Source organism: Pseudomonas sp. SR18, from assembly GCF_023701505.1.
GTDB lineage: Bacteria > Pseudomonadota > Gammaproteobacteria > Pseudomonadales > Pseudomonadaceae > Aquipseudomonas > Aquipseudomonas cyclaminis.
On record NZ_JAMQAU010000009.1, the window covers coordinates 170,454 to 225,233 of the forward strand.

Annotated in this window: 56 protein-coding genes (2 of these 56 running past the window's edge); 25 read left to right on the forward strand and 31 right to left on the reverse strand. The window is 61.6% G+C overall.

What is annotated here, in order from left to right; genetic code table 11:
* The 6 genes in view from NDJ82_RS15510 to NDJ82_RS15535 are tightly spaced (at most 42 nt apart) and all read right to left on the reverse strand, a layout consistent with a single transcriptional unit that may run on beyond the window.
* Window positions 1–423, reverse strand: partial view of an LbetaH domain-containing protein gene (locus NDJ82_RS15510; RefSeq protein ID WP_099586859.1) — the 5' portion only. Its footprint begins 129 nt before the window's first position; only the first 423 of its 552 coding nucleotides appear in the window; the start codon lies at window positions 421–423; the stop codon falls past the left edge of the window.
* Complete coding sequence (locus tag NDJ82_RS15515; RefSeq protein ID WP_250925807.1) at window positions 420–1,583, reverse strand: polysaccharide pyruvyl transferase family protein; 1,164 nt, start codon at window positions 1,581–1,583, stop codon at window positions 420–422. Before NDJ82_RS15515 ends, NDJ82_RS15510 begins: the two co-directional genes overlap by 4 nt.
* The gene (locus tag NDJ82_RS15520) at window positions 1,580–2,770 is read right to left on the reverse strand and encodes an O-antigen ligase family protein (RefSeq protein ID WP_191946272.1); all 1,191 of its coding nucleotides are present in this window, start codon (window positions 2,768–2,770) and stop codon (window positions 1,580–1,582) included. Before NDJ82_RS15520 ends, NDJ82_RS15515 begins: the two co-directional genes overlap by 4 nt.
* Window positions 2,767–4,062, reverse strand: coding sequence for a lipopolysaccharide biosynthesis protein (locus tag NDJ82_RS15525; RefSeq protein WP_250925808.1), 1,296 nt, complete (start codon window positions 4,060–4,062; stop codon window positions 2,767–2,769). Before NDJ82_RS15525 ends, NDJ82_RS15520 begins: the two co-directional genes overlap by 4 nt.
* Before the next feature lie 23 nt (window positions 4,063–4,085).
* On the reverse strand, window positions 4,086–6,305 hold the full coding sequence (locus tag NDJ82_RS15530; protein ID WP_099586863.1) for a polysaccharide biosynthesis tyrosine autokinase: 2,220 nt from the start codon (window positions 6,303–6,305) through the stop codon (window positions 4,086–4,088).
* 42 nt (window positions 6,306–6,347) lie between these two features.
* Window positions 6,348–6,788 (reverse strand): low molecular weight protein-tyrosine-phosphatase, encoded by a 441-nt coding sequence (locus NDJ82_RS15535; protein ID WP_178075424.1) that lies wholly within the window; start codon window positions 6,786–6,788, stop codon window positions 6,348–6,350.
* A 230-nt stretch (window positions 6,789–7,018) separates the two neighbouring features.
* Here NDJ82_RS15535 and NDJ82_RS15540 point away from each other — a divergent pair, with 230 nt between their 5' ends.
* The gene (locus NDJ82_RS15540; RefSeq protein WP_244643475.1) at window positions 7,019–7,327 is read left to right on the forward strand and encodes a phosphomannomutase; all 309 of its coding nucleotides are present in this window, start codon (window positions 7,019–7,021) and stop codon (window positions 7,325–7,327) included.
* Window positions 7,324–7,656: a hypothetical protein gene (locus NDJ82_RS15545; RefSeq protein WP_099586866.1), complete on the forward strand. Its 333-nt coding sequence runs from the start codon at window positions 7,324–7,326 to the stop codon at window positions 7,654–7,656. Before NDJ82_RS15540 ends, NDJ82_RS15545 begins: the two co-directional genes overlap by 4 nt.
* On the opposite strand, the gene NDJ82_RS15550 is transcribed toward NDJ82_RS15545, so the two are convergent.
* Window positions 7,608–8,231, reverse strand: coding sequence for a hypothetical protein (locus tag NDJ82_RS15550; protein ID WP_099586867.1), 624 nt, complete (start codon window positions 8,229–8,231; stop codon window positions 7,608–7,610). The two genes, NDJ82_RS15545 and NDJ82_RS15550, sit on opposite strands and share 49 nt — an antisense overlap.
* A 255-nt stretch (window positions 8,232–8,486) precedes the next feature.
* On the opposite strand from NDJ82_RS15550, the gene NDJ82_RS15555 reads away from it, so the two are divergent.
* Window positions 8,487–9,569 carry an LLM class flavin-dependent oxidoreductase gene (locus NDJ82_RS15555; protein WP_250925809.1) on the forward strand — a complete coding sequence of 361 codons (1,083 nt, stop codon included), beginning with the start codon at window positions 8,487–8,489 and terminating at the stop codon, window positions 9,567–9,569.
* Window positions 9,570–9,637: 68 nt separating this feature from the next.
* Here the strand turns inward: NDJ82_RS15555 and NDJ82_RS15560 are convergent, their stop codons facing one another.
* Together NDJ82_RS15560 and NDJ82_RS15565 are read right to left on the reverse strand one after the other, a co-directional pair.
* Window positions 9,638–10,432: a class II aldolase/adducin family protein gene (locus NDJ82_RS15560; RefSeq protein ID WP_250925810.1), complete on the reverse strand. Its 795-nt coding sequence runs from the start codon at window positions 10,430–10,432 to the stop codon at window positions 9,638–9,640.
* Between the two features lie 107 nt (window positions 10,433–10,539).
* Window positions 10,540–11,445, reverse strand: coding sequence for a LysR family transcriptional regulator (locus tag NDJ82_RS15565; RefSeq protein ID WP_099586870.1), 906 nt, complete (start codon window positions 11,443–11,445; stop codon window positions 10,540–10,542).
* A gap of 213 nt (window positions 11,446–11,658) precedes the next feature.
* Between NDJ82_RS15565 and NDJ82_RS15570 the strand changes: the two genes are divergently transcribed.
* Both NDJ82_RS15570 and NDJ82_RS15575 read left to right on the forward strand, forming a co-directional pair.
* A complete protein-coding gene (locus tag NDJ82_RS15570) occupies window positions 11,659–12,270 on the forward strand; it encodes a cysteine dioxygenase family protein (protein ID WP_158877994.1) in 612 nt (203 codons plus the stop codon).
* The gene (locus tag NDJ82_RS15575) at window positions 12,267–13,850 is read left to right on the forward strand and encodes a rhodanese-related sulfurtransferase (protein ID WP_250925811.1); all 1,584 of its coding nucleotides are present in this window, start codon (window positions 12,267–12,269) and stop codon (window positions 13,848–13,850) included. Before NDJ82_RS15570 ends, NDJ82_RS15575 begins: the two co-directional genes overlap by 4 nt.
* 142 nt (window positions 13,851–13,992) lie before the next feature.
* Here the strand turns inward: NDJ82_RS15575 and NDJ82_RS15580 are convergent, their stop codons facing one another.
* Together NDJ82_RS15580 and NDJ82_RS15585 are read right to left on the reverse strand one after the other, a co-directional pair.
* Window positions 13,993–14,280, reverse strand: coding sequence for a hypothetical protein (locus tag NDJ82_RS15580; protein WP_250925812.1), 288 nt, complete (start codon window positions 14,278–14,280; stop codon window positions 13,993–13,995).
* Window positions 14,281–14,283: 3 nt separating this feature from the next.
* Window positions 14,284–18,588 (reverse strand): RHS repeat-associated core domain-containing protein, encoded by a 4,305-nt coding sequence (locus tag NDJ82_RS15585; protein ID WP_250925813.1) that lies wholly within the window; start codon window positions 18,586–18,588, stop codon window positions 14,284–14,286.
* Window positions 18,589–18,873: 285 nt separating this feature from the next.
* Here NDJ82_RS15585 and NDJ82_RS15590 point away from each other — a divergent pair, with 285 nt between their 5' ends.
* From NDJ82_RS15590 to NDJ82_RS15605, 4 genes are read left to right on the forward strand one after another with little or no spacing between them, the layout of a single operon-like run.
* Complete coding sequence (locus NDJ82_RS15590; RefSeq protein WP_191958931.1) at window positions 18,874–19,848, forward strand: ABC transporter substrate-binding protein; 975 nt, start codon at window positions 18,874–18,876, stop codon at window positions 19,846–19,848.
* Between the two features lie 11 nt (window positions 19,849–19,859).
* The gene (locus tag NDJ82_RS15595) at window positions 19,860–21,203 is read left to right on the forward strand and encodes an LLM class flavin-dependent oxidoreductase (RefSeq protein WP_250925814.1); all 1,344 of its coding nucleotides are present in this window, start codon (window positions 19,860–19,862) and stop codon (window positions 21,201–21,203) included.
* Window positions 21,200–22,378, forward strand: a complete 1,179-nt coding sequence (locus NDJ82_RS15600; protein ID WP_112195746.1) for an acyl-CoA dehydrogenase family protein — start codon at window positions 21,200–21,202, stop codon at window positions 22,376–22,378. The genes NDJ82_RS15595 and NDJ82_RS15600 overlap by 4 nt, the downstream gene beginning before the upstream one ends.
* Window positions 22,375–23,322: a D-isomer specific 2-hydroxyacid dehydrogenase family protein gene (locus NDJ82_RS15605; RefSeq protein ID WP_250925815.1), complete on the forward strand. Its 948-nt coding sequence runs from the start codon at window positions 22,375–22,377 to the stop codon at window positions 23,320–23,322. Before NDJ82_RS15600 ends, NDJ82_RS15605 begins: the two co-directional genes overlap by 4 nt.
* A 21-nt stretch (window positions 23,323–23,343) precedes the next feature.
* On the opposite strand, the gene NDJ82_RS15610 is transcribed toward NDJ82_RS15605, so the two are convergent.
* The 5 genes from NDJ82_RS15610 to NDJ82_RS15630 form a co-directional block, all read right to left on the reverse strand.
* The gene (locus NDJ82_RS15610; RefSeq protein ID WP_250925816.1) at window positions 23,344–24,111 is read right to left on the reverse strand and encodes an energy transducer TonB; all 768 of its coding nucleotides are present in this window, start codon (window positions 24,109–24,111) and stop codon (window positions 23,344–23,346) included.
* Window positions 24,108–24,554, reverse strand: coding sequence for a protein TolR (tolR, locus tag NDJ82_RS15615; protein ID WP_112195752.1), 447 nt, complete (start codon window positions 24,552–24,554; stop codon window positions 24,108–24,110). Before tolR ends, NDJ82_RS15610 begins: the two co-directional genes overlap by 4 nt.
* A 14-nt stretch (window positions 24,555–24,568) precedes the next feature.
* Window positions 24,569–25,261 (reverse strand): protein TolQ, encoded by a 693-nt coding sequence (gene tolQ / locus NDJ82_RS15620; protein ID WP_099586881.1) that lies wholly within the window; start codon window positions 25,259–25,261, stop codon window positions 24,569–24,571.
* A 46-nt stretch (window positions 25,262–25,307) separates the two neighbouring features.
* Entirely contained in the window at window positions 25,308–27,173 is a 1,866-nt protein-coding gene (locus NDJ82_RS15625; protein ID WP_250925817.1) for a phytase, read from the reverse strand.
* 159 nt (window positions 27,174–27,332) lie between these two features.
* Window positions 27,333–29,846 (reverse strand): TonB-dependent receptor, encoded by a 2,514-nt coding sequence (locus NDJ82_RS15630; RefSeq protein WP_250925818.1) that lies wholly within the window; start codon window positions 29,844–29,846, stop codon window positions 27,333–27,335.
* Between the two features lie 416 nt (window positions 29,847–30,262).
* Between NDJ82_RS15630 and NDJ82_RS15635 the strand changes: the two genes are divergently transcribed.
* Window positions 30,263–31,177 carry a GGDEF domain-containing protein gene (locus NDJ82_RS15635; protein WP_112195758.1) on the forward strand — a complete coding sequence of 305 codons (915 nt, stop codon included), beginning with the start codon at window positions 30,263–30,265 and terminating at the stop codon, window positions 31,175–31,177.
* A 1-nt stretch (window position 31,178) separates the two neighbouring features.
* Window positions 31,179–32,216: an AraC family transcriptional regulator gene (locus tag NDJ82_RS15640; protein ID WP_099586885.1), complete on the forward strand. Its 1,038-nt coding sequence runs from the start codon at window positions 31,179–31,181 to the stop codon at window positions 32,214–32,216.
* Here NDJ82_RS15640 and NDJ82_RS15645 read toward each other — a convergent pair.
* The 5 genes from NDJ82_RS15645 to NDJ82_RS15665 form a co-directional block, all read right to left on the reverse strand.
* On the reverse strand, window positions 32,203–33,084 hold the full coding sequence (locus NDJ82_RS15645) for a LysR family transcriptional regulator (RefSeq protein WP_099586886.1): 882 nt from the start codon (window positions 33,082–33,084) through the stop codon (window positions 32,203–32,205). The genes NDJ82_RS15640 and NDJ82_RS15645 overlap by 14 nt on opposite strands.
* 180 nt (window positions 33,085–33,264) lie before the next feature.
* Window positions 33,265–33,882: an isochorismate family cysteine hydrolase YcaC gene (gene ycaC / locus NDJ82_RS15650; protein ID WP_095015792.1), complete on the reverse strand. Its 618-nt coding sequence runs from the start codon at window positions 33,880–33,882 to the stop codon at window positions 33,265–33,267.
* Window positions 33,883–33,903: 21 nt separating this feature from the next.
* Window positions 33,904–35,742 (reverse strand): amidohydrolase, encoded by a 1,839-nt coding sequence (locus tag NDJ82_RS15655; protein WP_250925819.1) that lies wholly within the window; start codon window positions 35,740–35,742, stop codon window positions 33,904–33,906.
* A complete protein-coding gene (locus NDJ82_RS15660; protein WP_158878004.1) occupies window positions 35,739–36,329 on the reverse strand; it encodes an antibiotic biosynthesis monooxygenase in 591 nt (196 codons plus the stop codon). The genes NDJ82_RS15655 and NDJ82_RS15660 overlap by 4 nt, the downstream gene beginning before the upstream one ends.
* Before the next feature lie 87 nt (window positions 36,330–36,416).
* Entirely contained in the window at window positions 36,417–37,004 is a 588-nt protein-coding gene (locus NDJ82_RS15665) for an NUDIX hydrolase (RefSeq protein ID WP_250925820.1), read from the reverse strand.
* A gap of 143 nt (window positions 37,005–37,147) precedes the next feature.
* Between NDJ82_RS15665 and NDJ82_RS15670 the strand changes: the two genes are divergently transcribed.
* Window positions 37,148–38,074: an alpha/beta hydrolase gene (locus tag NDJ82_RS15670; protein ID WP_250925821.1), complete on the forward strand. Its 927-nt coding sequence runs from the start codon at window positions 37,148–37,150 to the stop codon at window positions 38,072–38,074.
* 376 nt (window positions 38,075–38,450) lie between these two features.
* On the forward strand, window positions 38,451–39,236 hold the full coding sequence (locus tag NDJ82_RS15680; protein ID WP_250925822.1) for a DeoR/GlpR family DNA-binding transcription regulator: 786 nt from the start codon (window positions 38,451–38,453) through the stop codon (window positions 39,234–39,236).
* On the opposite strand, the gene NDJ82_RS15685 is transcribed toward NDJ82_RS15680, so the two are convergent.
* Window positions 39,201–39,938 (reverse strand): DUF72 domain-containing protein, encoded by a 738-nt coding sequence (locus tag NDJ82_RS15685; RefSeq protein WP_250925823.1) that lies wholly within the window; start codon window positions 39,936–39,938, stop codon window positions 39,201–39,203. The two genes, NDJ82_RS15680 and NDJ82_RS15685, sit on opposite strands and share 36 nt — an antisense overlap.
* The gene (locus NDJ82_RS15690; RefSeq protein ID WP_099586892.1) at window positions 39,935–40,366 is read right to left on the reverse strand and encodes a DNA methylase; all 432 of its coding nucleotides are present in this window, start codon (window positions 40,364–40,366) and stop codon (window positions 39,935–39,937) included. Before NDJ82_RS15690 ends, NDJ82_RS15685 begins: the two co-directional genes overlap by 4 nt.
* A 316-nt stretch (window positions 40,367–40,682) precedes the next feature.
* On the opposite strand from NDJ82_RS15690, the gene NDJ82_RS15695 reads away from it, so the two are divergent.
* Window positions 40,683–41,243 (forward strand): type 1 glutamine amidotransferase domain-containing protein, encoded by a 561-nt coding sequence (locus NDJ82_RS15695; protein ID WP_099586893.1) that lies wholly within the window; start codon window positions 40,683–40,685, stop codon window positions 41,241–41,243.
* Between the two features lie 63 nt (window positions 41,244–41,306).
* Here NDJ82_RS15695 and NDJ82_RS15700 read toward each other — a convergent pair whose 3' ends face one another.
* A complete protein-coding gene (locus tag NDJ82_RS15700; protein WP_099586894.1) occupies window positions 41,307–41,513 on the reverse strand; it encodes a PLD nuclease N-terminal domain-containing protein in 207 nt (68 codons plus the stop codon).
* 325 nt (window positions 41,514–41,838) lie between these two features.
* Here NDJ82_RS15700 and NDJ82_RS15705 point away from each other — a divergent pair, with 325 nt between their 5' ends.
* Window positions 41,839–42,315: a PA2171 family ribosome-binding persister protein gene (locus NDJ82_RS15705; RefSeq protein WP_112195767.1), complete on the forward strand. Its 477-nt coding sequence runs from the start codon at window positions 41,839–41,841 to the stop codon at window positions 42,313–42,315.
* A 61-nt stretch (window positions 42,316–42,376) separates the two neighbouring features.
* Entirely contained in the window at window positions 42,377–42,655 is a 279-nt protein-coding gene (locus tag NDJ82_RS15710; protein ID WP_250925824.1) for a hypothetical protein, read from the forward strand.
* A 57-nt stretch (window positions 42,656–42,712) separates the two neighbouring features.
* On the opposite strand, the gene NDJ82_RS15715 is transcribed toward NDJ82_RS15710, so the two are convergent.
* The gene (locus NDJ82_RS15715; protein WP_250925825.1) at window positions 42,713–43,258 is read right to left on the reverse strand and encodes a putative natural product biosynthesis protein; all 546 of its coding nucleotides are present in this window, start codon (window positions 43,256–43,258) and stop codon (window positions 42,713–42,715) included.
* A gap of 62 nt (window positions 43,259–43,320) precedes the next feature.
* Window positions 43,321–43,704, reverse strand: coding sequence for a DUF2946 domain-containing protein (locus NDJ82_RS15720; RefSeq protein ID WP_099586899.1), 384 nt, complete (start codon window positions 43,702–43,704; stop codon window positions 43,321–43,323).
* A gap of 180 nt (window positions 43,705–43,884) precedes the next feature.
* Here NDJ82_RS15720 and NDJ82_RS15725 point away from each other — a divergent pair, with 180 nt between their 5' ends.
* Both NDJ82_RS15725 and NDJ82_RS15730 read left to right on the forward strand, forming a co-directional pair.
* Complete coding sequence (locus NDJ82_RS15725; protein ID WP_250925826.1) at window positions 43,885–44,490, forward strand: SCO family protein; 606 nt, start codon at window positions 43,885–43,887, stop codon at window positions 44,488–44,490.
* Window positions 44,490–44,957 carry a copper chaperone PCu(A)C gene (locus tag NDJ82_RS15730; protein ID WP_112195773.1) on the forward strand — a complete coding sequence of 156 codons (468 nt, stop codon included), beginning with the start codon at window positions 44,490–44,492 and terminating at the stop codon, window positions 44,955–44,957. The genes NDJ82_RS15725 and NDJ82_RS15730 overlap by 1 nt, the downstream gene beginning before the upstream one ends.
* Before the next feature lie 65 nt (window positions 44,958–45,022).
* Here the strand turns inward: NDJ82_RS15730 and NDJ82_RS15735 are convergent, their stop codons facing one another.
* The gene (locus tag NDJ82_RS15735; protein ID WP_099586901.1) at window positions 45,023–45,352 is read right to left on the reverse strand and encodes a DHCW motif cupin fold protein; all 330 of its coding nucleotides are present in this window, start codon (window positions 45,350–45,352) and stop codon (window positions 45,023–45,025) included.
* Between the two features lie 140 nt (window positions 45,353–45,492).
* Between NDJ82_RS15735 and NDJ82_RS15740 the strand changes: the two genes are divergently transcribed.
* Window positions 45,493–45,981: an HIT family protein gene (locus tag NDJ82_RS15740; protein ID WP_250925827.1), complete on the forward strand. Its 489-nt coding sequence runs from the start codon at window positions 45,493–45,495 to the stop codon at window positions 45,979–45,981.
* 81 nt (window positions 45,982–46,062) lie between these two features.
* Here the strand turns inward: NDJ82_RS15740 and NDJ82_RS15745 are convergent, their stop codons facing one another.
* Entirely contained in the window at window positions 46,063–46,530 is a 468-nt protein-coding gene (locus NDJ82_RS15745) for a GNAT family N-acetyltransferase (protein ID WP_250925828.1), read from the reverse strand.
* 188 nt (window positions 46,531–46,718) lie between these two features.
* On the opposite strand from NDJ82_RS15745, the gene NDJ82_RS15750 reads away from it, so the two are divergent.
* Both NDJ82_RS15750 and NDJ82_RS15755 read left to right on the forward strand, forming a co-directional pair.
* The gene (locus NDJ82_RS15750; RefSeq protein ID WP_250925829.1) at window positions 46,719–47,210 is read left to right on the forward strand and encodes a GNAT family N-acetyltransferase; all 492 of its coding nucleotides are present in this window, start codon (window positions 46,719–46,721) and stop codon (window positions 47,208–47,210) included.
* 17 nt (window positions 47,211–47,227) lie between these two features.
* On the forward strand, window positions 47,228–47,653 hold the full coding sequence (locus tag NDJ82_RS15755) for a GNAT family N-acetyltransferase (protein WP_191946295.1): 426 nt from the start codon (window positions 47,228–47,230) through the stop codon (window positions 47,651–47,653).
* A 46-nt stretch (window positions 47,654–47,699) separates the two neighbouring features.
* On the opposite strand, the gene NDJ82_RS15760 is transcribed toward NDJ82_RS15755, so the two are convergent.
* On the reverse strand, window positions 47,700–48,899 hold the full coding sequence (locus NDJ82_RS15760) for a TPM domain-containing protein (RefSeq protein WP_250925830.1): 1,200 nt from the start codon (window positions 48,897–48,899) through the stop codon (window positions 47,700–47,702).
* A gap of 128 nt (window positions 48,900–49,027) precedes the next feature.
* Between NDJ82_RS15760 and NDJ82_RS15765 the strand changes: the two genes are divergently transcribed.
* Window positions 49,028–49,843 (forward strand): alpha/beta fold hydrolase, encoded by an 816-nt coding sequence (locus NDJ82_RS15765; protein ID WP_112195784.1) that lies wholly within the window; start codon window positions 49,028–49,030, stop codon window positions 49,841–49,843.
* Window positions 49,833–50,975 carry an ATP-binding protein gene (locus NDJ82_RS15770; protein WP_191946298.1) on the forward strand — a complete coding sequence of 381 codons (1,143 nt, stop codon included), beginning with the start codon at window positions 49,833–49,835 and terminating at the stop codon, window positions 50,973–50,975. The genes NDJ82_RS15765 and NDJ82_RS15770 overlap by 11 nt, the downstream gene beginning before the upstream one ends.
* Window positions 50,976–50,979: 4 nt before the next feature.
* Here the strand turns inward: NDJ82_RS15770 and dapF are convergent, their stop codons facing one another.
* Window positions 50,980–51,783: a diaminopimelate epimerase gene (dapF, locus tag NDJ82_RS15775; RefSeq protein ID WP_191946299.1), complete on the reverse strand. Its 804-nt coding sequence runs from the start codon at window positions 51,781–51,783 to the stop codon at window positions 50,980–50,982.
* A gap of 79 nt (window positions 51,784–51,862) precedes the next feature.
* On the opposite strand from dapF, the gene NDJ82_RS15780 reads away from it, so the two are divergent.
* Together NDJ82_RS15780 and NDJ82_RS27525 are read left to right on the forward strand one after the other, a co-directional pair.
* Window positions 51,863–52,402: a P-loop nucleotide/nucleoside kinase family protein gene (locus NDJ82_RS15780; RefSeq protein WP_158878021.1), complete on the forward strand. Its 540-nt coding sequence runs from the start codon at window positions 51,863–51,865 to the stop codon at window positions 52,400–52,402.
* A gap of 97 nt (window positions 52,403–52,499) precedes the next feature.
* Window positions 52,500–53,261, forward strand: a complete 762-nt coding sequence (locus tag NDJ82_RS27525; protein WP_198426408.1) for an HNH endonuclease — start codon at window positions 52,500–52,502, stop codon at window positions 53,259–53,261.
* Between the two features lie 128 nt (window positions 53,262–53,389).
* Here NDJ82_RS27525 and NDJ82_RS15790 read toward each other — a convergent pair whose 3' ends face one another.
* On the reverse strand, window positions 53,390–54,780 hold the 3' portion of the coding sequence (locus NDJ82_RS15790) for a L,D-transpeptidase family protein (protein ID WP_191958911.1). The gene runs 211 nt beyond the window's last position; the window shows 1,391 of its 1,602 coding nt (coding positions 212–1,602); its start codon lies off the right edge, out of view; the stop codon is at window positions 53,390–53,392.

The window sequence follows — 54,780 nt, forward strand, 5'->3', positions numbered from 1 at the left end:
ATGGATAAACGCTTCGGCAGCGACCCACACGTGGTCCTTGATCACGATCTCCCGGGTCACCAACGGCCGCAGCAGGCTGCGGGTGTCATGGGTGCCGGTGCAGAGGAAACTGCGCTGGCTGATGGTGACCTTGGAACCCAGGGTGATCCGCGCCATGGCGTACACATCCACCCCGTCGGCGATGGCGGTGTAGTCGCCGATCTCCAGGTTCCACGGGGCCCAGATGCTGCAGGTGGGCGCAATCCGGCACCCCTCGCCGATCCTGGCGCCAAAGCAGCGCAGCAGCCCGCGCCGCCAGCCATGCAACATCCAGCGCGGCGTGGGGCGAAACAGCAGTTGATACACGATGCCCCACAACAGGCGTCGGGCCTTGTCACTGTGGGGCAAGGTGTCCACGTACTTGAGTTGGGCGAAGTCGCTCATGACTGGAGCGCCGCCAGCTGTTCCAGCAAGTAGCGTTCGCCCACCTGCTGCAATGCCTGGCGCCGGGCGCTGACGGCGACCCAGTCGATGGGCGCGGCAATCAAGCGTTGCACCTGGCCTGCGTCGTCCGCCGGCAAAAACCGCTGGGACAGTTCAAGCTTCTCCAACAGATTGCGCACCCGCGCGTTGAGCGAGGCCTTGGTGCCCGGCAGGCCCACGGCGATAAACGGCTTCTCGAAAATGATCGCGAACACCGTGGCATGGAACGAGTTGGTCACCACGTAGGCGCTGTCCTTGAGCAGCTTGAGCCAGTCCTGGGGGCCGACCTGCACGGTCTCGCCGATCTGGCGCCAGCGCCGGTGCGCGTTGTACGGCGAGACGATCGGTCCGGCCACATGGCGGGACAACGCCTGGGCCACCTCACGCACGCCCACGCAGGTGCGCAGCGCATAGCAGAACACGTGGCCGGTGCGGGTCTGGCTGGCGGTGGCGAGCAGCGCTGAATAATCGCGGTGCAGCAGCGTCGGATCGGGCACGCAATGGGCGGCCAACCCGGCGACCTGCTGCACGATAGCCACCCCGCTCTCTTCGCGCACACTGATCGCCGACAGCTGCTTGAGCAGGCCTTCGGCTTCGGCGTGGTACTCGGGTTCCAGGTATTCCTTGCCGAAACTGGCTGCGTAGGAAATGCGTCGAGTCGCCTTGTCGCAGTCGAACGCCAGGAAGTACGCAGGGTCCAGGCCGGTCTGGCCCGAGGGGTTCCAGATCTGGTCACTGCCCGCCACCAGCAACTGCTGGCCGGCAACCGCCTGCTTGAGCTGCGCGGCGGTGGCGTAGCGCGGCGCCTGGATATTCAGGAAACGCGCCTTGAACGCCTGGAATTGGCGCGACTGGACATTGGGCCCCAGCACCTGGGTTTTCAACGCCAGGGCCTTGAGGTACAGCGCCTTGAGGTTGGCCTTGAGCTGGCGTGGGCTGAACAGTTGACGCAACTCGCTGCCGTCCTCCACATAGGCCGGGTGGTAGTTGATCAGGCTGACCTGCAAGCCCTGCTGCTGCAGCCAGCGCTGCAACGCATAGGCTTGCAGCACGGCGCCGAAGTTCTCGCTGAAATGGTAGGTCAGTATCCCGGCCTTCACGGGGCGTACAGATGCGTTCATGAACCAGCCTGTCTGAGTGAGGAATGGATTGGGCGCGCGGGCGGGCGAACGGCCTGGCGGGCAGGCGCGGCCGTGTTGAGCAGGCCGATAAGCATCGACCACACCAGCAAATAACTGCCATCGAAGGTGGTGAAGAACTGGTAGCTGGTCTTGAACGAAAAAATCAGCAGAATCGCCACCACCGCCAGCGACACCGGGGTGCGCGGCAGGCCGCTGAACAGCAGGCAGAACAGCGTCACACCGACGACGCCCAGCTTGGCGGTCACCCCCCAGTAGCCGTTCTCGATATCGAACTTGGAATTTTCGAACCAGCGCTCGTCATTGGTCGGCACGCCGGGGGTCAATTGCTTGGCCAGGCCATTGCCAAGGAACACCGTGGCCGGGTTGTCGAGGAACGACTCCTTGGCGTGGGCGATCTCGAACGCGCGGGTGACGTCTTCGCCCTTTTCCTCGAACAAGTACGTGGCAAAGCGCGACACTGCCAAGGGGCTGGCATAGAACGTCAACGTACCCAGGGCACCGATGGCCACCACCAATACCGCCAGGGACTTGACCTTGCGCTGCGTGATTGCCGACAGCAGGATCATCACGGCCATGGCCGCGAGGATGGTCTTGGAGCCGGCCGCCAGCAGTGTGACGGCGATGATCAGCATCAGGCCGATTTTGCGTTGGCAGCAGGCGTAGAAGAACAGCAGCACGGCCGAGCTGGTGGGGAACAACATGATCCGCCCCACTTCGTCGCTGGATTTGGAGGCAGCATTGGTCAGGTCGATGCCCACGCCGTACAGGCTGACCTGCAACAACTGGCCGAGGGCGAAGAAGTAAATGATCCGCTCGATAATCCGTCGATAGCCAGGGCTGTGGGCGCGGGCGATGTTCTCCACATTGGCCTGCACATAGCGGTACCCCGCCAACAGCAGCACAAAATAGAAAAACGGAATGCCCGAGCGCATGAACTGATACAGGGAAATCTTCGCCCCGCTGCTCACCAGCACCTGCAACACGCTGGCGGCAATCACCAGTGCCAGCAACGGCAGTGCCCGGCTGAAACCGCGCAACCCATACACCACGAACGGCAGCAACAGCAGCAACGCCAACGGCTGCGACAGGTTATTGCTCAACGCCAGCGGCAACGCAAAAAACGTCAGCGGCAAGTACAGGGTCAGGCGCGCCTGGGACAGCATCATGGGCCCACCTCCCCGACGCGAATCACCCGCAGGTAAACCAGCACCACCAACTCCGGCATTGCCAGCAACAGAGACGCGCCGAGCAGTGGATCGATGTGTGCCCTGCCCGCCAGCCACAGCAACAACGCGGCCAGGCTGCTCACGGCGTAGATCACCGAGGTGCGCGTATGGCGGTTGGTGGAAATCAGCATCGCCGCGAGGATGAACCACGCCACGTTGAGAATCGTATGGGCGCCGATCAGCGCCAATGACACGCGGTCCACCTGCACCAGGCCATGGCTCCACAGCGTAATGATCTGCGGCCCGGCCCAGATGCCTGCGCCGTACACCAGCACGCAGAGGCCCAGGACCATTGAACTGGCGCGCTGGGTAAAGCGTCGCGCCTGGTCGAATTGCCCGCGCCCGGCCAGGCGTGATATCTCCGGAGTGAGCGCATTGCTGCAGGTGATGCCCAACTGGATGATCAGCCGCATCAGGGTGCGCGCCATGGTGTAGCCCACCACCACTGCCGGGCCGGCGATCTGGTTGAGCACTTGCAGACCGCCTTGCAGGGTAATGGCTTGCGCCAGCGGAATAGCTGCACTGCCCACTGCGGGTTTCCAGATACCGCGAAACTCGGCCCACGACGCCGAGCCCAGCCCCAGCAACGGCCAGGGTGAAATACGCCGTACAAACAGGGTCACCAGCAGCAGGAACAGCACCTGGCTGAAAAACATGCCCTGGGCCAATTGCAGCTCCGAGCCGCCGAGCAACAGCACACCGATCGACAACATAATGTCCAGGGTCCTGCGGTTGGCCATGATAAAGACGCCACCGACAGTCCTGTCGATGGTACGGAACCACGCGTCAATCGGCCCTCCGAGCAGCCGCGTGCACAGGTAGCCGGACATGAACACCACCACCAGGCTCGCTTGCTCGGGCGCCAGGGTCTTGAGCCTGAGCAGCGTCACCCAGTCGAGCCACTGGCCAAGGGTCAGGGCGAACACCAGCACCAGCCCCACCACCGCCAGGGTAAATGCCAACGCGGTCTGTACACTGCGCCGCGCACCGGGCACATCGCCCTGGCTGGCGCGCAACGTGGCACTGGTGGCGGACGCCTGGGCGACACCGAAATCGAGCAGGCTGAGCATCGACGGGATACCCGTGAGCACGAGCCAGTCGGCATAACGCCCGGTACCCCAGGCGTGCAGGAAGAACGGCACCAGCACCAGTTGTGCCGCCAGCGTCACCAGTTGGGTGTAGCCATAACTGAGCACGTTTAGGCGAAAGCGGCGCGACAGCGAACGGGGCATTTCAAGCGCCTTGTTCATCGGCATCAGGCCTTGTCGGACTGGTAGGCGTAGCTGTAGTAGCCGTAGTCGCCATAGCCGTAGCTGGCGGAACGACGCTTTTCCACGCCGTTGAAAATAGCGCCCTTGAGCTCGACGCCGTTTTGATAGAAACGGCGCAGGGTCAGCTCGATTTCCTTCGCCGAGTTCACCCCGAACCGCGTCACCAACAGACTGGTCCCGGCCTGGCGCCCGATAATTGCGGCGTCGGTCACCGCCAGCAGCGGCGGCGTGTCGATGATCACCAGGTCGTAGCGCTCGCTGACGTCGGCCAACAGCGCGGCAAAATTGGGGTGCATCAGCAACTCGGACGGGTTCGGCGGGATTTGCCCACGGCCGATGAAGTCGAAACGCTCCACGGCAGTGGGCTGGATCGCATCCTGAAGCTCGCAACGCTTGACCAGCAGGTCGGACAATCCTGCTTCCACCATCTGGCCGAGCACCTTGTGCAAGTAGCCCTTGCGCATATCGGCATCGATCAACAGCACCCGCTGGCCCGACTGCGCCACGATGGCCGCCAGGTTCGCCGAGACAAAGGTCTTGCCCACTTCGGGGCTGGGGCCGGTGATCATCAGGCGGTTGTTCTTCGCTTCAAGCATGGCGAAGTGCAGGCTGGTGCGCAGGCTGCGCATCGCCTCCATCACCAGATCATGGGGATGGTTGACCGCCAGCAACGACGGCGCGTCTGAATGGCGCTTGGCCGCATTGGCTTCCTCTGCCTTTTGCAGCAGGCTGAAGGGAATCGACGCGTACACCGGCAAGCCGAGTTTCTCGATGTCATCCGGGCTTTCGAGCCCCCGGTTGAGCAGGCTGCGCACCAGCACCAAGCCTATGGAAAGCATGCCGCCGAGCAGCATCGCCAGCAGCACCACGATCACTTTGCGCGGTTCCACCGGCTTGCTGATATTGGCATCGGCACTGTCAATCAAGCGCACGTTGCCCACGGTGCCGGCGCGCATCACGTCCAGTTCCTGGGAGCGATTGAGCAACTGCGTGTAGATCTCGGTACCGACCTGCACGTCGCGGGTCAGGCTGAGCAATTCCTGCTGGGTGCTGGGCAGGCCTTCGACCCGCTTGGTCATCTGCGCCTGCTTGGCGTTGAGTTCAGCCAACTTGGCGATCAAGGCTCGATAGGCCGGGTGCTGCGGTGTGAACTTGCGGTCCATCTCGGCCTGTTGCAGCTTGAGTTCGGAGATGCCGGTGTCCAGGGCCACCACTTGGTCGAGCACGGCCTTGGCTTCCAGGCTGATGTCGATGGACTTGCTGCGAGTCTGGAAGCGGTTCAGCGCGTTTTCGGCCTTCTCCAGGTCACGGCGTACCTGGGGCAACTGATCGTTGAGGAACGACAGGCTCTGCGCCGCCTCGGCCGAGGTACGGTCGACGTTCTGCTTCACATAGAGGTTGGAAATTTCAGTGAGGGTGCGAATCGCCAGGGCCGGGCGCGTGCTCTCCAGGGACAGGCTGATGATGCCCGACTCCTTGCCGCGTTCGATCACGGTGAGCAAGTCCTGATAGTCGGCCACCGCATCCAGGCGCGGCTTGCGCACAATCTTGAAATGCGCACCGGGGTTGGCGCGCAGTTCCTTGATCAGGACCTCCACGCCGCCGGCGGAAAACGCCTCGCCGACGCGGCCCGATGCGATCTCCCGGTCATCCTCATCAAACAGGCTGTAGCGCTGGGCCTCACCGGCCACCAGCAGCAGAGAAGTGCCGAGCAATGCGGCCGGCAGATTAAGCGTGGTCAGCGCCAGTTGCTCACCCCCCACCGACCAGCGACTGAAGCCGAACAGCGGCGGCGCAATATCACCCTTGTGTTCCGGCGCATACCGTCGCGCAAGGAAACCGCCGATCAGCGGGAAACGCTGGGGTGTGACGGTGATGTCCAGCGCCAGGGTGTCGACAGTCTTGCCGATGATGGTGCGCGACTTGATCAGTTCGATCTCGGTCACCGCCGGCGATTCCTTGCCCAGCAGGCTGCTGACGTCGGAGAAACCGAGCATGTCGTTCTTCTTTGGCTCCACCTGGATCAACGCATTCGCCTGGTACACCGGCGCCGCCAGAATCGCGTAGGTCGCGCCGATCACCATGCAAGTGCCGGTGATCCCGGCGATCAGCCATTTGTGATCAAGCAGGGTGCCGAGCATGCCGAGTACATCGATCTCGTCACGTTGGGGGCTGTCAGCGGAAGCGTTCTGGGGTGAATACATAAATCGCGTCTTCGTCCTTGCAATCGTTTTAAAGAGGGAGCGTCAGCGCGCCAGGCGCCGGGCCCAGGCCTGCACGGCCTGTTCGATCAATGCATAGGCCTGAACAAAGGCAGGCTTGCCCTGGCGATAGGGGTCGGTGATCTCAAGGTTCTGCTGCCACTTGCCCAGCAGGAACACTTTGCCCCGCGCCTCGGGAGCGAGATTGAGCACCCCGTCGATGTGCCGCTGTTCCATAACCAGGATCAGGTCGGCCTCGCTGACGGCCTCGACGTTGAGTTGCCGCGCCTTGTGCGCTTGGGGAATATGCCCGTGCTCCAGCAGCACTTGCCCGGCGGTAGGCTCCAGCGGATGGTCACGCAACGCAGCCAGGCCGGCCGAACGCACCTGAATTCCGCAGGGGCTCAGCGCGGCGCCCAGCAAGTGTTCTGCCGTCGGGCTGCGGCAGATGTTGCCGATACACACAATCAATATGTTTTTGAACAAGGCAACCTCCCACGCACCGCACATTTGTTTATCGGCAAAAGGGACGACCTTATTTAAATAACAAACAACTAACGACCAGCCAATTATGACCACAGGCTGCACTAGAGACTATCTATCGCGCAGGACAAAAAATAACAACACACGCACTATCGGACTAAAAATAACATTCCAGTACTTTTTCACCCTTGCATAATAAAGTGCGGTTTTAATGCACCAACCAAGGGGCGGCCATGAACACGTCAAAGTTATTGGTAGAGCGTATTGGCCTATTTCCTTCTTCGGGGAATATTCACGTCGAGGTGAATAACTCGACCCGTGTCGTCGAGCGCATGCAGGTGTTGTATGCCAGCCATTCCCTGGCCAGCGATGAGTCGGGCGCGGGCTTGTCGATGGTCTTCGCCGACTGGCGCTTCAAGTTGCAGGTCAGCAATGCGCTATCGGTGTGCCTGTGCGTGGAAAGCCGTGGCGACAGCCAGTTCATGCAGGTCAAGACCGCCGAGCTGCTGGCGAATATCTCCGGCACCGAGGAGCGGTCATGAGCCTGTTGGGCGGGCTGCGCCGTGGATATGCCCTGAGAAAACTGACCGGCATGTTCCAGGGGTTTGTGGAGCCGCCAGCCGGCGCACAGTACCAGCAGAACACCCGGGCGATTGGCCACTGGCTGGACCAACTGCAAGGCAGCTCTCCCCTGCAAATTACTCACACGCTGTTCAAGCAAATGCAGGGCGCGAAGCGTCGGGGCGATGCACAGTGTTTCAACGCGCAGACCGTATTGCTGGAACTGATGGTAGACAGCAACCTGGCCCTGGACCTGGCGAGCTACTCGGCCTTGGTGTGCGCCGCTCCCAGGCGCCAGGCCGGTTCCTGATGGGCTTGCTCAGCACCTGACAGGCTCACGGCGACGCGGTTGAGCAGCAACTCGGCGTTGTACTTGGGCACCAGCGCGCACGCCAATAAAAACATCAGGCCACCGCCCATAAGCCCTGGGGAAAGCTTGATGTTCGCCGCGTCAATGCGCCAAAGAAACGCAAGGGCGGCTGTGGAACCCAGCATGGCGCCGGCAAGGGCCTCATTCAGAGGATGTATGTAAGGCGCTACACAATAAGCACTAAAGCCCAGACTCAGGGTTAACCCCACTAACGCCGCCGGCCAACGCCATCCAACATTTAATTGGCGCACCCATAAACTCGTGGCCACTGTCACCATCAGGCACGTGTTCATCGCATGGCCACTTATAACGGCAATGTCCAAAGGCTGCGCGGACAATCCCCAGCCTTTAAACAGCAACTTGCTGGCCGCGACTATGGAGTAAGTAACACCCACCGTTATTATCCAGGCCCGCAATGCCCAAGGGGTGGAATACCTCAGCCAGACAGCAATCACCACTGCGGCCGGAATCATGACGGTAATGCCGCCAAATTGCGCCAGTTCTGCCCGCATCATTGCCTAACCCTGAAGGAGCCATTTTCGGCGCCCATCAGACCTCAGCCCCACGCAAAACACAACGTTATCTACCGTCAGCATCAAGCATAAAATGCAATTTACTGATCAAATAATAACCCTATGATTCTGAATTTTAATGATTAGGATAGAACCAAACGGCATTTTACAGCGGCTGTCGCGCCCCCTACCTTGGACGAGCATGACCGACCCCCTGCCCGGCGGAGGTACACACTCCCTACTCGACAAGGACAGACCATGAGCATCGAATTCATCGGCTATATCGGCGGCCACCATGCATCCGAAATCCACCCACGCAGCGGTCCGACCCTGCAACCGGACTACGTGGAAACCGTGGCCCGCGCCCACGAAGAGGCCGGTTTCGACCGCGCTCTGGTGGCCTTCCATTCCAACAGCCCGGACAGCACGCTGATCGCCTCCCATGCGGCCAGCGTCACTGAAAAGCTGCAATTCCTGATCGCCCACCGCCCCGGTTTCGCCCAGCCCACCCTTGCAGCGCGCCAGTTCGCCACCCTGGATGTGTTCAACGGCGGGCGCACCGCCGTGCATATCATCACCGGTGGCGACGACCGCGAACTGCGCGCCGATGGCAGCCACATCGGCAAGGACGAACGCTACGCACGCACCGACGAGTACCTGAGCGTGGTGCGCCAGGAATGGACCCGCGAACAGCCCTTCGATTTCGCCGGCACCTACTATCAGGTCGAAGGCGCGCACTCCAGCGTGAAGTCGCCACAGCAGCCGCATATTCCGCTGTACTTTGGGGGTTCTTCCAAGGCCGCGATTGAAGTGGCCGGCAAGCATGCCGACGTGTACGCACTGTGGGGCGAAACCTACGAGCAAGTGCGCGAGACCGTGACCCAGGTTCGGGCCGAAGCGGCCAAACATGGCCGCACGATTCGCTTCAGCCTGTCGCTGCGACCGATCCTCGCCGAGACCGAAGAACTGGCGTGGGCACGTGCTGACAGTATCTTGCAGCAAGCCACGGCACTGGCCGAGCAGAACGGTTTTGTACGCCGCGAACCGCCGAATGAAGGCTCGCGCCGGTTGCTCGCGGCAGCGGCGCAAGGCTCAAGGTTGGATAAGCGTTTGTGGACAGGCATTGCGGGGTTGCTGGGCGCGCAGGGTAATTCCACGTCGTTGGTGGGCACCGCCGAACAGGTGGCAGAAGCGTTAGTGGATTATTACGACCTGGGTATCACCACGTTCCTGATCCGTGGGTTTGATCCGCTCAATGATGCAATCGACTACGGCAAGCGCCTGATCCCCCTCACCCGCCAACTGATTGCTGAACGCGAACAGGCCAAACAGGTCGCGTAAGCAGGAACACTACAAAACCAATGTGGGAGGAGGCTTGCCCCCTCCCACATTCTTCATTTGGCTCGGGATCAGTTCTTGTAGTCAGTATCCGTACGCTCCAACTGCCGAATCAATGCATTCCAATGCCGCGCCACGCCCGGCCCTTCACCGCTGCTATGCGCCTTGGCCTGCTCTTCCACCTTCGCCACCACCTCCTGTGGCGGCAAGACCAACTCCGCATTCCCCGCCGCCTGCGCCGCAATCTGGATATTGCACGCGCGCTCCAACCCTTGCAGTTGCTGGAAGGCATGTTCGACGCTGATGCCCGCCGTCAACAGCCCGTGGTTACGCAGGATCATCACACTCTTGTCGCCCAAATCCGCCACCAGCCGCTCGCGCTCGTCCAGGTCGAGGGCGATGCCTTCGTAGCCGTGGTACGCCACACGCCCGGAAAAGGCGATGGAGTGCTGGGAAATCGGCAACAAGCCGTCCTTCTGCGCCGACACCGCAATACCGTCGCGGGTATGAGTGTGCAACACCGCTTGCAGATCATGGCGTGCGCCGTGGATGGCGCTGTGGATCACGTAACCGGCGTAGTTGATACCGAGGCCGGTAGGATCGTCGACGATGGTGCCGTCGAGGTCGACCTTGACCAGGTTGGAAGCGTTGATTTCATCGAACAACAGGCCAAAGGCATTGATCAGGAAATGCTCCTCCGGGCCCGGTACACGGGCGGAGAAGTGGGTATAGATATGGTCAGTCCACTTGTACAAGGCCGCCAGGCGGTAGGCGGCGGCCAGTTTGACGCGCACTTCCCACTCTTCTGGCGTGACGCGTTGACGAACGTTGTTGGAAACGCTGGAAATCGAGGTGACGCTGCTCATGGCAAAACTTCCTGGATGGCCTTAAAGACTTCCAGGCAAGCCTAGGGGATGCTCAAAAATAATAAAAAGCACATTTTAATCTAAGCTAATTATTATTTTTTTTCATATCAAGCGGCGTCTCGAATCTTGTGCAACGACGCAGCCACCCACTTGCCAAACGCATCCACCGGCCCCTGCAGGTTGCCCAGGAAGTGCGGATAGATCAGCCACAAATCCATCACCGGCTTGAAGTCCTTGAGCGGCATCACCGCCAGTTGCTCACGGTGCGCACTGCGTTCCAGCAGCGGGCGCGGCACCAGGCCCAAGCCCAACCCATCGGCGACCAATCCCAATTGCAACTCGGTGCCGAACGTCTCCAGGTTGACCCGCAGCGCCAAGCCCTGGTCAGACAAGGTGCGCTGCAGGCCAGCGCGGAACCCGCAGCCGTCCGGATTGAGGATCCAACCATTCTGGTACACATCCGCGAGCTTGCACGGCTTCTTCGGCAACTGCGCCTTGGCGCACACCACCACCAGTTCCATCTTGCCGATGGACTCGCCAACGATGTTGTCCGGGAATATCTTGCCCGCCGGGAACAACGCCGCCGCCGCATCCAGCTCGCCGCGTTCGATCTTGCCAACCAACTGGCTGCCCCAGCCGGTCGCGACCTGGGCGCGCAGCTCGGGGTACTCGCTGCGCAGCAGCTTCAGCGCGTCCAGCAGCACTACATCGCCGATGGTCTGCGGTACGCCCAGGCGCAGTACGCCAGTGGGGGGAGCGTCGGTGGCGACCAGTTCACGCAACGCATCCATCTCGCGCAGGATCAACCGGCATTGTTCATACACGCGGGTGCCGATCAGCGTCGGCTTGAGGGGTTTGGTGTTGCGGTCGAACAGCTCCACCCCCAGCGCCTGCTCGAAGTTCTGCACGCGGCGGGTAATGGCCGGCTGGGTCAGTTGCAACGACTCGGCGGCATGGCTGATGGACTGGCAACGAATCACTTCGACAAAGGCATCGATATCGTCAATTTTCATTTGGGCCGCACATAGAGAACAGTCATTAAGATGTGCGCGAAGCATAGTTGCAGGAACGTTATCTGAATAGCCCAGGCTGTGATCGATAACGTCTAACGCTATTCAGACCGGTTCTAAATTACCTTCAGCTATAAGCTAATCATTAAAAAATAGCATATTAACTATAAACATTATGCTTAGATAAACCCATCAACACCGACTGATGGAATTGTCATGACCCAGGCCCGACACCCCGAGAGACTCAGAGCCTTTATTGGCGCCCTGGCGGAACTGATCGACGGCAATCCACGCGAAGGTGACCTGCTGCACCGTGGCGGCAAGCTGCTCGCGCAACTGGTCAGCCATGATGACTGGCTCCCCGATGAATTCGCCCAACCCAACCCGGAGCGCTACCAGCAGTTCCTGCTGCATGCCGATTCGCGCCAGCGCTTCAGCATTGTCAGTTTTGTATGGGGACCGGGGCAAACCACGCCGATTCATGACCACCGGGTATGGGGGCTGATCGGCATGTTGCGCGGCGCGGAATTTTCCCAAGGTTTTGAACGCGCCCCCGACGGCAGCCTGGTCGCCGAAGGCAAGCCCATTGAGCTGGTGCCAGGCCAGGTCGAGGCGGTGTCGCCCAACGTCGGCGATATCCATCAGGTGAGCAACGCCCACAGTGACAAAGTGTCCATCAGCATTCACGTGTACGGCGCCAATATCGGCGCGGTACGCCGCGCGGTGTACCAGCCTGACGGCAGCGAGAAACTGTTTATCTCCGGTTATTCCAACGCCTACCTCCCGAACATCTGGGATTTGTCCAAAGAAAAGAGCCCTGCCCTATGAGCACCGTACCGACCCGCAGTTTCGCGCAGATTCGCCAGGCCCTGTTGGACCATGCAGAAGTCGCCCTGATCGACGTGCGCGAAGAAGCGCCGTTTGCTGAATCCCACCCGTTGTTCGCCGCGAATATCCCGCTGTCCAAACTGGAACTGGAGGTGTTTGCGCGCATCCCACGGCGCGATACCCAGGTCACCGTCTACGACAACGGTGAAGGGCTGGCTGTGCGCGCCGCCGAGCGCCTGGCTGCATTGGGCTACACCCAGGTCAGCCTGCTCGACGGCGGCCTCGACGGTTGGCGCAGCGCCGGCGGCGAGTTGTTTATCGACGTGAACGTGCCGAGCAAGGCCTTTGGCGAGTTGGTAGAGAGTGAGCGGCACACGCCGTCCCTGGCCGCCGAAGAAGTGCAGGCCCTGCTCGACAGCCAGGCCGACGTGGTGGTGCTCGACGCCCGCCGTTTCGACGAATACCAGACCATGAGCATCCCCACCAGCATCAGCGTGCCCGGTGCCGAACTGGTGCTGCGCGCCCGTGAACTGGCCCCGGACCCGGCCACGCGCATCATCGTCAACTGCGCAGGGCGCACCCGCAGCATCATCGGCACCCAGTCGCTGATCAACGCGGGCGTGGCCAACCCGGTGTCGGCGCTGCGCAACGGCACCATCGGCTGGACCCTGGCCGGTCAGACGCTCGCCCATGACCAGTCGCGCCGCTTTGCGCCGACGTCGGAAGAACACCGCCACATCGCTGCCCAGGACGCCCGCCGCGTCGCCGACAAGGCCCGCGTCGGCCGCGCCACCCTCGGCGACCTGCAACGCTGGCAGCAGGAGCCGAGCCGCACCACCTACCTGTTCGATGTGCGCACCCCGGAAGAATTCGACGCCGGCCACCTGCCCGGCGCCCGCTCCACGCCGGGCGGCCAATTGGTCCAGGAAACCGATCACGTGGCCAGCGTGCGTGGCGCACGGCTGGTGCTGGCCGATGACGACGGCGTGCGCGCCAATATGTCCGCGTCCTGGCTTGCCCAACTGGGCTGGGAGGTGCACGTACTGGACGACCTGCAGACGGCGCACTTCAGCGAAAAAGGCGCCTGGGTCGCCCCGGTGCCCACGCCGCCCCAGGCCGAACTGATCAGCCCCCACACCCTCGCCGACTGGCTGGCCCACGGCGACACCCTGGTGCTGGACTTCACCGCCAGCGCCAACTACGTCAAACGCCACATCCCCGGCGCCTGGTGGGCCCTGCGTGCACAACTGCCCGACGCCCTCGCAAAAGTACCGACCGCCGAGCGCTATGTGCTGACCTGCGGCAGCAGCCAACTGGCGCGCCTGGCGGTGGCCGAAGTCGAAGCCATTACCGGCAGGCAAGTGTTCCTGCTGCAAGACGGCACCGCGGGCTGGATCAACGCGCAACTGCCCCTGGAAGAAGGCGAAACCCACCTGGCCTCCCCGCGCATCGACCGCTACCGCCGCCCCTATGAAGGCACCGACAACCCCAAGGAAGCCATGCAGGCGTATCTGGATTGGGAGTTCGGCTTGGTCGAGCAATTGGCGCGCGACGGTACGCATGGGTTCTATGTGATTTGACCCCTCCCGGCCGCGACACTTCGCAAGATGAGTTGCGGCACGCGTTACAAAAATGCAATGCACTCGTACGGAGCGCGGTGTATGTCACATATTATAATTCGTCCGCGCATCTTTCTAACCTATACGGCAGCCTGCCCCTAAACTAAAAAGGCAATGTGCTGCTTATCACTGAAAACTTCTCTATAAGAGCTCCTTTAACGGCCAAATACTCCAGTGCAGCGTCCAAGCTTAAAAATATTTTTACCTCTTCATTCTCGTCATCCTCAATCAGATCCATGCGCGATACCTCAACCGCAAAAAAGTACGTACAGTAAACATCATCTTGTTTTTTTATAGCGTATTGAAAAAAAAGCTCCTCACCACAGATCGTGCGACGTTCTTCGTAGCCTCTGCGCTTACCCGCATTTAGCGCCTCAATGAGCTTGTTCATTTTTTAACCCGCGATATCAATACGAACCATTGTTCCGTCAGCGCGCTTAATGTTGACGTGTGGTAGTTCACCATGGCCAGTGCCTTTCGGGTCGTCATGACCGTAAACACGCCCGGCATCCTTATTAATTGGATAATCTTTTCTATAACGAGCTTTTCCATCTCTTTTCTTAAACTGGTCCATCTTATGTTTCTTTCTTATACCACCAGCATCTTGCGAGCCTATACCCCTGACTTTCTGGACATCAGGAAATGCTGCGTCCAACAACTCGTTAGCCTCGCTTTTGTCCTTAACCCTCACGACTGTTTTTTGAGGCCCGTTACGTAAGGCGTCCACTTTCTTTGGACAGGCTGCCAGACCCAAGGGATCCAACCACGTAAAGGGATTAGGCGAGTAGGCGTAAGTATTCACGCCCCCCATCAACCCAATCGGATCCGGCGTCGTAAACCGCCCCACATCCGGATCATAAAACCTAAACGTGTTGTAGTGCAGCCCGGTCTCCCGGTCCAGGTACTGCCCCTGAAAGCGCAGGTTCTGTTCTTCGATAAAGTACGGCTTGCGCACCTCTTCGAGCGTGTTTCCCCACACACGGTATCGCGCATGCCACACGGTTTCCCCTTCGGTTTCGGTCAGTTGCTCAGGCAAACCGTTCAGGTCGTTGTGGTAGTAACGGATTTTTTGCTGGGGGCCGATCCCATCGACTCGCGCCAAGGGTTCGTAGCCTTCATCTTCATAGATGTAGAGGCTTGTCTGGGTATGTTTGTGCTCCTGCAACAAGCGCAAGCCGTCCCAATCAAAGCGGGTCTCTGCCAGCGTAAATCCGTGGCTGTCATGCTCGGTCTTGGCTATTCGCCGGCCGAGCGGGTCGTAGGTCATTTTCACGACCTGCTCCCGCCCATTTATCTGTCTGCAGACTTCGATCAGCCGGTGTTGAGCGTCGTACGCGAAGCGTTGCAGACCTCGCACGGTACTGCGCTTTTCGATCATTCGACCAAAACCGTCGTAACGGTAACGCTTATCCTGATAGGTCAGGAGCTTGTCGTGCCTGACCAGCCCACCCTGCCCTTGCGGGCCGTCCAGCAGGTTGGCGGCCGCGTCGTAGGCGAAGGTTTGCTGCTGACCTTGAACGTTGTCCTGGCTGGCGATAATCCGGCCGGTCGCGTCGTAATGCAGCAATTGGCGTCGGTGCCCGTCCAGGCGGCCGATCAGGTTGTCCGCCGGGTCGTACTCAAACGTTTTCTGTTGGGTTGGCGGCAACTGCCGGGGCTGGCCTGTAGGGCTGCATTTACGTGAACGCAATCGGCCGCAACGGTCGTACTCGCTACGGGTGATGAGCTGGCCTTGGGTGCGCAGGACTTCACGGTGCAGGCGGTCGCGTTCGAAGTCGCTGATAACGTGGCCGTCAAGGTTAAGCTGGTGCAGGTGGCCGCTGCCGTAGTGCAGGCGATTGAGCCAGCGGCCGTCGGGCAGTTGCGTCTGGATCAGGTTGCCAAGTTCGTCGTAGCGGTGGCTCAGGCTGCCGGCGGCACTGTGTTCGGTGAGCAGTTGGCCCAGTGGGTCGTAGGTGAAGGCTAGAGCCTGAGTGGTCTTATCGTTCGCGGTGAAAGTGACGGCGGTGAGTTGGTCGACTAAATCGTAGGCGTATTCGGTTCGCCCATCCTCCGTCTCTTTGGCCAACAGACGACCGACAGCGTTGCGTTCCAGGTAATGGACGATAGAAGCGTCGGCATTCGATGGCACATATTCGACGGCGGCAAGGTTATGCAGCGCGTCGTACGTATAACGCCGCGAGCTACCGCCGAGGTCTTGTTGCTGGGTAATACGGTCGCCCTGGTCCCAGGTAAAACGGTATTTTTCGCCGTTTTCGTTGGTCAGGGTTTGGAGTCGGCCGTAGGCGTCGTAGCAGAACTCGATCTGTCGGCCATGAGCATCGACCCGCTGGCGCATCTGCCCGCGCCGATCGTATTGATAGCGGGTGATATGGCCCGCTGCATCGGTATAGCCGATCAACTGGCCGCTGGGGTCGCGAATATACTGTTCGATGTGCCCGTAGGGCCTTTCGGTTTGCAGCATTCGCCCTTGGTGGTCATGTTGATAGCGCTGCCGTTCCCCCCACGCATCGATCACGACTTGCAGGTGGCCACGCCGATCGTACTCGAATCGCGTGGAGTAACCCGAGCAGTCGATCTGCTCGATCAACTGTCCGATTCCATTCCAGCGTAAGGTGCTGCCTTTGCCCGTGGCGTCGATGATTTCTATCACCTGGCCAAACGCATCATGACGGTACCGCGTGACGTGGCCGAGTGGATCGGTTTCGCTGGTGCAGTTGCCGCGCTGATCGTAGCAATACTGCCAGTGGTGTCCGGTGGCATCGGTCTCTACCAACGGTAGCGACCAGTGCTCCAGCCACGCGGTGGAATCGATACGGCCCAAAGGATCTCGGATGTTGGACAGGTTGCCGGAGGCGTCGTAGCCGAACGCCCACTGCCCGCCCTGAGGATCGGTGGCACCGAGCAACTGACGCTCGTCATTCCATTCAAATTGCCAGGTTTGGCCGAGATTATCGGTATACACGGTGATCTGGTACTGGGCATTCCAACGGCGCGTGCTGACGCGTTTCAGACCGTCGCTGATCCGCGTGACGCCTCGTGACAGGTCGTAGTCGAAGTGGTACGCGTCGCCTTCATCGGTCCAGTGCCTGATCACCCGCCATTCGTAATCATCCACGCAGGCCCATTGATAAAAACACCGCAGACCAGTGGGGAGTTGGTGTTCGACCATGCGCTGGCCACTGTCGTACGCAAAGCGGCGCTGCACATGCCCATCAACATCGCGCACTTCGGCCAGGTCGCCATGTGCGTCGTAGCCGTAGCTGGCGAGGGTTTCTCGGCTGTGATCCAGGTACAGGCGCTCAATACGCTCCACGCGGCCGGGCCATTGCAGGCTGTAGCCCAGTTCGATTCGCACATCGCTTAGGGGGTCGCGCAACTGACTCAGGCGGCCTTGATCGTCATAGTCGAGGACGACGCGATTGTCATTGCGATCTCCCAACTGGTTCAGCCGCAAGTGCAAGGGATTACCAGGCGTGGGCTCGAATAGCCGATAACGGCCGTCGACACTTTCAATCAGCAGGTGGCCGTCACGATGGCGTCTTACACTCAAGCCTTCGCCCGCGCTGAACACCGCGCCGCCCAATGCAATCGCGCCCATGTCGATCCGACGCGCTTGCTCATCGGTGTAGATCAGTTGCTCGCCGCCTTCGGGATGCGCGCCAATCTCGACGCTAACCTCGTAGCTCACACTCCAACCGCAGCCAAATAAGCCCTCGCGGCGTTCGTCCTGGCTGCTGTAGTAGCGTTGCCACACAATCGGCAACAGGCCTGGCAACGCGAAATCCAGATCATCGTTTCCATCAAGGATCTTCGCACCCGTGGCGCTGTGCACTGGGTTGGGCGACCCCGCGACCGCAGCGGTCAGCGCTCGGTCCACCTGACTGCTACCCCACGACACCAGCCCACCCACCGCCATGCACGGCAACTGGCTGAAGAACTTCGCGCCACCGCCTCGCAATGCCAGCAGCGCCGTCACGGCCAAGCCGACGCCCGGCGTCTTGCCGCTGTGAATCTCGCGGACCACCACCGGCGCGCCGCCGACGATCACATTCGATGAAACCTGGACGTTTCCGACCTTGGCTTCGCAGCTGCTTCTGTCCCCGCTGCGCACAGCGGGCTGGCCGTTGATGAATACTTTGCTGGAACCTTCGGCCAGGTACTGCTCCGGCATGGGCGGGTGTTTATTGCAGTCGACCGTATCGGCAGGACAAGGCACCGCACCCGTGGCCGGAGCAGCCACGGTCGGACGCCACAATTGAGAAAAGAAGCCTGCGGCGATATCCAGATAGGTCGGCTCAACGCCAGCCTCGGCCACCACAGGCAAAACTTTTCCGGCCGCACGCGCAGCTGGTTTGCCATTGATGAACACATCGGGCGAGCCACTGCGGATAAAGGCATCGGCTACCGGCGGGAACAGAGCATCGGCGACCGATTCACATAGTCGCGAAAGCCCCTTATCCGCGCCGGCCTTGCTCATCCCGACGCCGACGACCACCCCCACGACCGCGCCCAATATGACGCAACCGAGGCCGCCCGTCGCCACGGTTATCCCCGTCGCCACCACCACGGCCGCTGTTGCCAGGGCGGTCACGGCCACGTTGGCCGCAATCTCAAGCACCCCACCCAGCACGTCGGCGAGCATTGAGCTGTGCAACAGCGCATCACCCTCGCGGGCCGCCCACGGCGTATCAGTCATGTGCAACGATCCCTGTCCGAAAAGACCGAGATCAAATCACGCAGTGGCGTTATTGCTCAGGTGAGACTTTCCGAGTCGCTCGTAGGAAAGCTCTGGGGCACGGCACCTGATAAATGCAATAACCGAATAATAACAATCAATATAATTAATATATTTGATAATTAACTTATAACCAAAAAGAACTTCACAGCAAGTTCTTATGGGAATAACGTGAAGTCCTCACCGACCCCTTCTCCAGGCGGAGGTAACCGAACCCTTTCACGATCTGCCTGGAGCCTGCATCCCATGGTCTTTACCAACCCTTTCAAACACCTGCTCCTGAGCACCGCCCTGGCCCTTGGCCTCGCCACCACCGCCCACGCCGCCGACCTGCAACCACTGCGGGTGGCCAATCAAAAATCGACGATCAAGGCCCTGCTCGAAGCCTCCGGCGAAACCAAAGACGTGCCCTACACCATCCAGTGGTCGGAGTTCCCGTCCGCCTCGCCCCTCGGCGAAGCCCTGAATGCCGGCGCGGTGGATATCGGGGCCTTGGGCGACGCGCCCTATGTGTTCGCGCTGGGTGCCGGGGCGTCGCTCAAAGTGGTCAGCATCATCCACGCCGAAGGGCGCAATACCACCGCACTGCTGGTGCCCAAGGACTCGCCGATCAAGACGGCAGCCGACCTCAAGGGCAAGAAAATCGTCACCGGCCGCGGCTCCATCGGGCATTACCTGGCGATCAAGGCATTGGCGACTGCCGGTCTGACCAGCCAGGATGTGCAGTTCATCTTCCTGCTGCCTGCCGAATCGCGTCTGGTGCTGGACAACGGCACCGCTGACGCCTGGGCGACCTGGGACCCTTACACCACGGTGGTCACCTCCCAAAGCCAGGCGCGAATCATCGCCAGCGGCAACACGCTGCTGAGCAACCACCTGTATCTCGCGGCGACCAGCCAGGCCATCGCCGACAAACGCACACAACTCGACGACTTTGTCGCCCGTGTCGACCGCGCCTACGCCTGGGCCAATACGCACCCCGACGAATACGCCGCCGCCCAGACCAGAATCACCGGCCTGCCACTGGCGGTGCATGTGGCCGTGGCCAAGGAAACCCGCCTGAGCCCGGTGTTGATCGATGACAGCGTGATCAGTGGCCTGCAAGCCACCGCCGACACCTATCAAAAAGAAGGCCTGCTGACCAAACACATCGACGTGTCCCAGGGCTTCGACAAGAGCTTTAACGCCAAGCGTGCCCCCAACAACCAAGCCTCGCGCTGAAGGAGCAGAACATGAGCAAGCCACGTCATTTGAAATTGGGAGCAATGGTCCACGGTGTCGGTCACGGCTGGGGCGAATGGCGCCACCCGCAGGCCCTACCGAATGCCAGTACCGATTTCGGCTTCTACAAGCAGCAGACTGAACTGGCCGAAGCCGCCAGATTCGACTTCGTGTTCATCGCCGACAGCCTGCATATCCACGCCAAATCCAGCCCCCATTACCTCAACCGTTTCGAGCCGCTGACGATCCTTTCAGCCCTCGCGGCCCTGACCACCCATATCGGCCTGGTCGCCACGGTGACCGTCAGTTACACCGAGCCCTACCAAGTGGCGCGTCAGTTTGCGTCCCTGGACCATATCAGCGGCGGTCGCGCCGGCTGGAACGTGGTCACTTCGTGGCTGAGCGGCACCGCCGACAACTTCGGCAAGGCCGAGCATCCGCCGCATGCCGTGCGCTACCGCATCGCCAAGGAACACCTGAACGTGGTCAAGGGCCTGTGGGACTCCTGGGAGGACGATGCCTTTGCTTACAACAAGCAAAGCGGCGAGTTTTTCAGCCCGGACAAGCTGCATGCGCTGAACCACAAGGGCGAGTTTTTCTCGGTCAAGGGGCCGCTCAACATTGCGCGTTCACGCCAGGGCCAGCCGGCGATTTTCCAGGCCGGCACCTCGGAAGACGGGCGTAACTTCGCCGCCGAACATGCCGATGCGATCTTTGTGCATGTGGAAAGCATCGAAGAAGGCCTGGCCTACTCCCAGGACCTCAAGCGCCGGGCCAAAGGCTTTGGCCGCGATGCCGACAGCCTCTCGATCCTGCCGGGCATCCGCCCGATTGTCGGGCGCGATGCCGCCGAAGTGGAAAGCCGCTACCAGCAAGCCGTGGACCTGGTCACCGTGGAAGACGCCATCGTCGCCCTCGGTCGCCCGTTCAACGACCACGATTTCAGTCGATACCCGCTCGACGAGCCCTTCCCGGAACTCGGCGACCTGGGCTCCAACAGCCAGAAAGGCGGCTCCGACCGCATCAAGCAACTGGCCCGCGACGAGGGCTTGACCCTGCGCGAAGTGGCCCTGCGCTTCTCGCGGCCCAAGCGGGATTTTGTCGGCACCCCGGAGCAGGTCGCCGATGCGATCCAGACCTGGTTCGAGACCGGCGCCAGCGATGGCTTCATCGTCAACTCGGTGCTGCCGGATGGCTTGCAGTTCTTCACCGAGCTGGTGGTACCGGTGCTGCAACAGCGCGGGCTGTTCCGCACCGAGTACGGCGGCCACACCCTGCGCGATAACCTGGGCCTGGACGTGCCGGCCAACCGTTACAGCGTCGAGGTGGAAGAACCGCAAGAGGCGCTGGCATGAGCGAATCCCTCAACGGTCGCCTACGCTCCGTGGAAGTCGCCAACTTCGAAGCCCTGCTCGAACGCCTCACCACCGAGCTGGCCAGTACTGCGCCGCAGTACGACGACAGCGGCGCCTTCCCCCACGCCAACTTCCAACGATTGCAGGAACACGGCCTGGTCGCCCTCACCGTGCCCAAGGCCCTGGGCGGCGGCGGTGCCAGCCTGGCCCAGGCGCGCAAGGCGATCAGTGCGATTGCCAAGGGCGAGCCGTCCACTGCGCTGATCCTGGTGATGCAATACCTGCAACACACACGCCTGCAAGACAGCAAAACCTGGCCCCCGCATCTGCGTGTGAAAGTCGCCGAAGACGCGGTGCGCAACGGCGCGCTGATCAACGCCCTGCGCGTCGAGCCCGACCTCGGTACCCCGGCCCGTGGCGGCCTGCCGGCGACCACCGCCGTGCGCACCGCCGAAGGCTGGCGCATCAGCGGGCGCAAGCTCTACTCCACCGGCAGCCACGGCCTGAGCTGGTTCAGCGTGTGGGCGCGCAGTGATGACGCAGACCCGCTGGTGGGCGCGTGGCTGGTGCCCAAGGACAGCCCCGGCGTGACCATTATCGACACCTGGGATCACCTGGGCATGCGTGCCACCTGCAGCCACGAAGTGGTACTCGACAACGTGCTGGTGCCGCTGGACCACGCCGTCAGTGTCAGCCCCTGGAGCGCACCGCAGCCGGAGCTGGACGCCGACGGATTCCTGTGGATGGCGGTGTTGCTGTCGTCGGTGTACGACGCCGTGGCCCAGGCCGCGCGGGACTGGCTGGTGAATTGGCTGCAAGCGCGCCAGCCCTCCAACCTCGGCGCGGCGTTGTCGACCTTGCCGCGCTTCCAGGAAACCGTCGGGCATATCGACACCCTGCTGTTTGCCAACCGCAGCCTGCTCGACGCCGCCGCCGACGGCCACACCCCGGCGGCCAATGCCGCACAGTTGAAGTACCTGGTCACCAACAACGCCATCCGTGCGGTAGAGCTGGCCATCGAAGCCTCGGGCAACCCCGGCCTGTCACGCCACAGCCCCCTGCAACGGCACTACCGCGACGTGCTGTGCAGCCGCGTCCACACCCCGCAGAACGACGCCGTGCTGCAAGGTGTCGGCAAGGCCGTGTTCGCCCAACGTCAGAAGGAACGCACATGACTCAGGTGATTATCGCCAGCCAACTGGGCGAAGATTTCAATCAAGTGATCCGCGAACGCCTGGCGCCGCTGCACCCCGACGCCCAGGTGATCGACGTCCCCATCGGCGTCCCCAGCGACCTGCCGCCCCACGCGAACATCCTGCTGCTGCGCCCGATCAATGTGCGCGGCTACACCGCCCCGGACACCCCGCCCCCAGGCTGGCCGTACGCCGCGAAATGGGTGCACCTGGTGTCGTCGGGGATCGATTTCTACCCGCAGTGGCTGTTCAATGGCCCGCCGGTGACGACCTCCCGTGGCAGCGCCGCCGACAACCTCGCCGAGTTCGCCCTGGCGGCGATCTTTGCCGCGTCCAAGCACTTGCCGGACATCTGGGTGAAAGACTCACAGTGGAATTTCACCGCGCTGCGTCCACTCAAGGGCACCACTTTGGGCATCCTCGGCTTTGGTGCGATTGGTGAAAGCCTGGCGCAGAAGGCCCACGCATTGGGGATCAACGTGGTGGCGCTGCGCCAGAGCCCGACGCCGTTCGGGGTCGACGGGGTTGAAGCGGCAAGGGACATCCACGACCTGTTCGCCCGCGCCGACCACCTGGTGCTGGCGGCGCCGCTGACCGATGCGACGCGCAACATCGTCGACCGCGACGTGTTGGGCAGCGCCAAGCCGGGGCTGCATTTAATCAACATTGCGCGAGGTGGCCTGCTTGATCAGGAGGCGCTGCTGGAAGCACTGGACAACGGGCAGATCGGCCTGGCATCGCTGGACGTGACCGAGCCGGAACCGTTGCCGGATGGGCACCCGTTGTACAGCCATCCAAGGGTGAGGTTGTCGCCGCATACGTCGGCGATTTCGACCAACAGCCGCAATGAAATTGCCGATACGTTTTTGGCGAATCTGGAGCGCTACATTTCGGGTACCGAACTGGCAAATCTCGTTAACGCCTGACGCAGTTTAAAAATGTTGGTGTTATTTGATGCGGTAGTGGAACGTGTTGCGCACCGCCGGCACCGCAACAGCCTTGCCATCAACGATCCTTGGCTGATAGCGGAAGGTGTTCGCCGCCGTCAGTGACGGCCGCATGAACAACGGATGGCAGCCGTCCAGCACCCTGGGATTTTCCACGCGGCCCTGGGTGTTGACGCTGTACTCCAGGGTGCAATCGCCTTCGATGTTCTTGTCCAGGGCGCGCTCGGGGTAGTCCGGTGCTTCCTTGCTCAGGGGCTGGTATTGGCGGCTGTCAAAAGCCGGTGCCGCTGCTGGGGTGGGTGTTGCGACGCGGGCTTTTTCGGCGGCCTGGCGCTCCTGGGCCACGCGTTGCTGTTCCAGCTCGCGGTTGCGTTGCTCGCTCGCCAGGCGTTCCTGTTGGTGCTCGACCTTCTTTTCTTCGACACGTTTACGCGCCAAGGCGGCTTTCTCCAGCTTTTGTGCCTGGATTTGTGGGTCCACCGCAGGCTTGACCGGCGCCGGGACCACTACCGGCTCTGGCGGCGCGGGTGCAACGGCCACCGGTTCTGGCTCAGGCGCAGGCGCAGGCGGCAGCATGACCAACTGGGTGTGCATCACCCGAGGCGCCTCCACCAGCGGCTTTTGCGTCGACCAACCCACCATCAACGCCGCCAGCACGCCCGCGTGCAGCGCCACCGCCAGGCTGGCGGCGAGGCTGTTGCGCCACACGCCGGACGTATCCCTGGGTTCCATCGCAAGCTGTGGACTGTGCATGATCATCGCCGTCATTGCGGGGCCTCGGTCACCAACCCCAGGTTGCTCACACCGCCTTTTTGCAACACCGCCATGGCAGCGACCACACTGCCGTAGCCGGCATTGTCGTCGGCGCGGATATACACCTGGGTGTCACTGCGCGCCGCTACCACCTGCATGACCTTGGCGCCCATTTCGTCCAGGCTTACGGCGCTGTCGGTCTGGTGGCGGGTGTCGAGCTCGCCGCCGAGGTTCCAGTAGTAGCCGCCGTCGGCTTTTACCGACAGCGTCAGGATCTGCTGGCGGGTATCGGTGGCCAGCGCCTCGGCGGCGACCTTGGGCAGGTCGATCTTCACGCCCTGGGTCAGCATCGGCGCGGTCACCATGAAGATCACCAGCAGCACCAGCATCACGTCGATGTACGGCACCACGTTCATTTCGGCCTTGGGCCCGTGTTTGCGTTGCGGCCTGACTAACATGGGGATGCTCCTGTTCAGGCCGCCACGGCCAGGTTGATCGGGGCGCCGCGCAGGGTACGGTGCAGGCGCACTTGCAGTTCGTTGCCGAAGGCGTAGTAGCGAGTAAGCAAGGTCTGGCCGCGTGCGGCGAAGCGGTTGTAGGCGATCACCGCCGGGATGGCTGCAAACAGGCCGATGGCCGTGGCGATCAGCGCTTCGGCAATACCCGGCGCCACCGTCGACAGCGTGGCCTGTTGCACCTGGGACAAGCCGATAAAGGAATTCATGATCCCCCACACGGTGCCAAACAAACCGATATACGGGCTGACCGAACCCACGGTCGCGAGAAACTGCAGGCCCTTTTCCAACTCGATTTCCTGCTCGGTGATCGCCACCTGCAAGGCACGCTCAACCCCTTCGAGCACCGCCGGGTCATGGCTGTGCAAGTGCTGGTATTCCTGGACGCCGGCGATAAAGATCGGCGCAATCCCGCCCTCGCCTGCCTGCACGGTTTCGCGGTACAGCGGTTGTAAGTCGGGGGCCGCGCGAAAGCGCTGCACAAAGCCGTTCAACTGGCGCTCCAGGCGGCGCAGGACGCTGCCGCGTTGGATGATCAGGTACCAACTGAGCAGCGACGCCAGCAGTAAAGTGATCATGACCGCCTTGACCAACAGGCTGGCGTCACTGATAAGGCCCCAGATCGTCATATGTTCCATCGTCGCGTGCATGGTGATGTCCTATTCGATTAAAAAGTGATGACCGGGTGATGACGGTTCACGGCAACTTCAGCGCGCGGGTCACGTCGGCCCACGGCACGAATTTGAAGTTCTGGGTTTGCTCGGGCATGCGCTTGCGCCCGTCCTGCACCACCAGCATGCCTTGGCTCCACGGCCCGCCAAGGTTGATCGCGGTGACTTCCAGGCCATCGGTTTCAGAGGCGCCGTCAATGCCGGCGGCGGCATTCAGACCGACGCGAAACCCGCCGTGAATCGCGAATGGCGGCTCGGCATCCACCACCAGGTAGCTGTCGTTGCCTTGGCTGGAGATCACCAGGTAGTCGCGTTTGTCGCTCTGGTACAGCGCCAGGCCCTCGACGTCCGCGTGCAGTTGCGGGCCGACCTTGATCACGCTGGTGAGCGTGGCCGGTTGGTCAGCGCGGGCGTCCACCGCCCATACGCCCACGTCTTCTTCACCAATGAACAGGCGCTGGCGCTGGTCGTCGGCCACGCAGCCTTCTGGTTGGCTGTCGACCTTGAACTGGCGCACCAGCTCGCCCTGCACGCGACCATCCGGGGCACTCAGGCGGTATTGCAGGAAGGTGCCGTCCTTGCCGTTGGCGATGGCATAGATCTCGCCGCTGGCGGGCTGGTACAGGCAGATGCCGTAGATTTCCTTGAGCGGCGTGGGCACTTCACCGGCCTCGCGCAACTCGCCGCTCTGGCGGTCGATGCTGAACAGGCTGAGGCTGTTGTGATCACGATTGCTGGCGACGGCGAGGTCCACAGTCTGCGCACCCAGCTTGAAGTTGGGGCGCACATCGACGTTGTTCAGGCGCCCGACTGCCAGTTCCTGCAACAGCTTGCCGTCGAGGTCGTAAGCCAGCAGGCCCTGTTTTTTGTTGGTGCCGAGCACGCGGCTTTTCGACGGTTGCTCAGGGTGAATCCAGATCGCCGGGTCATCCGCCGCATCGCCCTGGCGGCCGACCGGGTCGGTTTGACGCACGGCGGCGACTTGCGGCAGCGCCGGCTCGGCTGCTACCGGTTTGGCCTGCCAGTTGAGTTTGCCCTGGTAGAGCTTGCCGCTGTCGTCGTCGCGTACCAGCAGTTGCTGGCCGTTGACGCTCAATTGCTCCGGTTCTTTCAAACCTGGCAGGCGCAGGCTCGATTGCTCGACCCAACGTTCGCCGGTCTGTTGGAACAGATGCAGCTGTGCGGTTTTCGGGTCCAACGCTACCAGGCCGCCCGGCACTAGTGCGATGGCGCCGGCTTCACGCTTCGGATCGTCGAACACGGCCACCGGCGTGCGTTTCACGTCTGCTTCCGGGTGAGCCGGGTAGGCCCACCAGCCGACATTTTCTTCATTCACCACCAACTGATTGGAAGCGTCATCGACCTGGCAGAACTGCGCCGACGGCGGCAACGGGATCCCGCGCACGCGCTGGGGTTCGGTCAGCAGTGTCGAGCCATTGCCCACCAGCCATTGCTCGCCCTTGCCCTCTTCGCCGACCAGAAACACAAACAGGTTGGCCGCCGAATCGCGGTACAGGCACAGGCCGTTCACCGGGTAATCGCGGGGCGGCAGGTACAGCGGCTTGCCCCAGGTCTTGCTGGCGGGATCGAGGTTGATCAACAGCGCTTGTTGCCGATCATTGTCGAGGCTGGCGACCAGGATTTGGGCACCGCCAGCGCGGGTATCGAGGCTGCTGAAGTTGCCTGTGAAGCGGGTCAGTTCAGCGCCTTTGGCGTCGAGCAGTTGCAGACCGTCGCGGGTGCTGGCGGCCAGGCGTTCGGCGCCAGTGGGCAGGAAGGCCACGGCTTCGGCGTTCAAGGACGGCGCCCAGGAGCTCAGGGCCAGATCGGTGGCGAATGCAGTGCCGCTGGTGACCAGGGCGATCAGCAGGTAGAGCTTGGAAATTCTCATGAACAAACAAAGTCCTTCGAAAACAATGGAGATCTAATGTGGGAGGGGCGGTGCGACGATTCGACTTGCCCCCGATGAGGGTGTGTCAGTTGATCAATCTTTCACTGATCCACCGCTATCGGGGGCAAGTCCCCTCCCACATTTGGAAAGTGGTTGGATTCAAAAGTGGGTGAACGTCAGGCCCACTTTGTAGGTCGGGCCGTACTCTTCGTACTGGCCGTTGTAGCTGCGGTGGCCGGTGTAGACGAAGTACGACTCGTCCGTGAGGTTCTGGGCCTCGAAGCTGACTTGCAGGTTCTTGGTCAGCGAGTAACGCGCACTGAAATCGACGAAGGTCTGCGCATCCACATGCAGGTCGTGGGCTTTGTCGTTGATCGAGGCCAACTCATAGAGGTAGGCCGACTTGTAGTTGGCCGACAGGCGCAGGCTGAGTTTGTCGTCTTCCCAGCCGAGCATCAGGTTGCCGACGGTGTCCGACTGATTGGGCAGGCTGATGTTGCGTTTGCGATTCGTGCCGCTGGCGGCGTCGAAGCCTTCGATATCCGCACTGGAACGGCTGAAGGTGCTGTTGGCACCGATCAGCAGACCGTTCCACGGCGCGGGCAGCCAGTCGAATTTCTGCGAATAGGCCAGTTCCAGGCCGTAGAGCTTGGCGCTGTCGCCGTTGGCATAGGTGTGGGCCTCGGAGAAGTTGGCCCAGGCGCCGGTGCCGGCCACGTCGGTGTTGTAGACGAAGTTCTTGATGTCTTTGTAGAACACGAACGCCGACACGGTACCGGCGCGGCCCATGAAGTGCTCGATACCCAGGTCCAGGTTGCTCGACTCCAGGGGCTTGAGGTTCGGGTTGCCGAAGGTGGCTTCGTCATCGTCGATCACAAAGCCCGGCGCCAGTTGGCCGAAGGTCGGGCGCACCACGGATTTGGTCCACGCCGCACGCACCTGGGTGTTCTTGTCGATCTGGTAGCGCGCATGCAGGCCCGGCAACCAGTGGTGGTACTGGCGCTTGGTCTCGGTGACAGTGAACACGCCATCGGTGGCGCCGGTGCCCTTGGCTTCGAACTCGGTGCCCTCGTAGCGCAGCCCGGCGATAAAGCGCCAGTCGTCGATATCGATGGTGTTCATCAGGTAGCCGGCGTTGATGTCTTCACGAATGGTGAAGTCGTTGACCCTGGATTCGGTCTCGTCATAGAAGTCCGCCGCGTTGAGGCTGCCGATCAACTGCTTGATGCTGCTGGCGCTGATGCCGGGGCCGTAGTTACCGAGGCGATAGTCGACGCTGCCCTTCTGGAACTGGGTCAGGTTGAGCTGGTCGGCGGAGTAGCCGAGGGTTTCGAAGTCCTTGTAGACCCAGGCCTCCAGATCGTTGTCCTTGTTACGGCGGCTGACCTTGCCGCCGAATTTGACCTGGGAGGCGTAGCCGCTCAGGTCGTAGTCGCGGGCCAGGTCCAGGCGCAGGTTTTTCTCGGTGTCCTTGGTGTTCTGTTTTTCCCAGTCGACCTTGTCGAGAGTGAAGTTGCTGGGGTCATAGAAGCCGGCACCGATGATCGGGCGTGGCTTGTCCTTGTCGTAGAAACCGCTGTTGGCAAAGTCGCCGCCGTCGAACGTGGCCCCGGCGATATGCGCCGGGCTGTCTTCGCTAGACTGGCTGTAGCCGGCCTGGCCGCTGAGGGTCCATAGGCCAAGCATGCGCTCGCCACCAAACACGTAGGACTGGATTTCCTGGGTTTCCTCCCGGTTCTTGAGTTTGCGCTTGGCTTCGGCATCGCCCAGTTCACCGGCGGCCTGGGGGTCGGCAAATTCGAGGCTGGTGGAGTTGCGGGTCTCGGTGTCCTTGTAGCGGCTGTAGAGGGTGCGCAGGTAGTAGCTGCTCAGATCATCGGGCTTGTAGTCGAAGTTCAGGCCACCGCCGGCGCGTTCGCGGCTGATGTCGTAGTCGCGCTGTTCAAACTCGTTGAGTTTGGCGCCGTCGGTGAAGTCCCAGGCGCCGCCGGTTTCGACGTTGTCCGAGCCGAAGTCGCGCTTCTGCCAGCTCAGGGCCGCAGCGACGCCGAAGTTGTCGATGCCGTCGCCGAGGCTGAAGCGATTGCTCGCGGCACCGGAAAATTTGGGGCTGGTCTGGCTCGTATTCTTGTCGTAGCTGGCTTCGGTGCTGCCGGTGTAGAACAGGCCTTTATGGTCGAAGGCCGACAGGCTTTGCACATCGACGGTGCCGCCGAGGGAGTTGGCGTCCATGTCCGGGGTGAGGGTCTTGATCACCGACAGCGATTGCACCAGTTCCGACGGCAATACATCGAGGGCCACGGCGCGGCGTGCGCTTTCCGGGGCGGGCACGAGGGTGCCGTTGATGGTTACGCTGTTGAGGTCCGGGCCAAGGCCACGCACGCTGACAAAACGGCCTTCGCCCTGGTCGCGCTCGACGCTGATACCGGGCAAACGCTGTACCGCTTCGGCGACGTTTTCATCCGGCAACTGGGCCACGCCATCGGCATGCACCACGCTCTTGATGCTGTCAGAGCTGCGCTGCTCTTTGAGCGCCTGATCAATGGCGGCGGCCTGGCCGACCACTTCAACGTGCTCGGTGGTGGTGGCCTCGGCCGCATTCAACCGTTCGCTGGCAATCGCCAGGGCCAAGGCGGTGAGCGTGAAGCTGACGAGCCCGGTGCGCTTGTACATGAAATCCTCCCCAAGAATCCGTTGGCGCCAGGCAAGTGGCCCGGCAACTGGGAGGGCAAGCTAGGGGTGGGGGATGACGGTTCTGTGACAGGGTTGGCGGCGGGGCCCGTAAACCGGGGGGTTTCACCGGGCTCTCGACTCGGAATGAGCTGAAATGACCTGTGGAGTTCAAATGTGGGAGGGGGCTTGCTGTGGTGAGGGGGCTTGCCCCGCGCTGGTCTGCGAAGCAGACCCAGAGGATCCTCAGTGAACCCGTCGGGGGGCAAGCCCCCTCACCACAGCAAGCCCCCTCCCACATTTTTCAATTTGCGGCGTAGGTGAGATGAGCTGATTCGACCCACCTCCACCGTCATCCAACGGTCACATCCATCTGCTGTGCTGGCGCCCATCGCTTATTTCCCCAAGGACTCGCGGCCATGTTTTCCGTGCTCAAACCCCACCGCTGGAAACTCGCCTTGCTGCTGATCGCCGCCAACCTCGGGCTGATCCTGCACCTGGCCTGTGGCGAATTGAAAAGCGTCAGCGAGTGGGTTTGGCTGGACATCATCGGCGAAGGCGGTTCCGCCCTGCTCGCCCTGGTGTGGCTGGGCCTGGTGCTCAAAAGCCGGCCCGCCGGGCGCGTCACCAATTACCTGGCGTTGGGGCTGTCGTGCATCTTTTTCTCGTGGTGGATCGACAGCCTTGACGAGTTCATCCGCCTGCCCGACAGCATCACCTGGGACCACTGGCTCGAATCCGGGCCGATGCCGGTGGGCATGATCCTGCTGACCATCGGCATCTACCATTGGCACCGCGAACAACTGGCAATCAGCGCGCAGATGGAAAAACGCGAACGGCTGTTCCGCGAACATCGCCTGTTCGACAAGCTCACGCCCCTGGCCGGTGCCGATTACCTCAAGCGCCAACTCGCCGACAGCCTGCAGGACAGCCGCGAACAGCAGCAACCGCTGTCGTTGCTGGCGTTGGACCTGGATCACTTCGCCGCCATCAACCAGGCCTATGGGCATGCCGAGGGCGACGCGGTGCTCCAGGCCCTCAGCCATCTGTTGTTGCTCAACCTGCGTCGTCAGGATTTGCTGTGTCGACTGGCCGGCGACCGCTTTGTGGTGCTGCTGCCCAATACCGGCGAACGCCAGGCCAAGGAACTTGCCCTGGAGTTGCAGCACGCCGTGCGTGGCCTCGCCCACAAGACCCGGCAACAGGGCGAACGCCTGCAATTGTGCGCGACGACGGCGGTGGTGATGGCCCTCGACGAGCCGCCCCAGGACCTGCTCAAGCGCCTGAACCTGGCGCTGGCCAGGGCCAAGCAGCCTCTCGCGAAAAGCGCCTGAGATGGCGGTAAAAACCAACTGGTATGAGGCCGACAGCCGCTTCATCCCAGGACACAACCAACCCGCCACGCTGATCGACCTGGCCCTGTCCCGTGACATCGACAGCCACCGATTGCTGCGCGGCACCGGGCTGTTCCACGAGGATATCCTCGCCGGCACGGCGCGCTTGAGCCCGCAACAATTCCTGGCGCTGATCGGTAACAGTCGCAAGCTACTGGATGCCGATGACAGCAGCTTTCTGTTCGGCCAACGCTTGCTGCCCGGCTATTACGGTGCGGCCAGCCATGCCTTGGGCCATGCCCAGAATCTGCATCAGGCGCTGGAGATCCTGATCCAGCAACAGGTGCTGCTCAGCCCCTTGGTCACCCTGCAACTGGAGCTGGATGAGCACCACGCCTACCTGTATTGGCTGGACAGTTGCGGGGCCGGCGAGCAGTGGCGGTTTTTGCTGGAGGCGAGCATGACGTCGCTGGTTGCCATGAGCCAATGGCTCAGCGGCGAGCGCTTGCCGTGGGTGTGCAGTTTCAGCCATGCCGAACCGCGGTATGTCGAACAGTATTGGGTGCACCTGGGCGAAGACACGCGCTTCGAGCGCCCACTGGACATGATGTGCATCCCCCGCGAGCACCTCACACGCGCCTGGCCGGGGGCTTCGGCCACCGCCGGCCAGGTTGCGCGCCGACAGGCCCGGGAACAGATCGAACAACTGGGATTTGCCGGCAGTTTTCTCGATTGCCTCTACGACTACCTGCGCGAGCAGGTGCGTCAGCCGCCGAGCCTGGAACAGGCGGCCCAGGCCTTTGCCATGAGCCCGGCGACCCTCAAGCGCAAGCTGCACAAACACGACACTGGCTTTCAGCAGCAAGTGGACCGGGTGCGCAAGCAGGTGGCGCTGCACCTGTACCAGGTCAAGGGCTACAGCAATGATGAAGTGGCGGCGTACCTGAACTTCAATGATGCGGCGAACTTTCGGCGCTCATTCAAGCGCTGGACCGGCAGTACGCCGAGCCTGATCCGCCAATTGTTCAACAGCCGCTAGCCAGGCGCTCGCGCAGGAACTCCACCAGCGCCTGCACCGGCCGTGAGCTTTGTCGATGCTGGGGATACACCGCCGACAGGGTCAGGGCTTCGGGGGCGAAGTCGTCGAGAATCGTGACCAGGCTACCGTCCTTCAAGGCGCCGCCGACGATAAAAGTCGGCAAGTAGGTGACGCCCAGGCCGGCAATGGCCGTGTCGCGTAACAGTTCACCGTTGTTGACCCGCATGCGGCCGCTGACGTTCAGCGCCTGCACTTTGCCCTTGAAACGCCATTGCACCTGGCGGCCGTGGCCGTAAGGCAGGCAGTCGTGTTGAGCCAGGTCGTCGGGTTGCACGGGAGTGCCGCGCAGGGCCAGGTAGTCGGGGCTGGCGCAATACACCCGCTGGATGCTGGCGATACGGCGGGCGATCAGAGTGGAATCTTCCAGGGTGCCGATCCGCAGCACCAGGTCGTAGCCTTCACCGATCAGGTCCACGGGGCGGTCACTGAGGTCGACTTCCACCGACACTTGGGGATGGCGCTGCAAGAACAACGGCAACAGGCAACCCAGGTGAGCCATGGCAAATGACAACGGCGCGCTGAGGCGAATGGTGCCACGTGGTTCGCTGTTCTGGCCGGCGATGCCCTGCTCCACTTGCTCGACTTCACCGAGCAGGCGCAAAGCGGATTCGTAGTAGCTCTGGCCGAGCGGCGTGACATCCAGCCGGCGCGTGGAGCGGTTGAGCAGACGCACGCCGAGGCGATCTTCCAGCTGGATCAGGCGGCGGCTGACGAACTGTTTGGACAGGCCCAGTTGTTCGGCGGCGGCGGTGAAGCTGCCGGATTCCATGACCTGACAGAACAGGCGCATGTCTTCGAAGGGGTTCATTGTCGCTTCTCGGTGGACGATGGGCTGATTTATAACTGGATGGTCGCAACACCACAAATCAAATGTGGGAGGGGGCTTGCCCCCGATAGCAGTGGATCAGTCAAAAATATTCAGACTGACACACCGCAATCGGGGGCAAGCCCCCTCCCACAAGGGATTACCTACAGGCTTGAGAGCAGGTTACTTGGTAGTGAATGCCGAGTAGCTGTTCATCAGGTTGCGATAGTTGGGGATACGCGGCGACAGCAGGTTGGCCAGGCCTTCCATGTCGTTGCGCCAGTCCACTTGCAGCTCGCAGGCCACGGAGAACCAGTTCACCAGCTGCGCACCGGCGGCAGTCATGCGTGCCCAGGCGGCCTGTTGCACGGTTTCGTTGAAGGTGCCGGAAGCATCGGTGACCACGAATACCTCGAAGCCTTCATCAAGGGCGCACAAGGTCGGGAACGCTACGCACACGTCCGTCACCACACCGGCAATGATGATCTGCTTGCGGCCGGTGGCCTTGACAGCCTTGACGAAGTCTTCATTGTCCCAGGCGTTGATCTGGCCTGGACGCGGGATGTACGGCGCGTCCGGGAACAGTTCTTTCAACTCAGGTACCAGCGGACCGTTGGGGCCGCTTTCAAAGCTGGTGGTGAGGATGGTCGGCAGGTTGAAGAACTTGGCCACGTCGGCCAGGGCCAGCACGTTGTTCTTGAATTCGTTGGGGGAGAAATCCTGGACCAGGGAGATCAGGCCCGTCTGGTGATCGACCAACAGGACAACGGCATCATCTTTGTTCAAGCGTTTGTAAGTCATGGGTTAACTCCTTCGGGGGTTTTAAAAGGCAAAACACGAGCAGCCAAACGCACCCCAGAAACCCTGGAAGTCGCTGACCGGCACACTGGAAAGACGGGCTTTTTCATGGCTGTGGGAATGCACGCCGCAAGGGCCGCTGCATTGGTGAACCTGGGCCTGGAGCGGTGAAGTCGGACGCCAGTGACCCGGCACCTTGACCACCGGCGACCAGTCCGGCAGCACCGGCACACGCGGCGGGGCGAAATCTTCGAAGTCGCCGGCGCCGTACACCACCTTGCCGCCGACTACGGTGAGCACCGACTCGATCCACTTGATGGCTTCTTCATCGACACTGAAAAAATCCGCCGACAGCGCGGCGACGTCCGCCAATTGGCCGACCTTGATCTGGCCTTTCTTGCCCTGCTCGGACGAGAACCAGGCGCTGCCGTGGGTGAACAGTTCCAGGGCAGTGAGACGCGGCAGGCCTTCGGCGTGCAGCTCCAGACCACCGACGGTGCGGCCGCTGACCATCCAGTACAGCGAAGTCCACGGGTTATAGCTGGACACCCGCGTGGCGTCAGTGCCCGCGCCTACCGGCACGCCTTCGGCAAGCATGCGCTTGATCGGTGGCGTGGCTTCGGCGGCCTTGGCGCCGTAGCGCTCGACAAAATACTCACCCTGGAACGCCATGCGGTCTTGGATCGCAATGCCGCCGCCCAGGGCGCGCACACGCTCGATGTTTTTCGGGGTGATGGTTTCGGCGTGGTCGAAGAACCACGGCAGGCCATTGAATGGGATGTCGCGGTTGACCTTTTCGAACACGTCGAGCATGCGCGAGATGGACTCGTCGTAGGTGGCATGCAGGCGGAACGGCCAGCGCTGCTCCACCAAGTGGCGCACCACCGGCTCAAGCTCCTGCTCCATGGTCAGCGGCAGGTCCGGACGCGGCTCCAGGAAGTCTTCGAAATCCGCCGCCGAGAACACCAGCATCTCGCCCGCGCCGTTGTGGCGCAGGAAGTCGTCGCCCTGGTGCAGGGTGACGCTGCCGGTCCAATGCTTGAAGTCGCTGAGTTCTTCCTTGGGCTTTTGGGTGAACAGGTTGTAGGCGATGCGCACCGTCAGCTGTTCATCCTTGGCCAGTTGCTCGATCACCGCGTAGTCATCGGGATAGTTCTGGAAGCCACCGCCGGCGTCGATCGCGCTGGTGAGACCGAGGCGATTGAGTTCACGCATGAACTGGCGCGTGGAGTTGACCTGGTATTCCAACGGCAGTTTCGGGCCTTTGGCCAGGGTCGAATACAGAATCATCGCGTTGGGCCGCGCCACCAGCATGCCGGTGGGGTTGCCGTGGCTGTCGCGTACGATCTCGCCGCCCGGCGGGTTCGGCGTGTCCTTGGTGTAGCCGGCCACGCGCAGGGCGGCGCGGTTAAGCAAGGCGCGGTCGTACAGGTGCAGTACAAACACCGGGGTGTCCGGCGCAGCCTGGTTGAGCTCTTCCAGGGTTGGCATGCGTTTTTCGGCGAACTGGAATTCGTTCCAGCCACCCACCACGCGCACCCATTGCGGCGTCGGCGTGCGGTCGGCCTGGTCCTTGAGCATGCGCAGGGCATCGGCCAGGGACGGCACGCCTTCCCAGCGCAGTTCGAGGTTGTAGTTCAGCCCGCCACGGATCAGGTGCAGGTGCGAGTCGTTAAGGCCGGGAATCACGGTGCGGCCCTTGAGGTCGATGACCTGGGTACCGCTGCCACGCAGGGCCATGGCTTCACCGTCGGTGCCAACGGCGACGAACCGGCCCTGATGGATGGCGACGGCGGTTGCGCGTGGGTTTTCGCGGTCCACAGTGTGGAACTGGCCATTGAACAGAATCAGATCGGCGTTCATAGGGTTTCCTTTACAGAGGCTTCAAGCCAGGGGGCGAACAGGCGGGTGGCCGCCGGCATCAGCAGGTACACCACCAGCAGCACGATGGTCAGGGTGACCAGGAACGTGGCGACCACATAGTTGGAGAGGAACGGGTGCAGGCGCAGGATCGGACCCCACACGATGGGTACCAGCAGGGTCAGCGGCAGAATCACAAACAGGGTGACCACTGCCTGTTTCCAGCGCGGCGGCTTGGCGGCGCTGTCGGCCAGGGGCGCGAACCAGAATTCGTTGACCGCACCGATCTCGGTCTTGTCGCCGTCGGCCAGCATCGGCGCGGCTTCGGCGATCAGGGCCTTGCGCTCGGGAGAGTCGAGCCAGGTTTCCAGGTCATCGGTGGAGCGGTAGCGCAAAACGCAGGTGAACAGCGCCAGGTTGTTCTGTTTGCTGCGTACCACGTCGACACCCAAGTGCCCCGGGCGCTCGCCGGCGATGCGCACGATGCGGCGCAGCCAGGCTTCGTAATCGGCTTCCTGGCCTTGCTTGATCAGGTGTTTGACGACCAGGGTGACGACTTCGTCGGGCCCCGTCTGTGGTGCTGGGTCCATGGTGTGCCCCTCTGCCTTGAAATGTCAGCGATGAGGGGAGTGTGCCGGGGACAGGGGACGGAAAATTGGATGTACGTGCTGTTTAGGTCACCAGCATTCTTTCAACATGCGCAACTCCAGGTGCTGCAACAGCATGATGGTCTTGCCGTCGGCTATCTCGCCGCTCTGCACCATTGCCAGGGCCCGTTCGAAGCCCAGCTCCAGCACCTCGATGTCCTCGCCCTCCTCTTCCAGGCCACCGCCGCCACTCACGCGATCTCCTGGCTGGTATTCACCGATGAAAAAGTGAATCCGCTCGGTGACCGAGCCAGGGCTCATGAACGCCGCATAGACCTTCTCCACCTGCCCGACGCGGTAGCCGGTCTCTTCCTCGGCTTCCAGGCGGATGCGCTCTTCGGGGCTGGCATTGTCCAGCAGCCCCGCCGCCGCTTCGATCAGGTAACCGTGGTAGCCATTGACGAAGGTGGGCATGCGGAATTGGCGAATCAGCAACACGCTACGTTGCACGCGGTTGTACAGCAGGATGGTCGCGCCATTGCCACGGTCGTAGACCTCGCGGGTCTGGGCTTGCCAACTGCCGTCCCGGCGGCGCAGGTCGAAGCTGTATTTTTTCAGCAGGTACCAGTTGTCCGAGAGAGTCTCTTCGGCGGTGATGCGCACGGGGCTGTTGTCCATGGTCGGTCCTTGGCTCAAAGAAGGAAGCCATTGTCAGCGCTGCAACACTTTGCAAGCAATCGTTATGCGCGGCCGTCGAATTAATGCCTGCTTGTGCAGGCCATCTGTTAAAAACGCTGCTTCACCTTTGCCCTGGAACCTTCATGCCCTCTCGTTTTATGTCGCGCCTGAGCCTGCGCTGGTTGCCCATGCTGTGCATGGCGCTGTTGATCATTGGCCTGCCGGTGGGCTGCAGCGTGCTGCAACACAAGGAGCGCGAGCTGGTGTTTCGCATCGAGCCGGGTACCGCCAGTTGGTACAGCGGCTTGCCCAAGGCGGTGCAGGAATTCGAACTCAAGCCCGCCAGCTTCAAGTCCGGGCAAAACATTCATGGCTGGTGGTACCCGGCGGACAAAAAGGACGCGCCCGCGATCCTCTACCTGCACGGCGTGCGCTGGAACCTCACCGGGCAGTTGTTTCGCATCGAGCAATTACATGCACTCGGTTATTCAGTGCTGGCCATCGACTATCGCGGCTTTGGCCAAAGCCACGGCGAGCTGCCGTCGGAAACCACGGTGTACGAAGATGCACGCATCGCCTGGGAGCGCTTCCAGGTGCTGCAACCTGACCCGAGCAAGCGCCTGATCTACGGGCATTCCCTCGGGGGCGCGGTCGCCATCGACCTGGCCGCCGAGCTGGGCAAGCAAACGCCGCTGCCGGTGCGCGGCCTGGTGATCGAGTCCACCTTCACCTCCCTCGCGGACGTCGCCACGGCGGTGGCCAACACGTCATTGCCGGTGCGCTGGTTGCTGTCGCAGAAGTTTGATTCCATCGACAAGATCGCCGACATCCATATGCCATTGCTGGTGGTGCATGGCCTGGACGACCGCTACGTGCCGCCGCGCTTCAGCCAGCAACTGTTTGAAGCCGCCCAGGAGCCCAAGCGGCTGTTGTTGGTGCCGGGCGCCAGCCATAACAACAGCATGAGCCTGGCCGGTCGCAGTTATCGCCAGGCACTCGACAACCTGATGCAGGCCAGGATGCCACCCCGGGTTGTCACGCACTCCACAGGGCGCGACGGCGACTCATAAAAGCGCTTTTCGGCACTGGGTTGGCGCTTGGCTGTCAAGCGTCAACCCTGCCCATACTGGGCCTCGCTGAAAGTTGATCAAATATTGACCGTGGGCCAAATCGCCATACCCGCTGGGGTCTTGCAAAGTTATCCACAGAGATACCCACGGTTTTCGTGGACAACTCTTTTCGTATTTTTACGATTTATTTGCTCAGGCAATGGGTTCTGAAAAGGTCCCCGCCAGCAAAATCCCACGGTTCACATCGCGTATAACGTTATAGCCACACAGCGCCATCGACACGTCCAATTCACGGGCAATGAGTCAAGTGCCTTGGTATTGCGTTTATAGGGGCGGGCGATTAATCTCGCAAAAACCCGCAGAAAAGCGCACAAACATGCACGACGTCCATCACCCTATCGACTTGCCTTCCCTGCGCAAGCAGAAAATCCTGTTGCTGCTGGAACGTGACGGCAAAGTCACCGCCTCGGAACTGGTGGAGCACTTTGCCGTGTCCCAGGACACCATCCGCCGCGACCTCGGCGAACTGGCTGCCGCCGGCCTGCTGCAGCGCGTGCACGGCGGCGCCCTGCCCCGGCCCAAAGACACAGGCAAAGATTTTTTCACGCGGGTCGGCGAGACCAATGATGCCAAGCGCCAACTCGCGCAATGGGCGGCTGGCCGAGTGGAAGACGGCCAGATTGTGCTGTTCGACTCCGGCTCGACCACGCTACAGATCGCCCAGTCATTGCCGCGGGCGATCCACCTGACGGCGGTCACGGCGTCGCCGATGATCGCCATCGCCTTGGCCGATCATCCCCATGTAAAAGTGATTCTGGCCGGCGGCCAACTCAACCCGGCCACGCTGTCTACCGGTGGGCACGAGGCCGTGCGCCTGATCCAGAGCATCAAGGCCGACCTGTTGTTCACCGGCGTATGCGCGCTGCATCCGCAGGCGGGCATCAGTTCGGTGCATTTTGATGAAGTGGTGGTCAAGCAAGCCTTGCTCGACAGCGCTTCCCAGGTTGTCGCCGTGACCATGGCGGACAAACTCGGTGCGGTGGAGCCGTTCGTAGTGGCGCCCTGCAGTCGGATTCACACGTTGATTACCGAATGGCACGTGCCAAATATGGAGGCGTATGAGCAGTTAGGGTTGGAGGTGTTGCGGGTTGAGGTCGAGTAGGTACAGGGCGTCAGCGACGGCATGGCCGCTGGCGGTGTTGTCGAAAATGCACCAGGTTGGAATGCCGTCCGCGACCGACCGGTCAAGGTGTCGCGCGAACTCGCGTAAACGCGCCGGACCATAGGCACTGTGATAAATGCGCGGTGACCCATGCAATCGCCAATAGCGCACGCCTTGCCAGCCCGCGCAGGTGGGCGTGGCGTCGATCACAGGTGGGTCGACGGCCACTCGCCCGATGTGCAAATCCTGCAACATCGCCTCGGCCGCCAGCCAACTGGCGTGGCGCGGTTCAAGCACCACATTGCCGGCAAAACATCGGCGAACAGCCATGAAAAAGGCGCTGGCACTGGAGGGCTCATAGCTCAATGAGGGAGGCAGTTGCACCAGCAGGCAGCCGAGGCGTTCCCCCAATGGCGCGCATTGTTCGAGAAATTCCTCCAGCGCCGTTTCACACTGGCGCAGGCGCAACTCGTGGGTAATGCGCTTGGGCATCTTCAGCGAAAAACGAAACCCAGACGGCACGGACTCGCCCCAACGTGCATAGGTTTTCGGCAGGTGCGGGCGATAGAACGAGCTGTTGATCTCCACCGCGTTAAAGCGTGAGGCGTAACGCTGCAGATGCGTGCCCTCATCACTGAACGCCGGCCAGTGCTCACGCGGCAAGCTCCAACCGGCACAACCGACGTACAACGATGCCGTCAAAACAGCACCGCCGCCGCGTCGCGCATGAAAATCTCGATAGTCTTGGGGCCTACGCCATCGAACTCGGCCAAGCGTTTTTCAAACGCCTGACGGTCGGCGCTGGCGCGGCGGATGTGGGTGATCTTGCCGGCATACTCGGCGTTCAGTTTCGCGCTGAGGTCCAGCAGGCGCTGCGCAGTGGATTCGTCGTAGCGAACGTAATGGGCACGCCCCAGCATTGCCACCAACTCCCGCGACGTACAGTGCTGCAACTTGCGCGCGGTGTCGCGCCCCTGCTCTTCCACAATCTCCCTGTAGGCCTGTGCCGCGATGGGAGCCTGGATGCGCTTGCCCATCAGGAAACTGGCGATAAACCACTTGAACAAGCCGCTGTCGTCGTCAGGCTTGAGTTCGATCCCCAATTCAGAGGCGGTAATGGCGCGTGCCATGATTATTGACCCGGTTTGCGCTCAGCCTTGACGGCTGGGTCTGCGCATGTGCGGACATCTTGCGAACTGAGACGGTCGAGAGTTTTACGAGCGGCCACGGTATCTCTCCAGGCAATGGTGGGAGTACGAAAAGTCGCCTCCTTTGTGAAGCAGAGCCCTGGGTGTTTTGATAGTTCAAGGAAATTGCCGCGCAGAAATCGACGCAAAAAAATTTAAACCTTTCACCCAGGCGCGCCCTCAACAGTCAGGTATCTGCAACGTTGAAAGGGCCAGGAATCCACCGGCCACAACCCTTCTACTCAGGAGACAATCGACCATGAGCGCGCAACTCAACGGCAAGAAAATCCTCATCATCACCTCCAACACCGGCATCGAGCGCGACGAGTTGCTCAAGCCTCTGGATGCGCTGCGCGGTTTTGGCGCGACGGTGACCCATGCTTCCAGCAAGGGTGGCACCACCCAGACGTTTGTCGGCGATACCGAAAAGGACAGGACCGTGGAATCCGACGTGCAACTGTCGGATGTCCAGAGCAGTGATTTTGATGCGCTGGTGATCCCTGGCGGCACCGTCAACGCCGACACCCTGCGCCAGGACGCAGCGGCGCTGCGCTTGATCAAGAGCTTCGCCGACGCCGGCAAGACCATAGCGGCCATCTGTCACGGGCCCTGGACGCTGATCGACGCGGGCGTGATCAAAGGCAAGACCCTGACCTCCTATAAAAGCGTACGCATCGACCTGGAAAACGCCGGCGCCGCCGGTTGGGTCGACGCCGAGGTCAAGCAATGCAACGCCAATGGCTGGACCTTGATCACCTCCCGGACCCCGGACGATCTGCCGGCGTTCAATGAAGCAATTGCCACGGCGCTGGCCGGCTGATAATCGTCGTCTGAACGTAAACAGGCGCCCCGCGGGGCGCCTGTTTGCTGATCGCTTAAAGCATCAGCTCTTGCGGTGTTCCGGCATCTCGCGCTTGGGTCCGAACATCGCCCACGCAATCAGGCCCAACAACGGCACAAAGATCAGAATGACCAGCCACAACCCCTTGGTCTCCCAGCCACTGGTGCTGCGTAATACGACATTGATCGCCCACAGTTCCAAGAGCAGCAGAATCACCGCCAAACCGATCCAGACATAATGCATTTCCATGATTCACCTCCTGAGGTCTATGGGTTAGGTCAAGCATTCGCGCCAAGGGTTCCATCGGAATTACGCCAGTGCGCTCTCGCCCAGTAATTGCGGCACATGCCGAGTCGTCAGCATCTATCCGTCGCGTGCGAGGGAGGCGGGTTTAATGCAATCCGGTTAGCGGCCGACCATGCAAGCTGCACGACAGAGGCTTTTCAAAGTCGATCTCAACCTGTTGATTCAAATGACTTTTGACCTATCGTCGAGGATGGTCTGAGTTATGCAATTTCCTACCAGACGAAGCGCGCACTTCGACGCGCCCGAATCCTGTCTGTGAGGTTTCATCATGAATGCCATCGACCTGCTTAAAGCCGACCATGAACGTGTCAAAGCGCTGTTGACCCAACTGAGTGAGTCCACCGAACGCGGGGTTAAAAAACGTACCGAGCTGTTGGCTAAACTCGAAATGGAAATCAGCCTGCACACCCGGCTTGAGGAAGAGATTCTGTACCCGGCCTTTCGTAAAGCCGGCGGCAAGGAGCAGGACATCATGTACCACGAAGCCAAGGAAGAGCATCGCACCGTCGACTCCCTGGTGCTGCCTGACTTGAAGCAGACGGAGCCGTCCACCACCGAGTTTTCCGGTCGGGTGAAGGTGGTCAAGGAACTGCTGGAACATCACATCGAAGAAGAGGAAACCGAGATGTTTCCTCAGGCGAAAAAACTGCTGGGCAAGGCCCTGCTGGAAGAGCTGGGTGCACAAATGCAAGCCATGAAGGCCGCGCACAAGAAGGCGACGGCAGGCAAGCCAATGGCTGCGTAATGCACCGGTCGGCCCGTGGACACGTCCACGGCTGTGTTCGATGAATCAAGAGGATTGAATCATGACGAATAGACAAGGGATCGTGCTTGCACTCTGCCTGGCAGCCCTGTCAGGCCAGCCCGCAATGGCCGCATTTGGCGACAACCCGACGCCGGCCGCCACGGCTGTTGCAAACGACGGCGCTGCGGGGTCTGCACTGCCGCCCGGCACTTACCCGAGCAGCCCGGCTGACAGTGGCAAACAGAGCAAGGACACCGTCAAACAGCCGGACAAAACCACCAAGCCCACTCCGGACGCTAAAGACAAAGACCGGCAGCAACCACCACGCATAGGCAGCTGACGTGACCGGCAGCGACTGATTAGAGGCCAGCGCATTGAGCACGCGCCTTGATGGCGATCAAGGCACGGCCAACCAAGCGCTGAAGTCACCTTGTGCGGTCATTGGGCACCAGGCGAAATCCCACGGCGCGGGTGGCAAGGCTGGCTGTACAGCTTCGAAGGGCACCGCGCGCTTGCAATCGAACACCGTCATGGCTTGCCAGGCCAGGACCACGCCCTGGGCCTGGCTGATGTCAGTGTTGACCCAACACGCTGCGGCCGCTGCCATGAACGCTTCGATGGGTTCATCGTCGATTTGCATGCGATACGGCGAGCCGAGCAACCAGCGACACACATTCAGGTGGTAGGTCCAATCCTGCGCGGGCTGGTTGCGATAGGCCCAGGTCATGAAGCTGCGGAACAGGTTCAGACCCTCGGGCGGGTCGAGTTTGAGCAGCGCCGGGCAGATATCAAACAGGGTGTGCCAGTAAGGCAAAAGGCGTGCATCCAGGTGCACGAAACAGCGGGAGTTGCTCGGGTATTCAGCCCGCGCCGGTTCCGCGCGCAGGCGACGGGACGCCTTGCTGACCAGGCGACTGGCGCCTGCAGGCAATTGATGGTTCATGAAACGCACTCACAGTCGTGACGATCGAACGCCTCCTGGTCACAGGAAGCCCAAGGCACACGTCAGAATGCGGGGGAAGCGCGGGGGTTGGCCGAGGGCCAGGCATGGCGCGGCGGCGCCTTGTTGCGCCGTTCGTGGGCCGGGCGCGGCGGTTGCCCAAGCCCCAGCAGCCAGGCCAGACCGATCAGGAACACCAGGGCGACGGTCAACGCGGCGCACACTGGGCAGGCAAAGTAGTTCGAGATGTTGCTGGAAGCCGGGCTGTCCAACCCTTTGTCGGAAAGTGGCGCCTGCTTGCCGTCCAACGAACAGAACGCGCCGCCGATCCCGTTGAGCTGTTGGCCCATCATCTGGCCATGGCCCAAACCGCACGCGAACAGGTTCATCAGCACGCAGAAGTACAGGGTCCAGACGATCAGCGAACGGTCGGAGTGGCTCGATTTCATGGCGGCGACTCTAACACCGAAGGCGCAAAGGGATGAAATACCGCGGCCCCTGTGGCAGAACGTCGCAGATTACGTGCCATCGCCAGGGTTGGTAGACTTGGCGCCCTCCTCGTTTACTCCTTTTCAAAGCCTGATGTGTAGATCCAGAGCAATGCAGGCGTTTCACAGGATGCACAGTTGATGAGTACGTTATTCACCCGCCGCAAGGTCCTGACCAGCATGGGCCTGTTGGGTCTGGGCCTGCTGACCGGTTGTGACAACAGCCCCAGGTTGAACTTCAAGTACGGCAAGGACTTGAGCGACAAGATCATGGGCCGCACCTTCAAGCTCAAGAACACCGAGGGCGACACTGTCACCCTCAGTTCCTACCGTGGCCTGATGCCAGTGGTGTTCTTTGGCTTTACCCAATGCCCGGCCGTGTGCCCGACCACCCTCGCCCGTGCCGCCCAGGCCAAGAAGCTGATGGGCCGCGACGGCGAGATCATGCAGGTGATCTTTATCACCCTCGACCCGGAACGCGACACGCCAGAGATTCTCGACAAGTACGTCAAGGCCTTCGACCCGAGCTTCGAAGCGCTGTACGGCACCCCGGAAGAAATCGCCGTGGCCGCCAAGGAATTCGGGATCTTTTATGAAAAGATCCCCGCCGGCGACACCTACACCCTGTCCCACACGGCCACCAGTTTTGTCTTCGACACGCGCGGCAACCTGCGCCTGGGCCTGCAGGCATCCCTTACCGCAAAAGAGTGCGCAGAAGACCTGCTCACCGTCATGGAGGTCTGCTAATGACTGCCGTTCAACACCTCAAGCGCTTCACCTTCGGCCTCGCCCTGCTGGGTTTCGCCGCCCACGCCAGCGCCCAGGTGCAAGTAACCGACGCCTGGGTGCGCGCCTCGGTGCCGGGCCAGCCGTCCAGCGGCGCGTTCATGACCATCACCGCCGACACCGACAGCAAGTTGCTGCGCGTCGCATCGCCGGTGGCCAAGGACGTACAGATCCATGAAATGAGCATGAAAGACGACGTCATGCGCATGGGCCCGGTGGACGCCGTAGCCTTGCCCGCAGGCGTGGCCGTCAAGCTCGATCCGAACGGTTACCACGTGATGCTGATGGGCCTGACCGGGCAGATCAAGGAAGGCGACCAAGTGCCGCTGACCCTGACGGTGCAGGACGCCAAGGGCGAGAAGCGCACCGTTGAGGTCGAGGCCAAGGCCCGTGGGCTGGATGGCATGGACCATAGCAAGATGCATTGATGCACTGAATTTTTGCGATTGTTCCTCTGCCTGTGGCGAGGGAGCTTGCCACAAAGGTCACCCGTTCAATCCACAATAAACAGCTTCGCCCCGACGCTCGTCGATGAGCGATGCGCTTCCATGTCATTGCCCACCTGGTAACTCATCCCGGCCGTCAGCGTGAACTGACGGCCGTCTTCCAACTCCGTGTGCAACTCGCCTTCCAAACACAACAGCACGTGCCCGCGCTTGCACCAGTGATCGGCGAGGTAGCCGGGGGTGTATTGCACCATGCGCACGCGGGTGGTGCCGAAATGGCAGGTGCGCCACAGGGCATTGCCGGTAACGCCGGGATAGACGACGGGTTCGAGCGTGGCCCAGTCGGTGGTGCCAAAGGGGACAGCAGTAAGGTCCATGGGAAGCCCGTTCGTGAGTGGTCGTGGTGCGAGGCTATCGGCCAACAGAGGTGGGCGATAGACACAGATCCCATGGTTTTGCGAGATACAGCTGACGGCGCTTGTTATCCTGCCAGCCTTGTCTTCCTGGATGCGCGCTGATGCAGATCGACCCTGCTTACCTCCTGCTTGAAACCGAGCACTGGCGGCTCAACCATCACCTGGCTTCCAAACTGCCGGGGTACCTGATGCTGGGCGCCAAAGCGCCTATCCATTCCCTGGCGGACATGTCGCAAGCCGCACTGGCCGAACTCGGCGGGCTGCTCGCCATGACCCAGCGAGTCATGGAAGCGCAACTCAAACCCAAGTGGCTGTACATCAGCCGTTATGGGCATATGCCAGGGTTCCCGCTGCACTTTCATTTCATCCCGGTGTATGACTGGGTGGAAGAGGCGTTCTGGCGGGACGAGCGGTACCGCGTGCTGCAAGACTTCGCCGCGCCAGGCATTGCGCAGGCGCAGACTGACGGCGCCGAGCTGACGCTGTTTGTATGGCGCGAATTTGGAGAGAGCCAGAGGCCTCCGGCGGTTCGGGGGGATTCGGTTGGCGTGGTTATCGAGCGGCTGCGTGCGGCGTTCTTTAGCCGATGAGGGGCAAGGACAATGTCGAGCGTCTTTTGCCTGCACCAGCGCTATCGCGAGCAAGCCCGCTCCCACATCGAGCAGCGGTGTTTATTCAATCCGCTTCTTCATCGGGATACACGCCAACTCCAGCCCCGACGGCGAATGGTAGATTGCCTGCTGCTCGCCCTCATACCCGCACGCCCGATAGAAACTCGCTGCATTCAGCGTGGCATCCAGCACTACTTCGCCTAACGCCAGTTCCCGCGCCAGCGCCTCAAGATGATCCAGCAATGCCTTGCCGTACCCGCGCCCAGTGAACTGAGGCAGTACAAACAGTGCGCCCACTTCATTGTTGTCGAGGTCGAGCATGCCGGTGGCGACCGGTTTATCGTTTACCCAGCCAAGGTAAAACGGTTTGTCCATTAACCTGTTGTAACCATCGTCGGCACTGCCGCGGGTCCAGAGTGCCATTTGTTCTGCGGTGTAGGCGCCGATGCATTGGCTGCGGATGGCTTCGCGGCGGATGTCAAAAGCGACGTTGGCGTCTTCGCGGGTGGCGCGTTTTATTTCCAGCATTGGGTCCTTCCTTTATGCGGGCGGGTTACCTCGCGGCCTGGTCGGTGCCTTGGGGCAGCGCGTGGGAGTTTATATTAACGCGATCCGGAGGCTGGATGCTGGGGCACGCCCACTCGCCACAAGAGCCCGTGTCACTCGGGGAGTTTGTATCTATCATGTGGCCCTTCACCCAATACCCAGGAACCCGCATGCCCGCCCACACCTTCCGCAACGCCCTGCCCGCCGACGCCGCACGTTGCTATGAAATCGAAATCACTGCCTACGAAGGCGACGAAGCCGCGACCCTGGAGAAGATCGCCACGCGCATTGCACAGTACCCGCAAGGCTTTTTGATCCTTGAAGCCGATGACCACGTGGTGGGGTTTATCAACTGTGGCTGCGCCCATGACGTGGTGATGTCGGACGAGGCATTCAAGGAGTTGGTGGGGCATGCGCCCGAGGCGCCGAATGTGGTGATCATGTCCGTCGTGGTCGATCCGGCGCATCAAGGCAAAGGCTATTCCACGGTATTGATGAAAGAGTTTGTGCGGCGCATGAAGGCGCTGGGCAAGCAGACGATTCACCTGATGTGCAAGGAGCAGCATGTAGCGTTGTACGAGCGCATGGGCTACACCTACGTTCGACCTTCGCCCTCGGATCATGGTGGGATGGCGTGGCATGAAATGGTGGTGTCGCTCTGACAAATCGAGGTTTTGTGATGACCGCAGCGCTTATTGAAATCAGTGACCAACCCAACCCTGACGCCGAGCGCATTCTTGGCAGCGGTCTGGCCGCGTTCAACGAATACGCCACGGGCTACCACGACCGGCGGCCTCTGACGGCACTCGTCAGAGACCCGCACACCGAGGAAATTCTGGGAGGCATTACCGGCAGAACGTCCTTTGGCATGGCCTTCCTCGACCTGTTCCACTTACCCGACGCGCTACGCAGCACAGGCCTGGGCAGCCAGCTACTGCGAGCCTTCGAAGACGAAGCCCGACGCCGGGGTTGCCTGAATGCCGTGCTGTACACCATCAGCTTTCAGGCGCCAGGCTTTTACGAGAAAAATGGGTGGGTGCGGTTTGGGGAAATACCCTGCGCGCCGGAAGGCAGCAGCCGCGTATTTCTGACTAAGCAGCTGTAACTTTCACGAATAGGAAGTCCCCCGCCAGTGGCAAGAACATTCGCCCTTACCAGCTCCCCGACGCCCCGCCGCCGCCACTGGACCCACCGCCGCCCGACGAACTGCTGCTGGAACTGGAGCTGGAGCTGCTGGAGCTTGAACCTGAACCACCACCCGAACCGCCCCCCGAGACACTCTGCACAAACAGCAGAAACGCTGCGAAAGAAGCCACCGGGATCGCGATGATCCAGCCCTGGTAACCGTGCCCCAGCAGCACGCCCGCCGCCACGTAGATCGCCGCCGCCGCCAGCGCCCGCACGAAGAAGAAACGCGGACGGGTTTTCCACGATTCCCTGATGACAAAAAACAACCCCACGTAGAGCCCGAGGATCAACGCCACACCGAACGGCCACAGCAGCCAGTGGACAAAGCTGACCGCTACAAACCGGTCCGCCACCACGACCCCGACCACATAGACCAGCACGGCCATCACGCAGTAGAACGCCGTGCGCGCCAGCCACAACGCACCGAAGGTGGCGCCGCCGATCAATATCGTCAGCGGCAATACGAACAGGAACATCGGCCATTCGCGGCCACCGCTGAAAGTCGTCAGCAGTACGGTGACCGCCAGCGCAGCGATCAATGCTCGGCGCCAACCCAGTTGGCGGGAGGCGACCAGCACACCGCCAATCGCACCGAAGATAAACGCCAGCAGCACCGCCATCGCCTGGGGGTTGACGCCAGGCCCTGCCACGGCGGGCAGCTCGCCGCCGTCCACCAGCACGACCAGATCATTCACCCCCTGGCTGATACCCGCCGCGTAATCGCCCTGACGAAACGCAGGCGTGATGTGCTCCTCGATGATGCGGTGGGCCAACAGGTCGGTGACGGTGCCTTCCAGGCCATAGCCCACTTCGATGCGCACCTTGCGATCATCCTTGGCCACCAGCAACAGGATGCCGTCGTCGACGTCCTTGCGCCCCAGTTTCCAGGCGCGGAACAGTTGGTTGGCGTAATCCTCGATGCTTGCCGCGCCAATGGAGGGCACCAGCAACACGGCCACCTGGGCGCCCTTGCGCTGTTCGAGGGCGGCAAGCTGCTCTTTCAGACGAGTGGTGGTGCTGGCGTCGAGGGTGTTGGTGAGGTCGATGACCCGCTGGTCAAGGGCGACGCCAATCGGCGAAGTGTCAGCCTGGGCGATGATTGACAGGCTGGCGAGCACCAGTACCAGCAGAACCGAGAGAGAGTGCCGCAACCACCGCATCATGTTTGTTACCTGAAGTTTCTTCCTGAAGGCGCCGACTTTACCTTATCAGCGCTATAACACGTGACCTCACAGCGGTGACTATTTAAACTGCCGCACACATAGCAATACGCCATGACTTTGAGACCCTCATGGACCTACGCCACCGCAACAACGTCACTGTGATGGGCTGCGGGACTTCGACCCTGGTGTTTTCCCATGGGTTCGGCTGCAACCAGGCCATGTGGAACTACCTCGCGCCGCAATTCAAAGAGCGCTTTCGTGTGGTGATGTATGACTTGGTAGGCGCCGGGCTCTCCGACCTGGACGCCTTCGACAAGACCAAATACAACACGCTGGAAGGCTACGCCCACGATCTCAATGAAATCATCGACGCCTACGCCGAAGGGCCGGTGATTCTGGTGGGGCATTCGGTCAGCGCCATGATCGGCACCCTCGCCGATCGCCTGGTGCCGGGACGGATCGCCGCCCATGTGATGATCGGCCCCTCACCGCGCTATATCGATACCGATGGCTACGTCGGCGGTTTCAAGCGCAGTGATATCGACGACCTGCTCGATACCCTCGACAGCAACTACCTCGGCTGGTCCAGCGCCATGGCCCCGGTGATCATGGGAACGCCAGAGCAACCTGCGCTGAGTGAGGAGCTGGCCGAGAGTTTCTGCCGCACCGAGCCGGACATCGCCAAGCAATTTGCGCGGGTGACTTTCACGTCCGACAACCGCCAGGACGTGACTGGCCTGACCACCCCGGTGTTGATCCTGCAATCGAGCGACGACCTGATCGCCCCGGTGGCCGTGGGCGAATACCTGCACAGCGTGTTGCCCAACAGCACCTATTGCCTGGTGGACAACGTCGGCCACTGCCCGCACATGAGCGCGCCGCAAGCCTGCGCCGCGGCCATGGACACGTTCCTCACGCCGTGGGCGGTGGCCCGTGCCCACTGAGCTGTTCGACAGCGCCGCCTGCGCCCTGGCCGTCACCACGCAAGACGGCACGATCCTGCAAGCCAACGCGCGCTTCAGTGACTGGCTGGGGTTCAGCAACGCCGAGCTGTGCGGCCAACGCTTCCAGGACCTGCTGACCATCGGCGGGCGGATCTTCCACCAGACTCATCTGGCGCCAATGCTGCGCATGCACGGCAGTGTCACCGAAGTGAAGCTGGACATGCTGCACCACGACGGCCACAAGGTGACCGTGCTGCTCAACGCCAACAAACGCGAACAGGCCGGCGCGGTAGTGCACGACCTGGCGCTGTTCGGCACCACCGACCGTGACAAGTACGAACGCGAGCTGCTCAACGCACGCAACCTGGCCGAAGCGCTGTTGCAGGAAAAGAGCGCCACCGAACTGGCGCTGCAACGGGCCCAGGCTGAATTGAGCGAGGCCTACGCGATTGCCCAGCGCCGTGCGCTGTTTGCCGAGCAGATGGTCGCGATTGTCAGCCATGACCTGAAAAACCCGCTCACGGCGATCCGCATGGCGTCGGACTTTCTCCGCCGTGGCGAGCGCACCGCCAAGGAACGCCAGCTGCTCGGGCATATCGGCCAATCATCCGAACGTGCCCAGCGCATGATCGCCGACCTGTTGGACTTCACCCAGGCCCGGGTCGGCCAAGGCATCACCATCAAGGCGGCGCCACTGGACCTGCATGAGGTGATTCATCGCACGGTGGACGAGCTGCGTGTGGCGTTCCCCAAGGCGACGTTGGAACATATCGCCAAAGGCACTGGCGACGCCTGCCTGGACGCCGACCGCGTGCAGCAGATCATCGGCAACCTGGTGGCCAACAGCGTGGCCTATGGCGACCTGCAACGACCGATCACCATCACCTCGCAATTGGATAACGGCGCATGTGAAGTGGCCGTGCATAACCACGGCGCGGTCATTCCCGAGGCCTTGCTGGCGGTGTTGTTCGAGCCTATGACCCGTGGCACCGACCAGGGCAGCGAAGTGCGCAGCGTGGGCCTGGGCCTGTATATCGTGCGCGAGTTGGCCAAGGTACATGGCGGCGATGTGGCGGTGAGTTCCTGCGCCACGGGCGGTACCACGTTTACGGTGAAGTTTCAGAACAGGTAGCCCTTCAAGACAGATAGACACTGCCCTGCATCACCGGCTCCACGCTGCCGGTCAACACCACGCCGCCCTCGCCCGTCCAGTGCACGGTGACCGTGCCGCCATCGCACTGCACCTGCACCGTGGCATCCAGCAAGCCACGCCGGATGCCATTGACCACCGCCCCGCAACAGCACGAACCAGACCCCAGCGGCACGCCACCGCCACGCTCCCAGATGCGCAGGCGGATATGCCCACGGTCGAGCACCTGCACAAAATGCACATTGGTCCCGGCCGGGAACAGCGGATGAATTTCCAGCGCAGGGCCCACTGCGGCCACTTCAACGGCGTTGATGTCGTCGACAAAAAACGTGCAATGGGGATTGCCCATGCTGCACGCCGCCGGGCTCCCCTCGATCGGCAAGGTGCAGGTGTCCATGGCCTCGGCCAGCGGTACAGAGGCCCAGTCCAGCGACGGCTCGCCCATGTTCACCGACACCCGCCGCCCCGCCTCGCGCACGCAGGTCAGCAGGCCACGATCCGTGCGCAGCACCACCGAATCGCTGCCGGTTTCATGCATCAAACGGTCGGCCACGCCGCGGGTGGCGCTGCCGCAGGTTTGCAGCGGCGTGCCGTTGGGGTTCCAGAACTTGATACGCGCCACGGCGTCTTCGCAATCCAGCACCACGGCCAGTTGATTGAAGCCAATGCCGGTGTGGCGATTACCCAGGCGCCGGGCGACCTGCGCGGTGATCGGGTCATCCAGGCCACGGCGGTCGACGATGATGAAGTCGTCGCCATGGGCGTGCATTTTTACGAACTGCAAGGGCATGGAGTGTCCTGGGGTCGACCTGTGGGGGAACTGGAGGATACCCTGAACCCGCCCCACTGACCTATCGAAGGACCGAACCATGCTTATCGTCTTCAGCGGCTTGCCCGGCACCGGCAAAACCACGATTGCCCGTGAACTGGCAGGCCGGATCGCTGCGGTTTACCTGCGCATCGATGTAATCGAGCAAACCCTTCGCGATGCGGGCGTGGCTCCGGGTGCCAGCGGCTACGGCGTGGCGAATGCCCTGGCGCTGAGCAACCTGCAATTGGGGCGCACGGTGGTCGCCGACTGCGTGAACCCGGTGCAGGAAAGCCGCGCAGCGTGGCAAGAAACCGCCGCAACGGCAGGCGTGGCTTTGGCCAATATCCAGGTAGTTTGCTCTGATGCGCGGGAACACCAACGCCGGGTCGAAACCCGTGAGGGGGATATTTCAGGACTGACTCCACCCTCTTGGCCGTCGGTGCTGAAACACGACTATGAAGCGTGGAGCAGTAAGCCATTCAGTATCGATACGTCATTAATGTCTGCAACTGCTGCGGTGCTGGCGATCACCGACTTTCTCTCGTCAACCTACTCTTTTCCAGTGGCCCGTGACTCAGTTTGCTTATCCCTCGACTAAAATAATGGCGGATAGCCATCAATCAAAAAGTATTTGCCGTATCGTTAATCGACGTCGAGGCAATTCACTTAGATAACGTCCCATACCGAGAACGCCCGTGACAGAGAATGAAATCAAGCTGCTGAGTTATCTGATATCGCATTTCAGAGCAGGAAAAATCAACGCAAACGATCCGCGAACGCACCTTCCCTACTCGCAGGTTCACGCTGAACTGGGTCTACCGCATGACGGACGCACGCTTGGGGACAGCTTGAACGTTCATGCTATGGGGGGATTGGCAAAATGGCTATTTGACAACCGGCTACCGGCGATAACGGGGGTCATCATTAACAAACTCGACTCCACCGAGCCGGAACGCCGAGGTATGCCATCGCCGACCTACTTCACGTTTCACGACCGCGAGGACCTCGATTACACCTGGCAACGAGACCAGATCAGGCGCGCATGTGAAATAAACTGGGGGGCCGAACTTGAACGGTGCGGCATAACCCTCGCAGATATCTTCCCACTGCCTGAAGAAATTCCGGATACGGTGATCGAAGGCGCAAGAAAGAGCATCACGGTCAATGCTTATGAGCGCAGCTCAGCAGCGCGTGATGCTTGTATCAAGGCGCACGGCGTAAAGTGCTCGGTGTGCAACTTTGACTTTGAACGCGTTTATGGGGGGCGTGGCAAAAGCTTCATCCACGTGCACCACCTCATACCCCTGAGTGAAATCGGCGGCGAATACGAACTGAACCCCGTAACCGATTTACGCCCGGTATGTCCCAACTGTCACGCCATGCTGCATCGAGGCGGAAATATCAGCATCGACGAATTGAAAAGCGAAATAGACTTTGTAAATGCCTTGCGTCGCTAACCAGCAAAACCCGCACGACAGGTAAATCCACCATGCTCAAAAATATCCCAATGGAGCCGTATGAACATAATTGAAAATGGCCATACCAATACGCTCTGCGAGTGATCGGTACTCCCCGCCAGTGATGCTCACAGCACACTCCCCATCGCCTTCATCAACACCAGGTCCCGCGCGTAAATATCCGGCGCGTACACCAACCCACCCTGGCGGTCGACCTCGACCGTCCAGTAGCCGAGCAGCACCGGCACCGGCGTGGCCAGGCGGAATTCATGGGTCACGCCGGTGGCCAGCAGTTCATCGGTGCGCGCGCGTTCGGCCGGGCTCACCAGCAGGTCGCGCAGCAGCAACGGTTGCTCTACCCGCACGCAACCCGAGCTGAACGCACGCGGGCCTTTGGTGAACAGCGGCTGGCTCGGGGTGTCGTGCAGGTACACCGAATACGGGTTGGGGAAGCGCATTACGATCTTGCCCAGCGGGTTGCGCGGGCCGGCTTCCTGGCGCAGCAGGATATTGCCGGGGCGCGCCCAGTCGATCTGCTCGGGCGCCAGCGGGTGGCCTTCGGCGTCGAGCACTTGCAGGTTTTGCTGGCGCAGGTATTCGGGGTTCAGGCGGATGGCCGGGAGTTTGTCCTCGCGCATGATGGTCGGCGGGATGGTCCAGGTGGGGTTGAGCGTCAGCCGGGTGATGCGTGACTTGAGCAGCGGCGTCTGGCGCTCGGCGCGGCCTACTTGCAGGCGGGTTTGCCACACGGGAATGCCGCTCTGGTACACGCTCAGTTGCGCGGCGGCGACGTTGACCAGCACGCCCTCGGGCTCCAGGTCCTGGGCCAGCCAGCGGAAGCGTTCGAGGTTGATGCGCAGCTGCTCGCGGCGCATGGCCGGGCTGATATTGAGTTCCGCCACGGTGCCAGCGCCGATCACACCGTCCGATTGCAGGGAGTGGCTGACCTGGAAGGCTTTGACCGCCGCGACCAGTTCGGGGCGGTATTGCTTGCTGGCACCCGTGGGTTCGATCGGCAGGTAGCCTCCGCTGTGCAGCCGACGCGCGAGTTCCGGAACACGTGGATCGTCCATGCCAGGACGCAACAGCGGGCCGCTGCCAACCGCATCCCATTGGGGCAACGGCTGCTGGCGCACGGTGGAATAGGCATTGCGCAGGCTGCGGTACAAATCCGCGCTGGGACGGGCCTGGTCGAACGCTTGCGCCATGTCGTGCAAGCCGGTGGCGGCAAAGGCCAACACCTCGGTGTCGGGGTCGCGGGCAGGTGGCTGGGAATGCCACAGCGGTTCGAAGCGCGATTGCTGCAAGCGGCCGAAGTGCAGATCCTGCAGGGCTTGCAGGTAGTGCTGGCTGCTGTCGATATCGCTGCACAGCACGTTCTGCGTGGCGTGTGGCACGGCCAGACTATAGTGAGTGGGGTCCAGGCCATCGTCGGCGAGCATCAGCAGCTGGGTCTGGAGCGCCTGGCGGCGCGTCTCGTCCGACCATAACGGGGCATCGCCTTGTTGCTGATAAAAGG

Excerpts from the sequence above, each read along its gene's own strand:
- NDJ82_RS15645 (WP_099586886.1), bottom strand. The coding sequence starts at position 33,084 with ATGAACCCCTTCGAAGACATGCGCCTGTTCTGTCAGGTCATGGAATCC.
- NDJ82_RS15545 (WP_099586866.1), top strand. The coding sequence starts at position 7,324 with ATGAGCCTGTTGGGCGGGCTGCGCCGTGGATATGCCCTGAGAAAACTG.
- NDJ82_RS15515 (WP_250925807.1), bottom strand. The coding sequence starts at position 1,583 with ATGAACGCATCTGTACGCCCCGTGAAGGCCGGGATACTGACCTACCAT.
- NDJ82_RS15555 (WP_250925809.1), top strand. The coding sequence starts at position 8,487 with ATGAGCATCGAATTCATCGGCTATATCGGCGGCCACCATGCATCCGAA.
- NDJ82_RS15630 (WP_250925818.1), bottom strand. The coding sequence starts at position 29,846 with ATGTACAAGCGCACCGGGCTCGTCAGCTTCACGCTCACCGCCTTGGCC.
- NDJ82_RS15640 (WP_099586885.1), top strand. The coding sequence starts at position 31,179 with ATGGCGGTAAAAACCAACTGGTATGAGGCCGACAGCCGCTTCATCCCA.
- dapF (WP_191946299.1), bottom strand. The coding sequence starts at position 51,783 with ATGCCCTTGCAGTTCGTAAAAATGCACGCCCATGGCGACGACTTCATC.
- NDJ82_RS15625 (WP_250925817.1), bottom strand. The coding sequence starts at position 27,173 with ATGAGAATTTCCAAGCTCTACCTGCTGATCGCCCTGGTCACCAGCGGC.
- NDJ82_RS15765 (WP_112195784.1), top strand. The coding sequence starts at position 49,028 with ATGGACCTACGCCACCGCAACAACGTCACTGTGATGGGCTGCGGGACT.
- NDJ82_RS15730 (WP_112195773.1), top strand. The coding sequence starts at position 44,490 with ATGACTGCCGTTCAACACCTCAAGCGCTTCACCTTCGGCCTCGCCCTG.
- NDJ82_RS15560 (WP_250925810.1), bottom strand. The coding sequence starts at position 10,432 with ATGAGCAGCGTCACCTCGATTTCCAGCGTTTCCAACAACGTTCGTCAA.
- NDJ82_RS15705 (WP_112195767.1), top strand. The coding sequence starts at position 41,839 with ATGAATGCCATCGACCTGCTTAAAGCCGACCATGAACGTGTCAAAGCG.
- NDJ82_RS15550 (WP_099586867.1), bottom strand. The coding sequence starts at position 8,231 with ATGATGCGGGCAGAACTGGCGCAATTTGGCGGCATTACCGTCATGATT.
- tolQ (WP_099586881.1), bottom strand. The coding sequence starts at position 25,261 with ATGCACGCGACGATGGAACATATGACGATCTGGGGCCTTATCAGTGAC.
- NDJ82_RS15715 (WP_250925825.1), bottom strand. The coding sequence starts at position 43,258 with ATGAACCATCAATTGCCTGCAGGCGCCAGTCGCCTGGTCAGCAAGGCG.
- NDJ82_RS15525 (WP_250925808.1), bottom strand. The coding sequence starts at position 4,062 with ATGCCCCGTTCGCTGTCGCGCCGCTTTCGCCTAAACGTGCTCAGTTAT.
- NDJ82_RS15570 (WP_158877994.1), top strand. The coding sequence starts at position 11,659 with ATGACCCAGGCCCGACACCCCGAGAGACTCAGAGCCTTTATTGGCGCC.
- NDJ82_RS15530 (WP_099586863.1), bottom strand. The coding sequence starts at position 6,305 with ATGTATTCACCCCAGAACGCTTCCGCTGACAGCCCCCAACGTGACGAG.
- NDJ82_RS15655 (WP_250925819.1), bottom strand. The coding sequence starts at position 35,742 with ATGAACGCCGATCTGATTCTGTTCAATGGCCAGTTCCACACTGTGGAC.
- NDJ82_RS15580 (WP_250925812.1), bottom strand. The coding sequence starts at position 14,280 with ATGAACAAGCTCATTGAGGCGCTAAATGCGGGTAAGCGCAGAGGCTAC.
- NDJ82_RS15690 (WP_099586892.1), bottom strand. The coding sequence starts at position 40,366 with ATGGCACGCGCCATTACCGCCTCTGAATTGGGGATCGAACTCAAGCCT.
- NDJ82_RS15735 (WP_099586901.1), bottom strand. The coding sequence starts at position 45,352 with ATGGACCTTACTGCTGTCCCCTTTGGCACCACCGACTGGGCCACGCTC.
- NDJ82_RS15680 (WP_250925822.1), top strand. The coding sequence starts at position 38,451 with ATGCACGACGTCCATCACCCTATCGACTTGCCTTCCCTGCGCAAGCAG.
- NDJ82_RS15710 (WP_250925824.1), top strand. The coding sequence starts at position 42,377 with ATGACGAATAGACAAGGGATCGTGCTTGCACTCTGCCTGGCAGCCCTG.
- NDJ82_RS15605 (WP_250925815.1), top strand. The coding sequence starts at position 22,375 with ATGACTCAGGTGATTATCGCCAGCCAACTGGGCGAAGATTTCAATCAA.
- NDJ82_RS15725 (WP_250925826.1), top strand. The coding sequence starts at position 43,885 with ATGAGTACGTTATTCACCCGCCGCAAGGTCCTGACCAGCATGGGCCTG.
- NDJ82_RS15540 (WP_244643475.1), top strand. The coding sequence starts at position 7,019 with ATGAACACGTCAAAGTTATTGGTAGAGCGTATTGGCCTATTTCCTTCT.
- NDJ82_RS15585 (WP_250925813.1), bottom strand. The coding sequence starts at position 18,588 with ATGACTGATACGCCGTGGGCGGCCCGCGAGGGTGATGCGCTGTTGCAC.
- NDJ82_RS15660 (WP_158878004.1), bottom strand. The coding sequence starts at position 36,329 with ATGGACCCAGCACCACAGACGGGGCCCGACGAAGTCGTCACCCTGGTC.
- NDJ82_RS15595 (WP_250925814.1), top strand. The coding sequence starts at position 19,860 with ATGAGCAAGCCACGTCATTTGAAATTGGGAGCAATGGTCCACGGTGTC.
- NDJ82_RS15610 (WP_250925816.1), bottom strand. The coding sequence starts at position 24,111 with ATGACGGCGATGATCATGCACAGTCCACAGCTTGCGATGGAACCCAGG.
- NDJ82_RS15590 (WP_191958931.1), top strand. The coding sequence starts at position 18,874 with ATGGTCTTTACCAACCCTTTCAAACACCTGCTCCTGAGCACCGCCCTG.
- NDJ82_RS15700 (WP_099586894.1), bottom strand. The coding sequence starts at position 41,513 with ATGGAAATGCATTATGTCTGGATCGGTTTGGCGGTGATTCTGCTGCTC.
- NDJ82_RS15575 (WP_250925811.1), top strand. The coding sequence starts at position 12,267 with ATGAGCACCGTACCGACCCGCAGTTTCGCGCAGATTCGCCAGGCCCTG.
- NDJ82_RS15745 (WP_250925828.1), bottom strand. The coding sequence starts at position 46,530 with ATGCTGGAAATAAAACGCGCCACCCGCGAAGACGCCAACGTCGCTTTT.
- NDJ82_RS15760 (WP_250925830.1), bottom strand. The coding sequence starts at position 48,899 with ATGATGCGGTGGTTGCGGCACTCTCTCTCGGTTCTGCTGGTACTGGTG.
- NDJ82_RS15780 (WP_158878021.1), top strand. The coding sequence starts at position 51,863 with ATGCTTATCGTCTTCAGCGGCTTGCCCGGCACCGGCAAAACCACGATT.
- NDJ82_RS15695 (WP_099586893.1), top strand. The coding sequence starts at position 40,683 with ATGAGCGCGCAACTCAACGGCAAGAAAATCCTCATCATCACCTCCAAC.
- NDJ82_RS15665 (WP_250925820.1), bottom strand. The coding sequence starts at position 37,004 with ATGGACAACAGCCCCGTGCGCATCACCGCCGAAGAGACTCTCTCGGAC.
- NDJ82_RS15520 (WP_191946272.1), bottom strand. The coding sequence starts at position 2,770 with ATGATGCTGTCCCAGGCGCGCCTGACCCTGTACTTGCCGCTGACGTTT.
- NDJ82_RS15600 (WP_112195746.1), top strand. The coding sequence starts at position 21,200 with ATGAGCGAATCCCTCAACGGTCGCCTACGCTCCGTGGAAGTCGCCAAC.
- ycaC (WP_095015792.1), bottom strand. The coding sequence starts at position 33,882 with ATGACTTACAAACGCTTGAACAAAGATGATGCCGTTGTCCTGTTGGTC.
- NDJ82_RS15750 (WP_250925829.1), top strand. The coding sequence starts at position 46,719 with ATGCCCGCCCACACCTTCCGCAACGCCCTGCCCGCCGACGCCGCACGT.
- NDJ82_RS15740 (WP_250925827.1), top strand. The coding sequence starts at position 45,493 with ATGCAGATCGACCCTGCTTACCTCCTGCTTGAAACCGAGCACTGGCGG.
- NDJ82_RS15720 (WP_099586899.1), bottom strand. The coding sequence starts at position 43,704 with ATGAAATCGAGCCACTCCGACCGTTCGCTGATCGTCTGGACCCTGTAC.
- NDJ82_RS15565 (WP_099586870.1), bottom strand. The coding sequence starts at position 11,445 with ATGAAAATTGACGATATCGATGCCTTTGTCGAAGTGATTCGTTGCCAG.
- NDJ82_RS15635 (WP_112195758.1), top strand. The coding sequence starts at position 30,263 with ATGTTTTCCGTGCTCAAACCCCACCGCTGGAAACTCGCCTTGCTGCTG.
- NDJ82_RS15755 (WP_191946295.1), top strand. The coding sequence starts at position 47,228 with ATGACCGCAGCGCTTATTGAAATCAGTGACCAACCCAACCCTGACGCC.
- tolR (WP_112195752.1), bottom strand. The coding sequence starts at position 24,554 with ATGTTAGTCAGGCCGCAACGCAAACACGGGCCCAAGGCCGAAATGAAC.
- NDJ82_RS15670 (WP_250925821.1), top strand. The coding sequence starts at position 37,148 with ATGCCCTCTCGTTTTATGTCGCGCCTGAGCCTGCGCTGGTTGCCCATG.